51 protein-coding genes and 1 tRNA gene (1 of these 52 only partly in view) are annotated in these 56,283 nt (G+C 65.4%); 25 read left to right on the forward strand and 27 right to left on the reverse strand.

Features of this window, described 5'->3' with window-relative positions; genetic code table 11:
- Positions 1-47 precede the first annotated feature (47 nt).
- From ACOJTB_RS03960 to ACOJTB_RS03985, 6 genes are all read left to right on the forward strand, one after another.
- Positions 48-728, forward strand: a complete 681-nt coding sequence (locus ACOJTB_RS03960) for a VapE domain-containing protein (RefSeq protein ID WP_420101272.1) — start codon at positions 48-50, stop codon at positions 726-728.
- Positions 729-1,060: 332 nt separating this feature from the next.
- Complete coding sequence (locus tag ACOJTB_RS03965; RefSeq protein WP_420101219.1) at positions 1,061-2,302, forward strand: site-specific integrase; 1,242 nt, start codon at positions 1,061-1,063, stop codon at positions 2,300-2,302.
- Positions 2,303-2,403: 101 nt separating this feature from the next.
- Entirely contained in the window at positions 2,404-2,604 is a 201-nt protein-coding gene (locus ACOJTB_RS03970; RefSeq protein WP_420101220.1) for a hypothetical protein, read from the forward strand.
- Positions 2,605-2,700: 96 nt separating this feature from the next.
- Entirely contained in the window at positions 2,701-2,880 is a 180-nt protein-coding gene (locus tag ACOJTB_RS03975) for a hypothetical protein (protein ID WP_420101221.1), read from the forward strand.
- A complete protein-coding gene (locus ACOJTB_RS03980) occupies positions 2,880-3,107 on the forward strand; it encodes a helix-turn-helix domain-containing protein (RefSeq protein ID WP_420101222.1) in 228 nt (75 codons plus the stop codon). The genes ACOJTB_RS03975 and ACOJTB_RS03980 overlap by 1 nt, the downstream gene beginning before the upstream one ends.
- A 316-nt stretch (positions 3,108-3,423) precedes the next feature.
- Positions 3,424-4,278 (forward strand): hypothetical protein, encoded by an 855-nt coding sequence (locus ACOJTB_RS03985; protein ID WP_420101223.1) that lies wholly within the window; start codon positions 3,424-3,426, stop codon positions 4,276-4,278.
- A 60-nt stretch (positions 4,279-4,338) separates the two neighbouring features.
- Here the strand turns inward: ACOJTB_RS03985 and ACOJTB_RS03990 are convergent, their stop codons facing one another.
- On the reverse strand, positions 4,339-4,716 hold the full coding sequence (locus ACOJTB_RS03990; RefSeq protein WP_420101224.1) for a hypothetical protein: 378 nt from the start codon (positions 4,714-4,716) through the stop codon (positions 4,339-4,341).
- A gap of 58 nt (positions 4,717-4,774) precedes the next feature.
- On the reverse strand, positions 4,775-5,491 hold the full coding sequence (locus ACOJTB_RS03995) for a hypothetical protein (RefSeq protein ID WP_420101225.1): 717 nt from the start codon (positions 5,489-5,491) through the stop codon (positions 4,775-4,777).
- Positions 5,492-5,605: 114 nt separating this feature from the next.
- On the opposite strand from ACOJTB_RS03995, the gene ACOJTB_RS04000 reads away from it, so the two are divergent.
- Complete coding sequence (locus ACOJTB_RS04000) at positions 5,606-5,842, forward strand: helix-turn-helix domain-containing protein (protein WP_420101226.1); 237 nt, start codon at positions 5,606-5,608, stop codon at positions 5,840-5,842.
- A 74-nt stretch (positions 5,843-5,916) separates the two neighbouring features.
- Here ACOJTB_RS04000 and ACOJTB_RS04005 read toward each other — a convergent pair whose 3' ends face one another.
- The 7 genes from ACOJTB_RS04005 to ACOJTB_RS04035 form a co-directional block, all read right to left on the reverse strand.
- On the reverse strand, positions 5,917-7,200 hold the full coding sequence (locus ACOJTB_RS04005) for an N-6 DNA methylase (protein WP_420101227.1): 1,284 nt from the start codon (positions 7,198-7,200) through the stop codon (positions 5,917-5,919).
- Positions 7,201-7,252: 52 nt separating this feature from the next.
- The gene (locus tag ACOJTB_RS04010; RefSeq protein ID WP_420101228.1) at positions 7,253-7,816 is read right to left on the reverse strand and encodes a restriction endonuclease subunit S; all 564 of its coding nucleotides are present in this window, start codon (positions 7,814-7,816) and stop codon (positions 7,253-7,255) included.
- Between the two features lie 481 nt (positions 7,817-8,297).
- Positions 8,298-11,438 (reverse strand): type I restriction endonuclease subunit R, encoded by a 3,141-nt coding sequence (locus ACOJTB_RS04015; protein ID WP_420101229.1) that lies wholly within the window; start codon positions 11,436-11,438, stop codon positions 8,298-8,300.
- Positions 11,438-12,184 (reverse strand): abortive infection family protein, encoded by a 747-nt coding sequence (locus ACOJTB_RS04020; protein ID WP_420101230.1) that lies wholly within the window; start codon positions 12,182-12,184, stop codon positions 11,438-11,440. Before ACOJTB_RS04020 ends, ACOJTB_RS04015 begins: the two co-directional genes overlap by 1 nt.
- The gene (locus ACOJTB_RS04025; protein ID WP_420101231.1) at positions 12,181-13,377 is read right to left on the reverse strand and encodes a restriction endonuclease subunit S; all 1,197 of its coding nucleotides are present in this window, start codon (positions 13,375-13,377) and stop codon (positions 12,181-12,183) included. The genes ACOJTB_RS04020 and ACOJTB_RS04025 overlap by 4 nt, the downstream gene beginning before the upstream one ends.
- Positions 13,378-13,504: 127 nt before the next feature.
- Positions 13,505-15,301, reverse strand: a complete 1,797-nt coding sequence (locus tag ACOJTB_RS04030) for a class I SAM-dependent DNA methyltransferase (protein ID WP_420101232.1) — start codon at positions 15,299-15,301, stop codon at positions 13,505-13,507.
- A gap of 270 nt (positions 15,302-15,571) precedes the next feature.
- Positions 15,572-15,646 (reverse strand) — tRNA-Gly (locus ACOJTB_RS04035).
- A 432-nt stretch (positions 15,647-16,078) separates the two neighbouring features.
- Between ACOJTB_RS04035 and ACOJTB_RS04040 the strand changes: the two genes are divergently transcribed.
- The 4 genes from ACOJTB_RS04040 to ACOJTB_RS04055 all read left to right on the forward strand — a co-directional run bounded on the left by ACOJTB_RS04040 (position 16,079) and on the right by ACOJTB_RS04055 (position 19,747).
- Positions 16,079-16,606 (forward strand): prolyl-tRNA synthetase associated domain-containing protein, encoded by a 528-nt coding sequence (locus ACOJTB_RS04040; RefSeq protein ID WP_420101233.1) that lies wholly within the window; start codon positions 16,079-16,081, stop codon positions 16,604-16,606.
- Positions 16,607-16,736: 130 nt separating this feature from the next.
- Complete coding sequence (gene trxA / locus ACOJTB_RS04045; protein ID WP_420101234.1) at positions 16,737-17,636, forward strand: thioredoxin; 900 nt, start codon at positions 16,737-16,739, stop codon at positions 17,634-17,636.
- Positions 17,637-17,663: 27 nt separating this feature from the next.
- Complete coding sequence (locus ACOJTB_RS04050) at positions 17,664-18,329, forward strand: LON peptidase substrate-binding domain-containing protein (RefSeq protein WP_420101235.1); 666 nt, start codon at positions 17,664-17,666, stop codon at positions 18,327-18,329.
- Positions 18,330-18,334: 5 nt separating this feature from the next.
- Positions 18,335-19,747, forward strand: coding sequence for an MFS transporter (locus ACOJTB_RS04055; protein ID WP_420101273.1), 1,413 nt, complete (start codon positions 18,335-18,337; stop codon positions 19,745-19,747).
- 121 nt (positions 19,748-19,868) lie between these two features.
- Here the strand turns inward: ACOJTB_RS04055 and ACOJTB_RS04060 are convergent, their stop codons facing one another.
- From ACOJTB_RS04060 to ACOJTB_RS04070, 3 genes are all read right to left on the reverse strand, one after another.
- On the reverse strand, positions 19,869-21,305 hold the full coding sequence (locus ACOJTB_RS04060) for a homospermidine synthase (protein ID WP_420101236.1): 1,437 nt from the start codon (positions 21,303-21,305) through the stop codon (positions 19,869-19,871).
- A gap of 142 nt (positions 21,306-21,447) precedes the next feature.
- On the reverse strand, positions 21,448-21,987 hold the full coding sequence (locus tag ACOJTB_RS04065; protein WP_420101237.1) for a GNAT family N-acetyltransferase: 540 nt from the start codon (positions 21,985-21,987) through the stop codon (positions 21,448-21,450).
- A gap of 229 nt (positions 21,988-22,216) precedes the next feature.
- Positions 22,217-23,362, reverse strand: a complete 1,146-nt coding sequence (locus ACOJTB_RS04070; protein ID WP_420101238.1) for a type III PLP-dependent enzyme — start codon at positions 23,360-23,362, stop codon at positions 22,217-22,219.
- Between the two features lie 722 nt (positions 23,363-24,084).
- Between ACOJTB_RS04070 and ACOJTB_RS04075 the strand changes: the two genes are divergently transcribed.
- Together ACOJTB_RS04075 and ACOJTB_RS04080 are read left to right on the forward strand one after the other, a co-directional pair.
- The gene (locus ACOJTB_RS04075) at positions 24,085-25,677 is read left to right on the forward strand and encodes an OpgD/OpgG family glucan biosynthesis protein (protein WP_420101239.1); all 1,593 of its coding nucleotides are present in this window, start codon (positions 24,085-24,087) and stop codon (positions 25,675-25,677) included.
- Between the two features lie 17 nt (positions 25,678-25,694).
- Positions 25,695-26,657, forward strand: coding sequence for a glutathione S-transferase family protein (locus ACOJTB_RS04080; RefSeq protein ID WP_420101240.1), 963 nt, complete (start codon positions 25,695-25,697; stop codon positions 26,655-26,657).
- 57 nt (positions 26,658-26,714) lie between these two features.
- On the opposite strand, the gene ACOJTB_RS04085 is transcribed toward ACOJTB_RS04080, so the two are convergent.
- The gene (locus ACOJTB_RS04085) at positions 26,715-27,161 is read right to left on the reverse strand and encodes a Fur family transcriptional regulator (RefSeq protein ID WP_420101241.1); all 447 of its coding nucleotides are present in this window, start codon (positions 27,159-27,161) and stop codon (positions 26,715-26,717) included.
- A 118-nt stretch (positions 27,162-27,279) separates the two neighbouring features.
- A complete protein-coding gene (locus tag ACOJTB_RS04090; RefSeq protein WP_420101242.1) occupies positions 27,280-28,287 on the reverse strand; it encodes an LLM class flavin-dependent oxidoreductase in 1,008 nt (335 codons plus the stop codon).
- A gap of 203 nt (positions 28,288-28,490) precedes the next feature.
- On the opposite strand from ACOJTB_RS04090, the gene ACOJTB_RS04095 reads away from it, so the two are divergent.
- Positions 28,491-28,679: a hypothetical protein gene (locus ACOJTB_RS04095; protein ID WP_420101243.1), complete on the forward strand. Its 189-nt coding sequence runs from the start codon at positions 28,491-28,493 to the stop codon at positions 28,677-28,679.
- Between the two features lie 33 nt (positions 28,680-28,712).
- Here ACOJTB_RS04095 and serA read toward each other — a convergent pair whose 3' ends face one another.
- The 5 genes from serA to secA all read right to left on the reverse strand — a co-directional run bounded on the left by serA (position 28,713) and on the right by secA (position 36,541).
- Positions 28,713-29,972: a phosphoglycerate dehydrogenase gene (gene serA, locus ACOJTB_RS04100; protein WP_420101244.1), complete on the reverse strand. Its 1,260-nt coding sequence runs from the start codon at positions 29,970-29,972 to the stop codon at positions 28,713-28,715.
- A 123-nt stretch (positions 29,973-30,095) separates the two neighbouring features.
- Positions 30,096-30,542: an NfeD family protein gene (locus ACOJTB_RS04105; RefSeq protein WP_420101245.1), complete on the reverse strand. Its 447-nt coding sequence runs from the start codon at positions 30,540-30,542 to the stop codon at positions 30,096-30,098.
- 10 nt (positions 30,543-30,552) lie between these two features.
- The gene (locus tag ACOJTB_RS04110) at positions 30,553-31,533 is read right to left on the reverse strand and encodes an SPFH domain-containing protein (RefSeq protein ID WP_420101246.1); all 981 of its coding nucleotides are present in this window, start codon (positions 31,531-31,533) and stop codon (positions 30,553-30,555) included.
- A gap of 95 nt (positions 31,534-31,628) precedes the next feature.
- On the reverse strand, positions 31,629-33,626 hold the full coding sequence (locus ACOJTB_RS04115; RefSeq protein WP_420101274.1) for a hybrid sensor histidine kinase/response regulator: 1,998 nt from the start codon (positions 33,624-33,626) through the stop codon (positions 31,629-31,631).
- A 158-nt stretch (positions 33,627-33,784) separates the two neighbouring features.
- Positions 33,785-36,541 (reverse strand): preprotein translocase subunit SecA, encoded by a 2,757-nt coding sequence (secA, locus tag ACOJTB_RS04120; RefSeq protein ID WP_420101247.1) that lies wholly within the window; start codon positions 36,539-36,541, stop codon positions 33,785-33,787.
- A gap of 305 nt (positions 36,542-36,846) precedes the next feature.
- Between secA and ACOJTB_RS04125 the strand changes: the two genes are divergently transcribed.
- From ACOJTB_RS04125 to ACOJTB_RS04140, 4 genes are all read left to right on the forward strand, one after another.
- The gene (locus tag ACOJTB_RS04125; protein WP_420101248.1) at positions 36,847-37,728 is read left to right on the forward strand and encodes a peptidylprolyl isomerase; all 882 of its coding nucleotides are present in this window, start codon (positions 36,847-36,849) and stop codon (positions 37,726-37,728) included.
- A gap of 146 nt (positions 37,729-37,874) precedes the next feature.
- Positions 37,875-39,119 carry a bifunctional glutamate N-acetyltransferase/amino-acid acetyltransferase ArgJ gene (argJ, locus tag ACOJTB_RS04130; RefSeq protein WP_420101249.1) on the forward strand — a complete coding sequence of 415 codons (1,245 nt, stop codon included), beginning with the start codon at positions 37,875-37,877 and terminating at the stop codon, positions 39,117-39,119.
- A gap of 81 nt (positions 39,120-39,200) precedes the next feature.
- Complete coding sequence (locus ACOJTB_RS04135; RefSeq protein WP_420101250.1) at positions 39,201-39,713, forward strand: carboxypeptidase regulatory-like domain-containing protein; 513 nt, start codon at positions 39,201-39,203, stop codon at positions 39,711-39,713.
- Positions 39,714-39,725: 12 nt separating this feature from the next.
- Complete coding sequence (locus tag ACOJTB_RS04140) at positions 39,726-40,130, forward strand: (deoxy)nucleoside triphosphate pyrophosphohydrolase (protein WP_420101251.1); 405 nt, start codon at positions 39,726-39,728, stop codon at positions 40,128-40,130.
- On the opposite strand, the gene ACOJTB_RS04145 is transcribed toward ACOJTB_RS04140, so the two are convergent.
- The 4 genes from ACOJTB_RS04145 to ACOJTB_RS04160 all read right to left on the reverse strand — a co-directional run bounded on the left by ACOJTB_RS04145 (position 40,096) and on the right by ACOJTB_RS04160 (position 45,859).
- Positions 40,096-41,307, reverse strand: coding sequence for a winged helix-turn-helix domain-containing protein (locus ACOJTB_RS04145; protein ID WP_420101252.1), 1,212 nt, complete (start codon positions 41,305-41,307; stop codon positions 40,096-40,098). The two genes, ACOJTB_RS04140 and ACOJTB_RS04145, sit on opposite strands and share 35 nt — an antisense overlap.
- A gap of 113 nt (positions 41,308-41,420) precedes the next feature.
- Positions 41,421-41,942 (reverse strand): CAP domain-containing protein, encoded by a 522-nt coding sequence (locus tag ACOJTB_RS04150; protein WP_420101253.1) that lies wholly within the window; start codon positions 41,940-41,942, stop codon positions 41,421-41,423.
- A gap of 4 nt (positions 41,943-41,946) precedes the next feature.
- A complete protein-coding gene (locus tag ACOJTB_RS04155; protein WP_420101254.1) occupies positions 41,947-44,562 on the reverse strand; it encodes a DUF3772 domain-containing protein in 2,616 nt (871 codons plus the stop codon).
- Positions 44,563-44,761: 199 nt separating this feature from the next.
- The gene (locus ACOJTB_RS04160; RefSeq protein ID WP_420101255.1) at positions 44,762-45,859 is read right to left on the reverse strand and encodes an ROK family protein; all 1,098 of its coding nucleotides are present in this window, start codon (positions 45,857-45,859) and stop codon (positions 44,762-44,764) included.
- Positions 45,860-46,049: 190 nt separating this feature from the next.
- Here ACOJTB_RS04160 and ACOJTB_RS04165 point away from each other — a divergent pair, with 190 nt between their 5' ends.
- Positions 46,050-46,526, forward strand: a complete 477-nt coding sequence (locus tag ACOJTB_RS04165; RefSeq protein ID WP_420101256.1) for a DUF2938 domain-containing protein — start codon at positions 46,050-46,052, stop codon at positions 46,524-46,526.
- A 3-nt stretch (positions 46,527-46,529) separates the two neighbouring features.
- Here the strand turns inward: ACOJTB_RS04165 and ACOJTB_RS04170 are convergent, their stop codons facing one another.
- The 3 genes from ACOJTB_RS04170 to gloB are packed head-to-tail and all read right to left on the reverse strand — an operon-like array spanning position 46,530 to position 48,530.
- Positions 46,530-47,288 carry a GNAT family N-acetyltransferase gene (locus ACOJTB_RS04170; protein ID WP_420101257.1) on the reverse strand — a complete coding sequence of 253 codons (759 nt, stop codon included), beginning with the start codon at positions 47,286-47,288 and terminating at the stop codon, positions 46,530-46,532.
- 2 nt (positions 47,289-47,290) lie between these two features.
- Positions 47,291-47,752, reverse strand: coding sequence for a cupin domain-containing protein (locus tag ACOJTB_RS04175; protein ID WP_420101258.1), 462 nt, complete (start codon positions 47,750-47,752; stop codon positions 47,291-47,293).
- A 13-nt stretch (positions 47,753-47,765) separates the two neighbouring features.
- A complete protein-coding gene (gene gloB, locus ACOJTB_RS04180; RefSeq protein WP_420101259.1) occupies positions 47,766-48,530 on the reverse strand; it encodes a hydroxyacylglutathione hydrolase in 765 nt (254 codons plus the stop codon).
- Positions 48,531-48,637: 107 nt separating this feature from the next.
- On the opposite strand from gloB, the gene ACOJTB_RS04185 reads away from it, so the two are divergent.
- From ACOJTB_RS04185 to ACOJTB_RS04200, 4 genes are all read left to right on the forward strand, one after another.
- Positions 48,638-49,405: a class I SAM-dependent methyltransferase gene (locus ACOJTB_RS04185; RefSeq protein WP_420101260.1), complete on the forward strand. Its 768-nt coding sequence runs from the start codon at positions 48,638-48,640 to the stop codon at positions 49,403-49,405.
- A gap of 105 nt (positions 49,406-49,510) precedes the next feature.
- Positions 49,511-50,464, forward strand: a complete 954-nt coding sequence (locus ACOJTB_RS04190) for an acetyl-CoA carboxylase carboxyltransferase subunit alpha (RefSeq protein ID WP_420101261.1) — start codon at positions 49,511-49,513, stop codon at positions 50,462-50,464.
- 183 nt (positions 50,465-50,647) lie between these two features.
- On the forward strand, positions 50,648-52,069 hold the full coding sequence (locus tag ACOJTB_RS04195) for a hypothetical protein (RefSeq protein WP_420101262.1): 1,422 nt from the start codon (positions 50,648-50,650) through the stop codon (positions 52,067-52,069).
- A gap of 368 nt (positions 52,070-52,437) precedes the next feature.
- The gene (locus tag ACOJTB_RS04200; RefSeq protein WP_420101263.1) at positions 52,438-53,352 is read left to right on the forward strand and encodes a TorF family putative porin; all 915 of its coding nucleotides are present in this window, start codon (positions 52,438-52,440) and stop codon (positions 53,350-53,352) included.
- A 92-nt stretch (positions 53,353-53,444) separates the two neighbouring features.
- Here the strand turns inward: ACOJTB_RS04200 and hemH are convergent, their stop codons facing one another.
- Positions 53,445-54,503: a ferrochelatase gene (gene hemH / locus ACOJTB_RS04205; RefSeq protein ID WP_420101264.1), complete on the reverse strand. Its 1,059-nt coding sequence runs from the start codon at positions 54,501-54,503 to the stop codon at positions 53,445-53,447.
- 167 nt (positions 54,504-54,670) lie between these two features.
- Here hemH and ACOJTB_RS04210 point away from each other — a divergent pair, with 167 nt between their 5' ends.
- Both ACOJTB_RS04210 and ung read left to right on the forward strand, forming a co-directional pair.
- The gene (locus tag ACOJTB_RS04210; RefSeq protein WP_420101265.1) at positions 54,671-56,191 is read left to right on the forward strand and encodes a bifunctional metallophosphatase/5'-nucleotidase; all 1,521 of its coding nucleotides are present in this window, start codon (positions 54,671-54,673) and stop codon (positions 56,189-56,191) included.
- 59 nt (positions 56,192-56,250) lie between these two features.
- Positions 56,251-56,283, forward strand: partial view of a uracil-DNA glycosylase gene (gene ung, locus ACOJTB_RS04215; protein WP_420101266.1) — the 5' portion only. The gene runs 603 nt beyond the window's last position; 33 of the gene's 636 nt are visible here — the first part of the coding sequence; the start codon lies at positions 56,251-56,253; its stop codon lies off the right edge, out of view.

The raw sequence follows: 56,283 nt of genomic DNA on the forward strand, positions 1-56,283 counted from the left end.
GCGCCACACTCACTCCGCGGTCCTTGATCAGGCGGACCGCCTCGATCTTGAACTCACGCCCAAATTGCCTTCGTCGCATACCCCACCTCCGGTTTCATGAAACACCCAATCTCGGTGTCCACGAAACCGGCAGCAGGCCAGTTGCGAAGGTCAAGGCATTCGCTTCGCGACAAACCGATCGCGCGCGCATGGCTTACGCCTATTTTCGCGAGGATCGCGCGCGGGAGTGCATCTTCATCGGCACGACCAACGACAGCCACTATCTTACCGACCAAACCGGCAACCGGCGCTTCTGGCCCGTGAAAACGGCGCGGATCGACCTTGAAGGGCTGCGGCGTGACCGCGACCAGCTTTGGGCTGAGGCCGCGCATAGGGAGGCGGCCGGTGAGCCGATGACCCTGCCCCCGGAGCTTTGGGAAACTGCTGCGGTAGAACAAGCCGCACGGACGATGCGCGATCCGTGGCTCGATATTCTCGAAAAGGAGCAGGGTCAGGAGGCTAACGAAACCACTGTGCGGATTTCGAGCTCCTACCTTCTCACCGACACGCTGCGGATTGAGCCGGGGCGGCAGAAGCCCAGCGACCAGACGAGGCTGGGCGTCTGCATGCGGCTCCTCGGCTGGGATGGGCCGAAGCGGATGCGTGTCGATGGCCACAACGTGCGCGGCTATGAACGGCCGAAACCCGACGGGTGGCGACCCAAATACGACATCGCCAGCAAGCTCTAGGTGGCGTGGCAGTGTGGCGGTGTGTGGCGGTAGCGTCGGTGGGCTGCCGGCAGTGTGCAGGCTAGCGCGGCTACCAGCCTGGCGCGGCTAGGCTGGCGGTGGGCCTGCCACAGGGCGCCACGCCGCCACGCACTGCGATTTCAACCTCGGCGAGGCAATATTGCGATGCGTCGCAAGCCCCGCCGAGACGTCATATGAGCGTATTGCCAAGTTTCGTGGTTACGCTCGTGGTCGCAATTCAATTGCTCTGAATATATCCGGCGCCCGATGATTAATTGTGCGGGTTCCTTCGCCGTGATTTTCTGAGCGTTTTTTTATTCTCAGAGGTCGCTATGACATTCCGCGCAAACATTACCAAGCGGGTCCGCCGCCGCATACTTAAGTCCGGCGAGGTCGTGAAACAGCTGCGTTATGTGCTGAACTATCGTGAGCCGATCTCGGGCGATCGTCGCCAGGAGTTCTACGAGACGCTGAAGGCCGCCGAGGCCCGCCGCAACGATCTCACCGCCAAGGTCATGTCGGACTCCTATGCCGACGAGCGCAAGGCGCCGACGGTCGGTCAGGCGATTGACCATTGGCTCGCCGATCGCACCGGCAAGGTGAAGGCGAACACGCTGGCGGGATACAAGGTCGTCGTCGAGCACATACGCGGGCCTTATTTCGACGGCCCGGCCAAGGACAAGCTGGCCTGGAAAGCGTCTGGCAAGCTGCCGAAGGGCTGCCGGCTGGTGCCGATGCTTGGCGAGATTAAAACGAACGAGCTCACAACGGCGCGCATCCGCGCTTGGCATCGCGATCTGACCGCCTTGTCGGGCCAGTACACTGCCAACCGGGCGAAATCGCACCTGATCTCGGTCCTCGCCTTGAACGAGGAAGATTTCCGGGTGCGAGCGCCGTCGATGCCGCGAGGCCTCGGCCGCAACCGGTTCAAGACGAAGAAGGTGATCCTGACGCCGGCTGAGATCGGTAAGCTGGTCGAGGCGGCCCGCAACGATCCGGAGCACGGGCTCTACTATGCCTTCCCCTTCCTCGCTGGGACACGGCCGTCGGAGCAGCTCGGCTTGCTTTGGGAGGATGTCGACTTCGACGCCAACGTCATCCGCATCCGCCGCATCCAGGAGCGCGACGGTTCGCTGACCAATATGACGAAGACCGAAGCCGGCACGCGCGACATCCCGATGAGCTTGGTTCTGCGCACGCTTTTGTTGGAATGGCGACTCCGCTGCCCGCGGTTGGGCAAGGCGCTGCACCGGGTCTTCCCTGGTCCCGGCCGGCTTCAGCCCTGGCCAAAGGTCACCCGCATCGGTGGTGGTGGTCCGCTGCTCTACCAGAACTATCGCAGCCGTTATTGGGAGCCAGTCTTCGAGAAGCTGGGCCTGCCCTATGTCACGCCGCATTCGGCTCGGCATTCCTTCATCTCGACGTTGCAGGCCGAGGGCATCGAGGTTGGTCTCGTCGCCAAGCTCGCTGGCCACGCCAATGCGACCGTGACGCTCGGCCACTATACCCAGGCGGTTCGCGGTGGCGAGGCGGCGGTGGCAGCGCTGGATCGCGCATACGCCGGGGCTCAGTAAGATTTGCGCGCAGCGCGGATCCAGTCCGCGCCGGCCAGAATTATGAAAAGCCCAACGTCGTGCTTGGCTTCCACGGTGAACATCCGTGAAGGAGCGCCACCATGCAAACCGCCGACAGCCACGCGACCTTTCCCTGTTTCATGGTCGAGGATGGTCCGCGCTGGATTGGCTACTATCGCCACAGTGAGAACGTGGACGCCGTCGCCAAGACGCTATCGGAGCCGGTGATCACGCCGATCAACCCGCCGGAGCGCATCGCCTGCGTCGACGACGCTCCGCAGGGGAGCAGTGACCACCGATAAAGTTGCGCCGAGCGCAATCTCAGGCTGTTTCCCGGAAAATTATGTGCGGCGTTTCGGCGTGTTTCGATCGTTCCAAAACACGATGGAGATGACGCCATGGACCAGTACCGCCTGATCGATCTGCGAAGCCATGCGCTTACCATCGTCACGCTGGATCAGGCCGCCGAACTCGCCGAGGTCAACGCCGACGAGATCCTCTGGGCGATCGAGGCCGAGGGGATCTGTGAGACCGACCTGCACGTGATCGCCGCCGTGGACGAGCCAGCCGCGCTCTGATGCGCGGCGCCCTTCACGATCGCATCGTCGCCCGCCTTGTCGCGGAGCGGCGATCGCGGCGTCTGACACAGGCTCAGCTCGCCCAGCGTCTCGGCCGCTCGACCAGCTTCGTCTTTCACTACGAGGCCGGCGCCAGCTATCTCGACGTTGCCGAGTTCATTGTCATCGCCCGCGCGCTCGAAATCGACCCGTTCGAGCTGCTACGGCATGCCGAAGCGGAGGGCTGACGGGCAGTCATGCCGCGCGGCCGCTATAGCTACAGCGGCCCGTCCGCCAGCAGCCGCGCGGGTACGTACCCCGGCCCGCGGCGGGGCCAGCACGGCCAGGGCAGGGGCGGCGGCCACCGCCGAAGAATTGCGCCACCCGCCCTCTGGGGGGCATTGCCTCGCAACTCCCCCGCCTATCGGATGTTGAAGCGGGCGCGATGGGACCCGGCAGACAACCGCTGAACCTTTCGGCTTATGTATCATGGCACGCTGCAAACCCGCCGAGACATACTCCAGTAGGTTTGGGCGAACACGTGACGCAGTGCGAGACGACTCTATGACGATGTTTCTCACGAAAGTTTGGGGTTTCGGAGAGCCAGTTGGACCACTCCAATTCAGCACATTGGGCTGGCGAGAAAACGCATTGCGACAGTTGAAGCCAGGAGACCAGGTGTTGCTGGTGGGCACGACGACCGAGCCAACACAGCCGGCGCAACGAGGGCGTCTTCTTGGCGTCATGGAGCCGACAAGCGAGCCGGTGATGTCGCTCGACTATGATTTGCAGCCCTCGGAACAAGACTTCGTCGATGGCGAATACAAATGGCCTGTGGGCCTGATGAACCGCCGCGCCTGGTCGCTCCCTGACGGCCCTTCGCTGTCAGCAATCACCCCGCGCAAGTTCAGTATGGATTCCGCGCAGGGTATCGTGCCGCTTACTCCTGAAGAGGAAGCCCGCGTGCGAGCTTTGCGTTGGGACGAAGCTCTGTTGCTTAAGCCAACCGCACAGGCACAGGAGAGGATCGCTCGCAAGCACGGAGGCGCGAAGCGCTCGCCGCCACCGGCAACCACGATGCGGACAGGCGTAATGCATATGCGTCGTGCCGCCGCATACACCTATGCGATGGAGATCAAGGGCGCGCGCCGCGTCGCCTTCAAGATTGGCTGGTCCTTCGATTACAAGCAGCGCGCCGTCCAATTCAACCACGCCGCTATGCCAGATTTGGGTGGCCTCGAATATGCGCCATTCCGGGTCCATTTATGGGATACCGCGCGGCAAGCGTATCATATGGAGCAGAGGTTGCTCGGTCGCTTGGAAAAGCACCGGAGCACCAGCAATCACCAGATCATTGTCGGCGTGACCGCGAAGGAGATCGATGCCGTATGGATTCAGGGCGTTATGGGTAAGTTGTAACTGCCACCTGGCGAGCAGGCCCGCGACCTGCTCGCTTCGAAACAATGTCGTGTCAGGATGTCAAAACGACAGGCAGTTCACGACGCCGTTGTTGTTTGTGCAGCGGGTGAGGCTGGGCGACGATGCGGCCTGACGGCGATTAAACTCGCTGTTGCCCCGCTCCAGTTCGATCGCGAGTCGCGCCTTCGCCTCGGCATCGCTCATTTGGCCGGAACGCACGCTCTGCGCCAACAGGTCGCCGACGGCGAGATAACGGACCCCGAGGTCGTTGTTCATCTGACCAGCGGTTCCTGCCGCGACGCGACCACGGATGCAATCCCACATCGTTAGATAGGAAGCGGATTGCGCGGAGCATTTCGACTGTGCGTCGACGAGACCGACGCAACCCGACAATGTGATGCCGGCAATCAGCGCAGCGGCGAGGGCGGTGAGTTTCATTCGGAAGGCTCCTTTGGCAAAAAATCGGCACCGAAACACACCGAAAGTCCGCGCACAATCATGGGCTCGCAGGCGCGATCAGCTGCGCATTCAGCAAGCTCGGATCGACAGCTTCGCGGACATGATGTGCGGCGGCCGACAAAGCGGCGCGGTGTCGCGGTTGGATCGCCAGCATGAACACGACATGCGAAGTCCGGATCGCCCAGATCTCGGCATCAGCAGCGGCGCGCCGGAGGTCGTCCGCGACACCGCGAATGAAGCTCTCGCGCTCCTTGCGCTGGAAGTGCTGATAGACCAACAGCGAGTGGCCGGCGCGGTAGGTCGCAGCCAACTCGTCGCGATAGACATATTTCGAGGAGTTGCGTCGGCCCTTCGCGACCGATCCGACCTCGATGCCGTTGTCAGGATCGAAGAAGATTAGATCCGTATCCGCCAGCGCCGTGCTCGCCTGCTTGAACCAGAGCTGTCGTTCGAACAGCGTCTCGGGCACTATGGTGTTGACGAATACGGCTCTGGGCAGGATCTCGCTGCCTTCGATCAGGATCAGCCGGCGCGCATCAGGCTCGCCCCGAACCCGGCGCAGCAGCGCGAACAGCTCAGGATCATGACGATCCTGCTTAGGCTGATCGAGATAGCCGAGCTTGTTGCCGTCGCTCCGCTCGTCGTTCGGCGTCAACATCCAGCAGACGCCGAGCCTCAGGCCTGATCGGCCGATCAGCCTCAGCAGCGCATATTTGCGATAGTCGTTGACGTCGCCAACGTACTGCTCCTTCACACCCCGTCCCCCGAATCATCACCTCGGGACGCAGCATGCTCGAATACCCCATTTTGGGGTATTCGAATTTAGGGTTGAATTGGACGGCCGGTTTCATCGCTTTAGGCGCCGGCTTTGGCTTCAACGCAACCCGACCTCTACAAAGCCCTGCTCCAAGCGCTCATCCAGGCGCGCAAGGATGCCGGCATCACGCAGGTCGAACTCGCGGCCCGCATCGGCCGGCGGCAGACTTTCGTATCGAAATACGAGACCGAGGAGCGGCGGCTCGATGTGGCCGAGTACATCGCCATCGCGAGGGCGGTGGGCGCTGAGCTGTCTGCGATAATACAGCGCGCTGAAGAACCTCACTGAATATTGGTGAGCTTTTGAGACAGGATCGCGCGGTCTAGAACATTTTGATATCGTCAAGCCGTGTAAGTAGTGCCTTAGTCTAACCGAGAGAGCCGCGCCTGAAGATCTTCATACTCCAGACAAAGAGCTCTATACTGTGCATCCAATTCAATGATATGCGACCGTCGATAGTCCGGATCCATCCTCGCAGGAAGCGACGTGTACTTAACGTACCGAGTCGGCGAAAACGAGAAGCTTACAAGGTCAATCTTATCGGATGAAACGACCTGAGAGAAACTCATCTCATTGCGCCATTCATTGTACCCCGCCATGATCCGCGCGGCCGATTGGTCATCGATTACGACTCGCATGCCTTCGCGCCGTCCCAACTCCCGCGCGTCCAAGAAGAGGATGTGCTCCTTCTGATCGTCGGGCTTGCGGCGATTTAGAACCAGTATGGCGGTCTCGATATTTGTGCCGGGCGCAAACAGGCGTTCAGGCAGCCCTATAACCGCTTGTACGACATCGAGACGAACCAAGGCTTCGCGCAGTTTTTTATCGGCCCCACCTCTGGACAAGAACCCGTTGGGTACGATTACAGCCGCTAATCCAGAATTAGAGAGGTACTCAAGAACTCCTTGCACATACGCCGTCTCGCTTGATAGGCGGCCGGCCTGCGTCGGGATCAATTTGCCCGGGCGGCGAGACGGCCCAGAAATCGTATTGGCGTCGAATTGCATTCCAAAGGGAGGGTTGGTCAGGATGAAGTCAAGCCCGTCTTCGGGGATGAGCGAGGTCAATGCATGACCGTCCAAACCATTGCCGATGGCCAAGTTGATGTTTCCCAGGCCTTGGACCAAAAAGCGCATTTCGGCCCATGCCCACGCTTCGCTGCTTATTTCTTGGCCGAACAGCGCCGCCTTCGCGTTATGTTCGGCCGCAGCTGCGAGAAGACCGCCGGTCCCGCAAGCGGGATCAAAAATGGTTCTGAACGAATGATTCGAAAACAGCGACGCGACCAGTCGAGATACTGACGAGGGGGTGTCGTGATGACGTTCAAAGCCAATTTCATCGAGCTTGGCGGAGAACCATTGAGCGAACCCTCCGAGAGGCCGATGATCTAATGCAATCCGAAGCCAGTGGCCAAGAACGGCCGGTTCGATGTTTGCTAAACTAGACAGGAGATGAAGGCTAAGTGGCTGCCCTGATAGGCTGCTATGTTTCTCGATGGCCTCGGCCAGCCTCAGAGCGGCGTTTAGGGGTTCGCCGGCTGTGTCAATCGACGGAAGCTGATCCCGCCGCTGAACATAGCCAAGGCCGAGCACCGCCAGCGGGTCATTGATGGCTTGATACCTTGATGCACGACCCATCTCGGCCATGGCGTGTAGGCACCGCTCCCATTCTGACCACGGGGTACCGGCTTCAATGTCCTCAGCTCGCATAGTCGGACGCCATATGCCGCGCCACGATCGCCATGGCCTCCTCCTGACGGAGTCGCGCACATTCCATAGCAGTGCGATACTGCTCCTCCGCGACGACGATAAGCTGGACGAGGTCGGACTGAATGTTTTGAGGTGGAATGGGAATGGATAGGTCCTCCAGATCCCGGATATTAAGGGCAGCTTGAGCGGTGCTTGTATTCCGGCTCAGGACGTAGGCCTGGGTCGTCGGTTGGCGTAAGAAGGTCCAGAGCAGTTCCGGCGGCAGAGCCGCTGATTGCCCGAGACGGATAACAATGAAGTTTGCGCTTGCCACCGCCCCCCAATGGGACGGAGGGACGACCGCACATTTCATTAGCGTACCTCGAGCGCTTACCAAGACGTCGCCTGGAAGCAATCGTTGCCTGGCATTTTGGGGCGTATCTGGGAGGCTAATTCGGTCCAGTCGGTCGGCATCCAGAAGCATGCCTTCGACAACATCCTTGACGTGAATGATCGGCACCGGTCCCGGCCCGGGAGGGGGAGACTTCGGCAAGCGGGCCAAGTTGATGCCCATGAATATGGTCTCTGCGAGCGCTTCGAGTTTAACAGGCTGCGATCGGTCCATTGCGCCTACCAGCAGGAGAAATTTTTGCAGTATCACGAGTACTGCATATTGACATACCCGGAGTACTGCGCCAATCATGCACTCATTGGCAACCGTTGGAAAGCACCATGGCGCGACATCCCAAAGACCAGCTCGGCTTGAACCTCAATTGGGGGGAGCTTGAGTTCAGTTTGAAGATCAAAGGCTTGAAAGCGTTCATTCGTTCCATGTTTGGTCATGTCGTTTGACCGCGAGGTTACGCTGCCTTCAGTGGCCGGCTGAGCTCAATCATTTTATCAATCGACGCCGCCTCCATGCCAGCTGTGCGGAAGAGTACGCGCCGGGCTCTTCGAAAACGTGTTGCCCAGGAGCCACGTTTGGGCCCGAAGCTCACGGAGCGCGCCATCTATTGCGAGCCTGACGCTCTTTTTTGCAGAAATTGGCCTTCAGTTCATTGATACCAGCTCGCTGAGAGGGCTTCCGCTTGGCGAAGAACCGTCTGGACCGCTGCGTCCTGAAGATTGGGCGGATAACCGTGCTTGCGCAGAATACGTTTCACCAGAACGCGCATCCGCGCCCGCGCACTTTCGCGGTGTGACCAATCCACCGAAACATTACCCTTCAAGCTGACAAGCAGCTCGTGGGCAATCACTTTCAGCGAATCGTTGCCCATCAGCTCGACGGCGTTCTCGCTCTCGGCCAGGGCGTCATAGAAGGCGATCTCGTCCTGAGACAGGCCTTCATCTTCGCCGCGACTGCGGGCGGCGCGCACTTCCTTGGCGAGGTCGATCAGTTCCTGCAACACCTCGACGGTGCTGATCGCGTTCGTGTGGTACCGGGCGATGGCGGCTTCTAGGCGCTCAGAAAAGCGCTTGGTCTCCACCACGTTCGTTTTGCTGCGCGAGCGGATTTCGTCGTTCAACAGTTTCCGCAGGGCTTCAAGTGCGAGATTCTTCTTTTCAAGCTGCTGAACCTCAGCGAGGAATTCATCCGACAGGATTGAGATGTCTGGCGTCGTGATTCCAGCGGCCGCGAGAATGTCCACGATCTCCGTTGAGACGACCGCCCGATCCAGGATTTGCTGAATAGCGAAGTCGCGATCGGCTGCGCTCTTTCCCGCGCCGTCGGACGACTTTACGAGGGCGGCCCGCACCGTCTGAAAGAATCCGACCTCATCACGGATGTCACGCGCCTCATCACTTGCAGCGGCTAAGGCGAAAGCCTTGGAGAGCGCGAGCACGGCGTCCTGATAGCGGCGGTTTTCGCGGCGCTTGCCCTCTTCGCTGGTTTCCTTTGCCGCCGCTTCATGCTGGCGCGTCAGGATCCACTCGATCGCCTCAGCAAGGACAATCAGCCTTTCATGCGGGGTGCCAGCCAAGCCTCGTTCATAGTCGAAGCCGTGATACATGGCCTTTACGACCTCGTACTTCTCAAGGAGCACCGCAACCGCTTCGGACTCATCGATTCCGGCCTGGCGCTGATCGGGCCCAGAATATTGGCCAAGCGCGTTTCTGAGGTTCTGAGCGATTCCAATATAATCGACCACGAGTCCAGCCGGCTTGTCACGGAAGACCCGGTTGACGCGGGCAATGGCTTGCATCAACCCGTGGCCTCGCATCGGCTTGTCGATATACATCGTGTGCATCGATGGCGCGTCGAAGCCGGTCAGCCACATATCCCGCACGAGCACGAGCTTCAGCGCATCTGTAGGGTCCTTCGCGCGCTTTGCTAACAGATCACGCCGAGCTTTGCTGCCAATGTGGGGTTGCCAGCCCTGGGGATCGGCAGCCGAACCGGTCATCACAACCTTGATCGTGCCTGCGGCGTCGTCATCGCTATGCCAGTCAGGCCGAAGTGCGATGATCTGGTTGTAGAGCGCCACGCAGATGCGGCGGCTCATGCAGACCACCATCGCTTTGCCGTCCATCGCGGCAACGCGATCTTCGAAGTGTCGCACCAGATCGGCGGCAACCATCGCCAGCCGCTTCTCGGAGCCGACCAGCGCCTCGACGGTCGCCCACTTGCGCTTGATCTTCTCCTGTTCAGTGACCGCCTCGTCTTCGGTCAACTCCTCGATCTCGGCATCGATCTTAGGCTTCTCCTCGTCGGGAAGCTCGATGCGCGCGAGGCGGCTCTCGTAGTAGATCGGGACCGTGGCGCCGTCTTCCACCGCCCGGCTGATGTCGTAAACGTCGATGTATTCGCCAAACACGGCAGGCGTGTTGACGTCGTCCTTTTCGATCGGCGTTCCTGTGAACCCGATGAAGGAGGCGTTCGGAAGGGCGTCGCGCAGGTACTTCGCGAAGCCGTAGGCAATCTGGCCGGTTTTCTGTTCGATCCGTGCCCGGAAGCCATATTGGCTTCGATGGGCTTCGTCAGCGATCACGACAATGTTCCGGCGATCCGACAACATGGGATAGGTCGCTTCGCCGGTTGCCGGCGAGAACTTCTGGATCGTCGTGAAAATGACGCCGCCGGAGGCACGACTGAGCGCCGATTGCAGATCGTCCCGGCTATCGGCCTGGATCGGCGTCTGCCGGATCAGATCGCGGCACATCGAAAACGTGCCGAAGAGTTGGTCGTCCAGATCGTTGCGGTCGGTGATGACAACAATTGTCGGGTTCTCAAGCTCGGGTCGCCGGACAAGCTGCCCGGCATAGAACGCCATCAAGAGGCTCTTGCCCGAACCCTGAGTGTGCCAGATCACCCCGACCTTTCGGTCGCCCTGGGGCGCCGATGCCTCAACGGTCTTGTCCACGGCGTGCCGCACGGCATGGAACTGATGATAGCCCGCGATGATCTTCGCGAGGCCCGAACCCGTCTCGCCGAACACTGTAAAATCGTGCAGCAGATCGAGTAGGCGGCGGCGATCAAAAATGCCTTCGATCAGAATATTGAGTTCCGGCTGGCCTTTCGCTGCAATGGCTTTGCCGTCCGTGGTGCGCCAGGGCATGAAGCGCTCTTGATCGGCGGTCAGCGAGCCTACGCGCGCTGTGATGCCGTCCGAGGTGACAAGGACCGCGTTCGTCCGGAAAAGCGACGGGATTTGAGCCTTGTAGGTCTGAAGCTGATTGTGCGCGCCCGAAAGCGTGGCGTTCTCGCCGCCGGGCGCTTTAAGTTCAATCACGCCAACCGGCAGGCCATTGATGAAAACGACGATATCCGGTCGGCGGTTGATGCTGCCCTCAATCACCGTGAACTGGCCTGTCGCCAGCCAGTCGTTTGCGGTGAGATCGTCGAAAGCAATCAGGCGGACCTTGTCGCCACGGATTGTGCCGTCCTCGCCATAGAACTCGACATCGACGCCTTCGACCATCAGCTTGTGCAGGCGGCGGTTCTCTTCCACGAGCGACGGCTTTTCGGTGGCCAAAACCTTGCGAAGGGCATCACCGCGCGCCTCAGCCGGGATCGTGGGGTTCAGCCTTTCGACGGCCGCTGTCAGGCGCTTAAGGAGAACGACATCGGCATACGCTTCGCGCTCGGGCGCTTTCCCATCCGGCCCGATCTCGGCGTCGGTGGCAATCGCGTAGCCCAGGCCGGAAAGCCGATCGAGCACGACTCGTTCAATGGCGGCTTCGGAAAGATAAGCCATCAGGCGACCTCCTCATCTTGAGGCGCAGTGGCCTTGGCTTCGAAGCAGGCGTTCAGTACCACCTTGTAGGCTTCGCGATCCAATTCGAAGAGCAATTGCGAGACCGGCGCGGCAAGCTCAATTTCTTCGCGGGGCGGCTTCCCGGGAAGCAAGATGAAGAGGCGCGGCAGGCCTTCTTCGTCCATCTCGCCTCGAAGCCCCGCATACGCGTCGATAAGGTCGTTGGTCGCCTTGAACCGTTCGTAGGGCTCCTTGCTCAGAACCGCATCGAGCTCGCGTTCCAGATAGGCCTCGTGCAGAAACGTCACGATGGCGTCGGCCGCGAGAAGCGCGGCGCGTCGATGATGAACCGATAGCTTGGCGATGAAGCCGTCCTTGCCGTGGCTCATTGTCCCGGCCTTGTTTCGCAGATCTCCGAGCGTGGTGGTCAGCTTGTGGTGCTGCGAGATCAGCTTCTTGAAAGCTTCGTCGCGGATTTCGCTCAGTTCAAGAACCCGCACGGCTGCACTGACCCAAGCGCCAAAGGCGGGGTTCTCTTCCGCCGGTTTGACCGGGCTGGTGGGATTATCGAGATTGTCGATGATGACGCGGCACGCACATTCGACGACGGCCTTTGCCGCGTCGATGCATGCATCGCTGTTCTCGTTGAACTCCCGTTCGAGCGCTTCGAACGTGTGCTGAAGCATGGGCGCATGGCCCCAGTGCGCGCAAAAGGTGCGTATGCCGGGATACCAGTCGGCGCTCATGTGGTCTCCCCGACAAGCATTTCGGCGTCCTTGACGCGAACCTCGCCGGACATGAGCTTCGGAAGCAGGAAGTCGCGCGTGGTGGCGAGGGTGCGCGACTCCCTTTCATTTGCCGCGATGCGCGCGAACAATGGTCCTGCACTTTCCTCGAAAGCCGATACCAACCTGCTATTTGGAACATTGAACCTGAAACTAGGGATCGCGTCTTTGCTCAGATGAAGCACCGTTGTTCCGGACGTGTGGGCATAAGTATGAACCGTGAACTCTTCAGTCGCCATGGTTCCAAACAAAAACTCCCGAGTGACAAGAGATTCCTCTTTGGGTCGAATAATTGCCACGTCGAGTGATGCGACCAAGGTATCGAAACGAGGGTCGGCTAAGACCCGGGCAGGACGGCCAATGAGCTCTGCGGCTTGAGTGACGTCGGTTAGCGCAACAATCAGGTCTCCTTCGCTTACCACTTGATTTGGCTTGTATGAGCCCTTGTATGACTTCAGGCCTTCGGATCGATAACCGCCCCCACGAGCAAATGATTTCAGCGTTACGAGTGCGGTCCGCGAAGGTTGAAGTTCTTCGCTTTTGTATGATCGCCCCTTAACAATGTCTGCCACTTGGGCGAGTTGGACGTTTGCCCACCCCTCCGGCTTGCCTTCATCGTCGAGGCGGTCGGGGAAGAGAGACCAGATGTCTGCCGTGAAGTAGGGCGCGCGACCGTCCAACTTAGCGCGGGTCGGGCCGAAATCGACGAACCAATCCTTGAAAATCGCCCGCGCCGTAGCCTCCAGCGTCTCATTCATCCGCCGGTTCAACTCGATCTTCTCGACAAGCGCCATGTGGGCACTGCCGATAAACTCCTGGATGTGGCGGTCGGGGATGGGGATTAGAAGCTTGTTGAAGTCTCCCTTTTTGAAATGGGGGATCATGGTTCCGACGTGCATTCGATCAATTGACTCTTGAATCAGTGGGGATCGTAGTGCTGCGAAGAGGTATTTGGGATCAATCTTCTCGCGGTCTGCGCGAACCGCCACCATGTCTTGTGCGATACAAAAATCAACGGGATCAGGGACCAAAGCGCAGCGACCGGGCGCACCTTTCAGGACAAATAGTATGTCGCCTGGCTTTGGATGCGCTCTAAACCAGTTGTCATAAGTATCTTGATCGACATAACGGACGTTCTCTTTGGTCGGGTACAAATGCTCATTAGATACGCAATTGGTAGCTATCAGAGGTAGTCCGGTGCTTGCAGTTGGGCAAGTCCGACCTCGGTTGTCGACAACGAACGATAACAGTTCGTCAAACGGGAGTGCGGCAGTTGCCATGTTAAAGCCTCGCAAGAATTGCGCGAAGCGCCTTGGATGACTCGTCGCTGGCCTGAAAGTGATTATCAAGTTTCTGTTTGAGCGCACCGAAGCGCTCCTCGAACGGCTTATCGTCAGCCTCAACATCTTCAGAACCAACGTACCGACCGGGGTTCAGCATGTAGCCGTGGGCCTTGATCTCCTCCAAGGTTGCCGACTTGCAGAACCCTGGCACATCCTCGTAGGTGCCCGCCTCGCCTTCGCCACGCCAAGCATGATAGGCGCGCGTGATCTTCTCGATGTCGGCGTCGGAAAACTCCTTGCGCGTGCGGTCGACCATATGGCCGAGCTTGCGCGCATCGATAAACAGGATTTCGCCCCGCCGATCCCGCAGCTTGGCGTTGCGGGCGATGCCGTTCGATTTGTCCCGGGCAAGGAACCAGAGGCAGACCGGGATCTGGGTCGAATAGAAAAGCTGGCCCGGCAGCGCCACCATGCAATCAACCACGCCCGGCGCGCCGTTCACGCCCTCGATCAGCGCCCGGCGAATGTCCCCTTCGCTGTTCTGCGTCGAGGACATCGAACCATTGGCCAGCACCACGCCCGCCACGCCTGAGGGCGACAGATGGTGCACGATATGCTGCACCCAGGCGAAGTTGGCGTTGCCCGCTGGCGGGATGCCATATCGCCAGCGCACATCCTCGCGCAGCCGATCGCCGCCCCAGTCCGAGATGTTGAAGGGCGGATTGGCGAGGATGAAGTCGGCCTTGAGATCGCGCAGCTCGTCCTTGTGGAAGCTGCCTTCGCTGTTCCACTTGATCTCGGCGTCGATGCCGCGCACGGCGAGGTTCATCTTGCAGAGCCGCCACGTTGTGTAGTTCGACTCCTGCCCATAGACGGCGATGTCGCCGATCCTGCCCTCATGCTCCAGGGCGAATTTTTCAGACTGCACAAACATGCCGCCCGATCCGCAGCACGGATCATAGACGCGGCCCTTGTAGGGCTCGATCATCTCGACCATCACGCGCACGACCGAGCGCGGCGTATAGAACTCGCCGCCGCGCTTGCCTTCCGAACCGGCGAACTGGCCGAGGAAGTATTCATAGACGCGGCCGAGCACGTCGCGCGCTTCGCCCTTTTCCTTGCCGAGCGCGATGCCTGAGATCAGATCGATGAGTTCGCCGAGCATCACCGCGTTGAGCGCGGGCCGGGCATAGTCCTTCGGCAGCACGCCTTTTAGGTTCTCGTTATCCTTCTCGATGGCGATCATCGCCTCGTCGATCATCTTGCCGATCGCGGGCTGCTTTGCGTTCGCCTGAAGGTGCGACCATCGTGCGGTGGGCGGGACCCAAAACACGTTGTCGGCAGCGTACTCGTCGCGATCCTCCGCGCCTTCGGGATAATCGGCGAGCAACTCGGCGCGCTTCGCCTCGAAGCTGTCGGAAATGTGCTTTAGGAAGATTAGGCCGAGCGCGACGTGCTTGTAATCCGACGGCTCCATATTGCCGCGCAGCTTGTCGGCGGCCTTGAACAGTTCAGCCTCGAAGCCGAGATCGTTGCCGTTGGCGCGGGCAGGTTTTGCGCGCAGGGAGACGGGCGCCGCTTCTTTGGCCTGCGCTTTGACAACGCCACCAAGCGACACCGAGCCGCCGCGCCCCCGCCCGAGCGTCACGACGCCTTCGGCGACGAGTTCATCCTTCACAGCATTGTAGACGGCTTCATCCCATCGCAGGGCTTCGCGCAGGCGCCCATTACCAGCGGAGCCGCCAAGCTCGGTCAACGCCGCCACGAACCTGTCGTTTTGCTCCTGATCAGCCATCCAGTCCCGCCTCATTCACATGGCCGCAGCACAGCGCATTTGAGCGCCGTTCCGCTTCGATCGTTTGGATATCAGCGAAAACTAAATTTCAGAAGCCGCAACAAGTCGGTCTGTCAGCAGTGGGGTCCGATCTTCGAGCCAGAACGTGTAACCCGCAGGTAACCACGGCTTTCGGAGCCCTTCGAGAGTGATTCCAAAATGCTCAGCTCCAAAAAGCAAAAAGCGCCGGGAAACCCGACGCTTGCATGCTTCTCAAGTCTTGAGATTGTCTGGAGCGGGCGAAGGGATTCGAACCCTCGACCCCAACCTTGGCAAGGTTGTGCTCTACCCCTGAGCTACACCCGCATCCGAGACATCCGCGCCGCAGCGCGTGGCCGGGTTTCTGCCCCAAAGCGTTCCGGATGGCAAGCGGTTCGATGAAGATTTTTTGTCGGCTGTGGAGGGGGCGGTGCTTTGGGCGCCCGGCCCATGCCGTCTCGGCTCCGCTTTCGCCGGGCGGCTGAGCGGTGCCGGGAGGCCGCAGCCGCAGCCCCCTGGTTCAGGCTGGCGCGATGGCGCGACCCCTGACATCGTGCGGCAGCGCCGGATTGTCCGGAACAGGCCCCGGCGCAATGCTCGCGACCTTCGCGGGTCCGAACGGACGCGGTCGCGTTGCGCTAAGGCCTTGCCAAAGCATCGGATTGTTCGGACGGCAGCATTCCACTTTTCGGTCGGATGCTCTAGTCAGGCGCTCGAAGCCCCTCCGGATGCGGGCTGAACCGGCCGAGCTATAGTCTCATGACGACCTCTCCCCTCACGCCCGACGAACTCTGCGCCAGGCTCGATGCCAGCGGCATCGCCTATCACCGCACGGATCATCCGCCCGTCTTCACGGTGGCGGAGACCGCGCCGCATCGCGAGCTGATGGTCGGGCTGCAGACGAAGAATCTGTTCCTCAAGGACAAGAAGGGCCGGCTCTTTCTCGTCTCGGCGCGTGCCGATGCCCGGATCGACCTGAAGCGCCTGCATGAAAAGCTGGGCGCCAGCGGGCGCCTCTCCTTCGGCTCGGCCGAATTGCTGCTGGAGACGCTGGGCGTCACGCCTGGTTCGGTGACCGCCTTCGCCGTCGTCAACGACCGGGCGGGCCGGGTGACGATGGTGCTGGACGCGCAACTGACCACCGGCGAGCCGGTGAATTTCCACCCGCTGGTCAACACCGCCACGCTGCAGCTGGAGCGCGACGATCTCCTCGCCTTCCTGCGCGAGACCGGCCATGAGCCGATGATCGTCGATTTGCCGGTGCCAGACGATGGACAGAACGGCTGAGACGCCCCATCTATCCGGCGCGCCCTAGGCCATCGCGCATCCGAACGGACGCGATCGCGATGATCCAGGTCTGGGCTGGAAGCTCAAGGGCGCAGCAGAGTTTCGAAGACGGCAGGACGAAGGACGACCCATGCTGGCGAATGGCGAAGCAGGCGCGCAGCCCGGCCTGATCAAGGACACCACCACTCAAGGCTTCCGGCAGGATGTCATTGCCGAGTCGATGCAGCAGCCGGTGCTGGTGGATTTCTGGGCGCCCTGGTGCGGGCCCTGCAAGCAGCTGACCCCCGTCATCGAAAAGGCGGTCAAGGACGCCAAGGGCAAGGTCAAGCTCGTCAAGATGAACATCGACGAGCATCCGCAGATCGCGGGCCAGCTCGGCATCCAGTCCATCCCCGCCGTCATCGCCTTCAGCCAGGGCCAGCCCGTCGATGGCTTCATGGGCGCGCAGCCCGAGAGCCAGGTCAAGGCCTTCATCGAGAAGCTCGCCGGCCCGGTGGGGCCGGGGGAGGCGCAGCAGCTGGTCGAGGCCGCTCAGGAGGCTCTCGCCCAGGGAGATGCGGCGGGAGCCAGCGAACTCTTCGCCGGGGCTCTCGAGATGGAGCCCGAGCATCTGGGGGCGATCGCGGGGCTGGCGCGGCTGCATCTCGACACCGGCGACATCGAAGCCGCCAAGGGCATTCTGGCGATGGCTTCGGAGGCGAAGGCGCAGGACCCTGTGATCGCCGCGGTGCGCGCCGCCGTCGAACTGGCGGAGCAGGCGGCCGCGCTCGGCGACACAGCCGAGCTGGAGGCGCAGGTCGCCGCCGAGCCGAAGAACCACCAGGCCCGCTTCGATCTGGCGCTGGCGCTCAATGCGCGCGACCGCCGCGAGGAGGCTGTCGATCATCTGATCGCCATCATCCGGGCCGACAGAGGCTGGAACGAGGATGGTGCGCGCAAGCAATTGCTGCAATTCTTCGAAGCCTGGGGGCCGATGGACGAGGCGAGCGTCGCCGGGCGCCGCAAGCTCTCGGCGCTGCTGTTCTCCTGACCGGAACCGAAGAAGGGCGCGGATGACATGAACATTGTCTATTCTGGGCCTGAGGATTGCCCCGGCGTCGTGCCGCTGTTTCCGCTCGGAGGAGCGCTGCTGCTGCCTCGCGGGCAGATGCCGCTCAACATCTTCGAGCCGCGCTACCTCGCGATGATCGACGATGCGCTGCGAGGCGACCGCATCATCGGCGTCATCCAGCCGGAGCCAGATGAGGGGCGGCAGTCTTCCGCGCCGGCGCTGGTCAAGGTGGGGTGCATCGGCCGCATCACGCAATTCGCCGAGACCGGGGATGGGCGGCTGATCATCACCCTCACCGGGATCAGCCGCTTCCGCCTCTCCGAGGAATTGCCGGTGACGACTCCCTATCGCCAGGCCAAGGTCGATTACCTGCCCTTCGCCATCGATTTCGTCGCCCGCTCGGGTGAGGAGGAGGTGGACCGCGACGCGCTGCTCAAGGCGCTGCGCGATTTCGCCCGTGCCAACGACCTCAAGATCGACTGGAAGGGCGTCAACGACGCGCCCAACGAGGCGCTGGTCAACGCGCTCTCGATGATGTGCCCCTTCGGGCCGCGCGAGAAGCAGGCGCTGCTGGAGGCCGGCAGCCTCAGAGAGCGGGCCGAGGTGCTCGTCGCGATCACCGAGATCGAGCTCGCCCGCAGCGGCGGGGATCCGGACACGACGCTGCAGTGAGCCTCGTGCCGTCCGAGCCGGTTGTCGCCACGGCGCAGGCGAGCCAGGGGGCGGTGCGGAGCTGGCCCCCACGCCGGGCCGTCACCGCCTGGATCTTCTTCGACTGGGCGGCACAGCCCTTCTTCACGCTGATCACGACCTTCGTCTTCGCGCCGTTCTTCGCGTCCGCGCTCGCTGCCGACGCGGCGGAGGGGCAGGCGCTATGGGGCTATGCGACGGGCTTTGCGGGGCTGTGCATCGCGCTGCTGTCGCCGTTGCTGGGCGGCGTCGCCGACCGCACGGGGCCGCGCAAGCCCTGGATCGCCGCGTTCGGCGCGCTGCTGGTACTGGGCTCGGGGATGCTGTGGTTCGCGGTGCCGGGTTCGGCGCTGGCGGTGCCGATCGCGCTGGCCGGCTTCGTTATCGCCACGATCGGCGCCGAATTCGCGACCACCTTCAACAATGCGATGATGACGCGGCTGGTCCCGCCCGAACGGTTGGGCTGGCTCTCGGGCACCGGCTGGGCCGTGGGCTATCTCGGCGGGCTGGTGTCCCTCGCGCTGACGCTGGGCCTGCTGGCAGCCGATCCTCAGAGCGGCAAGACGCTGGCCGGCCTCGCCCCGCTGTTCGGGCTGGATGCCGCGGCCCGGGAGGGCGATCGCTTCTCGGGGCCGCTGACGGCGCTGTGGTTCGTCGTCTTCGTCCTGCCGATGTTCCTGCTCACGCCGGATTCGCCGCGCACCGGGCTGGGGCTGCGCCAGGCGGCGCAGGGCGGGGTCGGGCGGCTCAAGGCGACGCTCGCCGAACTGCCGAAGCTGCCGGCGCTGGGCCGCTTCCTGCTCGCCAACATGATCTATCAGGATGCGCTGGTCGCGCTTTTCGCTTTCGGCGGCATCTATGCGGCCGGTGTCTTCGGCTGGCAGACGATCGAACTCGGCGTGTTCGGCATCCTGCTGACGGTCACCGGCACTTTCGGCGCCTGGATGGGCGGCAGGCTCGACGATGCGATCGGCGGCAAGCCGGTTGTTCTGGGCTCGATCGCCTGCCTGCTCTTCGCCTGCCTCGGCATTCTTTCGCTGGGAGCCGACCATGTCTTCTTCATCGTGCCGGCGGCGCCGCCGGCGCCGGGCGACGGGCTCTTCGCTTCGCTGCCGGAGAAGATCTATCTCGGCCTCGGCCTTCTGATCGGCCTCGTCGCGGGACCGATGCAGGCCGCTTCGCGCAGCCTGATGGCGCGGCTGGCGCCGGAGGGGCGCATCGGCGAGTTCTTCGGGCTCTTCGCCCTCTCGGGGAAGGTCACGTCCTTCCTGGGGCCGACGCTGGTCGCGCTGGCGACGAGCATCTTCGCCAGCCAGCGGGCTGGGCTCGCGGTGCTGATCGTGTTCTTCCTGACGGGGGCGGCGCTGCTGGCGGGGGTGAACGTCAAACGGGCGCCGTAAGCGCCCGTTCGATCCCGCTCGTCATGCTCGGACTCGACTCGAGCCTCTCGAAAACCAGTGCCTTTTCGTCACGAGATTCTCGGTTCGCCGCGTTGCGGCCTCCGAGAATGACGTGTTCGCCTCACCGAACCAGGATGTTCCGGAACTGCCAGGGATCGCTCTCGTCGAGATCCTCGGGGAACAGGCCGGGGCGGCCGTCGAGCGGCGTCCAGTCGGTGTAGTAGCCGTTCACCGGGCCGAGATAGGGCATCTGGATTTCGAGGCAGCGGTCGAGATCCATCTCCTCGACCTCGACGATGCCGGCCTTCGGGTTCTCCAGCGCCCAGACCATGCCGGCGAGAACCGCCGAGGTGACCTGCAGGCCGGTGGCCGTCTGGTAGGGGGCGAGCTTGCGCGCTTCCTCGGTCGAGAGCTGCGAGCCAAACCAGTAGGCGCCTTTCTCGTGGCCGTAGAGCAGCACGCCGAGTTCGTCGATGCCGTCGATGACCTCGTTCTCCTCGAGGATATGGTGCTCCTCCTGCGGCGTGCCGGCATTGCCGAACATCTCGTGCAGCGAGAGCACGGCGTCGTTGCAGGGGTGATAGGCGTAATGGCAGGTCGGCCGGTAGATCGCCTTGCCGCTCTCGTCGCGCACCGTGAAGTAATCCGCGATCGAAATCGATTCGTTATGCGTCACGAGGAAGCCGTATTGGGCGCCCGGTGTCGGGCACCAGCTGCGGACCTTGGTCTCGGCGCCCGGCTGCATCAGATAGATCGCCGCCTGGGAGCCGGTCTCGTGGGTGCGCGCATTGTCCGGCATCCATTTCTCATGGGTGCCCCAGCCGAGCTCGGCCGGCTGCACGCCCTCCGAGATGAAGCCCTCGACCGACCAGGTGTTGACGAACACGCCCGGCGGCTTGGGGTTCTTGGAGCGCTGGGTGTCGCGCTCGGCGATGTGGATGCCCTTGACGCCAACCTGCTTCATCAGCCCGGCCCACTCTTCGCGGGTGGTCGGCTGCGGCACGTTGAGGCGCATGTCGGAGGCGATGTTCAGCAGCGCCTTCTTGGCGAGCCAGGAGGCCATGCCGGGATTGGCGCCGCAGCAGGAGACGGCGGTGGTCGAGCCGGGCGCGCGCGCCTGCTTGGCGGCGAGCGTCATCTCGCGCAGCGCATAATTCGAGCGCTCGCCGGGACCCTTGGTCTCGTCGAAATAGAAGCCGAGCCAGGGCTCGTTGACCGTGTCGATATAGAGCGCGCCGAGCGAGGAGCAGAGCTCCATGATATCGCGCGAGCCAGTGTCGCAGGAGAGGTTGACGCAGAAGCCCTGGCCGCCGCCGGCGGTCAGCAGGGGCGTCAGCATGTCCTTGTAATTGTCGATCGTCACCGCCTCCTGGATGAAGCGGATGCCGCGCTCGTCCAGCAGATGACGGTTGGAATCGTCCGGAGCGATGACGACGAAGCGGCTCTTGTCGAATGTGAGGTGCCGCTCGATCAGAGGCAGCGTGCCGCGGCCGATCGAGCCGAAGCCGATCATCACGATCGGGCCGGTGATCTCGCCGTAGACGGGCCAATTCGTCATTCTTCCGAACTCCTTGAGGTGAAAGGGCAAAGCTGCCGTTGCTCGTATGGACGCATCAAGGCGCCGTCAACGGTCGAAGCCCCCCCGTGCGGATCGCATGGAAAGCGTCGGCCGATGACGGCGCGATGACGGATGGCGGTTTTCAGGCCGCGCGCGCGACCAGGGCGCTGTCGAAAGCCTGATCCGCCGCCGGCTCGCCGGCGGCGGTGAGCACGCCGCGCGCACCCGCAAGCGCGCCCTGGCGCAGCTCGATCGCCAGGAAGCGATCACGCTCGACCGGGCCGGGCATGGCGAGGTCGCGGGTCAGCGCCGCCTCGAAGCCGAAGCGGGCGTAATAGGGCGCGTCCCCTACGAGAATGACGGCGCCATGGCCGCGGCAAGCGGCACGCCACAAAGCCTCGCGCATCAGCGCCTTGCCGAGCCCCGCGCCCTGCAATTCGGGTGTGACCGCAAGCGGGCCGAGCATCAGCGCCGGCACGCTGCCGGCCTGGATGGGCCAGAGGCGCACGGTGCCGACGATCTCGCCGTCGCGCTCGGCCGTCAGCGCCAGGCCTTCGGCCGGCCGGCGGCCTTCGCGCAGGCGCTCGCTCGACTTGGCGGTGCGGCGCTCGCCGAGGCAACGGTCGAGCAGCGCCTCGCGGGCGGGAACATCGGCGGCAATCTCGTCGCGGATCGTGATCATCGGACACCTCCGGCCGGAGCGCCCGCTCTGCGGACCTTCCCGGCGCGCGCGGAACACGCGGCCACATCGAACAGGATGGGTGGAAGGGGGTCCGGCGGGAGCCACATGCGCCGCCTCGATTCGCGAGGCAACGCGACGCTCCGCCCGTATCCTTCGGGCGGCCTGCTTTCACAGGGCGCTTCGCCGGACCCGATCTCGCGGGCACGCTTCGAGCGTGCCTTGTACGACGTCAGATGACGTACTGCTTCAGCGGCGGAAAGCCGTTGAAGGCGACGGCCGAATAGGTCGTCGTATAGGCGCCCGTGCCCTCGATCAGCACCTTGTCGCCGATCTCCAGCGAGAAGGGCAGCATATACGGGGTCTTCTCGTACATGACGTCGACCGAATCGCAGGTCGGGCCGGCTAGCACGCAGGGCACTGTGGCATCGCCGTCATGGGCGGTGCGGATCGGGTAGCGGATCGCCTCGTCCATGGTCTCGGCGAGACCATTGAACTTGCCGATGTCGAGATAGACCCAGCGGACCTCGTCCGTCTCGGCCTTCTTCGAGATCAGCACGACCTCGGCCTCGATCAGACCCGCCTCGCCGACCATGCCGCGCCCCGGCTCGATGATCGTCTCGGGCAGCTGGTTGCCGAAATGCTTCGACAGCGCCCGGAAGATCGCGTCGCCATAGGAGGGCACGCCCGGAATCGGCTTCAGGTAGCGCGCCGGGAAGCCGCCGCCGAGATTGACCATCGACAGGCCGATGCCGCGGGTGGCGCAGTCCTTGAAGATCGCCGAGGCCGAGGCCAGCGCCGAGTCCCAGGCGTTGACGTTGGCCTGCTGCGAGCCGACATGGAACGAGATGCCATAGGCGAGCAGGCCCAGGCGATGGCCGTGCTCCAGCACGTCCGCCGCCATCTCCGGCACGCAGCCGAATTTGCGCGACAGCGGCCAGTCGGCGCCGGCGCCGTCGCAGAGGATGCGGCAGAAGATGCGCGCGTCCTGCACGCCGGTCTGCGCGGCGGCACGGGCGATTTTCTCGACCTCGGCGGTGCAATCGACGGCGAAGAGGCGCACGCCGAGCTCCATGGCGCGCACGACGTCGCGCTCCTTCTTGATCGTGTTGCCGAAGGAGATGCGATCGGCGGTCGCGCCGGCGGCGAGGGCGAGCTCGATCTCGACGACGGAGGCGCAATCGAAGCAGGAGCCGAGCTTAGCCAGCAAAGCCAGCACTTCGGCGGCCGGATTCGCCTTCACCGCGTAGAAGACGCGGGTGTCGGGAAGAGCCCGGGCGAAGGCCTTGTAGTTCTCGCGAACCACCTCGGTGTCGATGACCACGCACGGCCCGTCCTCGCGGCGGGTGCGCAGAAAATCACGGATGCGGTCGGTCATGAGACGCGACTCCCCTGCGGCGCAAGCGGCGCCGATACGACGTATCGCCGACTGAATCGCTGCCGTCGCGTGGCGCTGTGGAGACGCCGGCGACAGCGGACGAGACGTCCGGACCCGAAACACCGTTCGATTGGGGAAACCCCGCACGGCCGGCAATGAAGGACAAGCCTCTTCGGTGTTGGCCTTTGGAGGACCAACGAGACCAAAAAAGCCCGCTCCGTCGTTGCTTTAAGCTGCGTCCCCCGTGGAGATTCGGGGTTCGCCGGTTTAGCCTCCGGCTGCCGGTCTGTGTCGGGGAACGGCCCTCTCGCGAGAACCGGGAAGCGTGATTTGAGGGATGTCCATCCCCTCCATCCGTCTTCCGACCCCTGGCGGCTGTCCGGCCACTTGTCCGGATGCCCACCGACCGGCACGCGGCCACAGGCACGTGCGAATTGGGTGAAGGCGATATACGGATGCTCGTTCGCCCCGACAAGCATTTTGTGAGGCCGCGAGCGAATTTTTTTGCTGGTCCGGCTAGGGGTTCTGCGAGGCGGCCGCTTAAGCTCTGTTAACCTTTTGCCGGCTTCCGGAGGCCTCTCGGCGACGAGCGCCCTGCGCGACTGCTCTCGTCTTCACGGATTTGCAAAGGCGATGCCCTAGACCGGCCCCATTCCATGGCCTTAAGTCGCTGCGCAATTGCGCCTTTCACCCGCGACGGGCGACGAGACGACGGATCGACGATGACGAAGCTGGACCGCCGCCATATCTTGGCCGGGCTCTCCGCGGCCCTGTGCCTGACCGCCGCGCCCGCCGCGCTGCTCGCCCAGCAGCCACAGACGCAGGCGCCGCCGCCGCCTTCGCCGCCGCAGCCGCGTTTCGGCTTCGAAGACGTCCAGCGCCGGGCGCGTGAGATTTCGGCCGTGCCTTTCGAGGCGCCGGCCCTGCTGCCGGAGGCGCTGGCGAAGCTCGACTATGATTCCTGGCGCGACATCCGCTTCCGTCCGGACCGGGCGCTGCTGGCGCAGAACGGCTCGCCCTTCCGCATGCAGATGTTCCACCCGGGTTTCCTGTTCACGCGGCCGGTCACCGTCAATGTGGTGCGCGACGGTGTGCCCATGCCGGTGCCCTATTCGGCGAATCTGTTCGATTACGGGAAGGTGAAGTTCGACAAGCCGCTGCCAGTCAATCTCGGCTTTGCCGGCTTCCGGCTGCATTATCCGCTCAACGATCCGCGCGTGTTCGACGAGCTGATTTCCTTTATCGGTGCGAGCTATTTCCGGGTGCTGGGGCGGGACCAGCGCTATGGACTCTCGGCGCGGGGGCTTTCCGTCGGGGCAGGCACGGCGAACGAGGAGTTTCCGCTGTTCCGGGAATTCTGGGTCGATGCGCCGGCGGCGGGCAGCGAGCGCATCGTGGTCTACGCCCTGCTCGATTCGCCCTCGCTCTCGGGCGCCTACCGTTTCACCATCTATCCGGACGTCGACACGGTGATGGACGTCTATGCCACCCTGTTCCCGCGCAAGCCGATCGAGAGGCTGGGGCTGGCGCCGCTGACCTCGATGTTCTTCACGGGCGAGAACGACCGGCGCTTCTTCGACGACTACCGCACCGAGCTGCATGATTCGGACGGGCTGATGATCCATGCGGCCACCGGCGAATGGATCTGGCGGCCGCTGCGCAATCCGAAGCAGCAGGCGGTCTCCTCCTTCGTCGAGCGCAATGTGCGCGGCTTCGGCCTGATGCAGCGCGACCGGACCTTCGAGCATTATCAGGATCTCGACCTTGCCTATGAGCTGCGGCCGTCCTACTGGATCGAGCCGCAGGGCGACTGGGGCGAGGGCGTGGTCGAGCTGATCGAGATGCCGACCACCGACGAGACCAACGACAACATCGTCGCGCTCTGGCAGCCCAAGACGCCGCTGGAACCGGGCAAGGAGTTCGCCTTCGCCTACAAGCTGACGGCGATGCTGGATTCCGGCGATCTGCATCCGGGCGCGCGGGTCATCAACACCTACCAGGCCCGGCCGAAGGCGCTGGGCTCGGGCGAGCCGGTAACCGACGGGGCCCGACGCTTCATCGTCGATTTCGCCGGTGGCGAGCTCGATTATTACCTGAAGCAGCCGGAAAAGGTCGAGATCGTGCCTTCCATCGCCTATGGCCGGATCGACCGCGCCTTCATCGTGCCGAATCCGAAGACGCAAGGGTTCCGCGCCTTCATGGATATCGTGGTCGAGCCCGGCCAACTGGCCGAGATGCGGGCTTTCCTGAAGAGCGGCAATAAGACGCTGACCGAAACCTGGAGCTATCCCTGGCGTTCCGAAGCGCAAGGTTAGCAACGGAAGGAACGTTCATGGGCCTGCTCGTCGAAGGCCGCTGGCAGGACCAGTGGTACGACACGAAAAAGAGCGGAGGGCGCTTCCAGCGCTCCGAAAGCGTGTACCGCAACTGGGTCACGGCCGATGGCGCGCCGGGCCCGAGCGGAGAGGGCGGGTTCAAGGCCGAACCGGGCCGTTACCATCTCTATGTCTCGTTGGCCTGCCCCTGGGCGCATCGCACGCTGATCCTGCGCAAGCTCAAGGGTCTGGAGGAGATGATCGGGCTGTCGGTGGTCCATTGGCTGATGGCGGAGAACGGCTGGACCTTCGCCGAGGGCGAGGGGGTGGTTCCCGATCCCATCGGCGGCGCGCGCTATCTCCACGAGATCTACACCCGGGCCGAGCCCCGTTATTCGGGCCGCGTCACAGTACCGGTGCTGTGGGACACGCATAAAGGCACCATCGTCAGCAATGAATCCGCTGACATCATCCGCATGTTCAACACCGCCTTCGACGCGGTGGGCGCGGTGCCGGGCGATTACTACCCCGCCGCTTTGCGCCCCGAGATCGACGCGCTGAACGAGCGCATCTACGGCACCGTCAACAACGGCGTCTACAAGGCCGGTTTCGCCACGACACAAGAGGCTTACGAGGAGGCGGTGACGCCGCTGTTCGAGACGCTCGACTGGCTGGAAGAGCAGCTGGCCTCAAGCGACTATCTGGCCGGCGAGGCGCTGACGGAGGCCGATATCCGGCTGTTTACGACGCTGATCCGCTTCGATCCGGTCTATGTCGGGCACTTCAAGTGCAATATCCGCCGCATCGCCGATTATCCGCGGCTCTCGGCTTATCTGCGGCGGATCTATCATCGCGATGGCGTGGCCGGGACGGTTAATTTCGACCATATCAAGCGGCATTATTACGAGAGCCACCGCACCATCAACCCGACCGGCATCGTGCCTGTCGGGCCGGATATGAAGGCGCTGCTGGACGGTTGAGCGGAGGGCACAACCGTTCCTGAATGGGTTCGCTGCGCTCGCAATGAGGATCGCAGATCAGCGCCGGGGCTTGCGACCGGTCGGCTTCCTGCGGCCGTAGAGCTCGAGCTTGTGGCGCACCAGCTCGTAGCCCAATTCGGCGGCGATCCGACGTTGCAGCTCCTCGATCGCGTCGGAGGAGAACTCGATCACATCGCCGGTGTCGATGTCGATCAGATGGTCGTGATGGCCCTGATTGGTGTGCTCGTAGCGCGAAATGCCGTCCTCGAAGGCGTGGCGCTCGATCGCACCGCGCGATTCCAGGACCTTCATCGTGCGGTAGACGGTGGAGAGCGACAGGGTCGGATCCTGAGCGAAGGCGCGGCTGAAGATGCCCTTGGCGTCGGGATGGTCGTCAGCCTCGGCGATCACGCGCAGGATCAGCCGGCGCTGCTGCGTCATCCGCAGCCCCGCTGCCTTCAACTGGCCTTCGAAAGCGGCCACGCGCCGATCGGTCTCGCTCATGAGCCGGACATAAACCGATCCGGCGCATTTGCAAAATCCTCTTGCTGCTCCTCAGAAGCAATAAAGGCTCCGTAAGGGCAAGTGCCCGGCCCCGGCGCCGGGCAGGGGCTCGCTGCGGTCAGGCGACGGCTTTTCTCGGGCCGATCGCGGCGGCCGCTTCAGAGAGGATGGTGAAGGAGCGCTTGCGCTTGTCGTGGTCGAAGATCGGAGCCGTGACCATGACCTCGTCGGCCCGGGTTTCGCGAATGAAGGCGGCGAGCTCGCGTTCGACCGTCTGGCGCGAGCCGATAATGGCATAGCGCAGCATCTGCGAGACATGTGCCTTCTCGGAAGGTGTCCAGTAGCTCTCGATGTCGTCGATCGGCGGCTGCAGCTTGCCGCGCGCCCCGCGGACCATACCCACGAAACGCTGCTGCAGCGACGTCGCGAGATAGGCCGCCTCCTCGTCGGTCTCGGCCGCGATGACGTTGATGCCCGGCATGGCATGTGGGGCCTCAAGCTGCTCGGAGGGTTTGAACCGGGCGCGATAGATCTCCAGCGCCTGCATCAGCGCATCGGGCGCGAAATGAGAGGCGAAGGAATAGGGCAGGCCGAGTTCGGCGGCGAGCTGCGCGCCGAAGAGGCTCGAGCCCAGGATCCACAGCGGCACGTTCGATCCGGCGCCCGGCACGGCGCGGATCGCCTGGTTCGGCCCGGCGGGAGCGAGCAAGGCCTGGAGTTCGAGCACGTCCTGCGGAAACTGGTCCGATGCCATCGGGCTGCGGCGCAGCGCCCTCAGCGTCATCTGGTCGGTTCCGGGAGCGCGGCCGAGGCCGAGATCGATCCGGCCCGGAAACAGCGCATCCAGCGTGCCGAACTGCTCGGCGATGACCAGCGGCGAATGGTTCGGCAGCATGATGCCGCCGGAGCCGACCCGGATCGTCCGGGTCGCGGCGGCGAGATGCCCGATCACCACCGCAGTGGCGGCGCTGGCGATGCCGACCATGTTGTGGTGCTCGGCCACCCAGTAGCGCGTGAAACCGAGCGCCTCTGCGTGGCGGGCGAGATCGGCCGCATTCAGCAGGGCATCGCGCGGCTCCTCGCCCTCGACGACGGGGACGAGATCCAGAACGGAAAGGGCGACCATGGCGGCTGTCCGGGCTTGGCGCCGAGCGGCGCGGGGCTTGCGAGCTTCACCAGATGGGAAGCTTTGGCCCGAGGGTCCAGTGCCGGACCCATCCAGTCATGGCGCGCCTGTGCGGAGGGCATGGCGGAACGGCCCCGGTCCTGCCGCGTTGACCAGCCAGATGCCGCGCTCCGGCGCGGCCCTGTCCGCAAGAGGATCACCAGATGGCCGACGCCACCAATCCAGCGACCGAAAGCCTCAAGCAGGAACAGCAGGAGCAGCGCGAAACCGAGCGCCGCCTCGGCAAGGACGGCATGCTGGACAAGGCGCTGAAGGATACTTTCCCCGCCAGCGACCCGGTTTCCGTGCAGACGCCGAGCAAGCCGGGCTCGCAGGACGAGCGCCAGTCGTGAGCGGCGGGCCGCGCAGGCGGCCCGTCGTCATTCTCAATCGCGCTGGTAGAGCAGGCGGGCGCGAATGGTTCCGTCGAGCGCCCTGATCTCGCGCAGCACGTCGCGGGCGTCGGCGCTGGACAGCCCGTCCGCCTCGATCACCGCGTACCCGACCTCGCCATCGGTGTGGTAGTTCTGCGCCGCGATGTTGACCTGGCGGTTGGCGAAGACGTCGTTCAGCCGGCGCAGCATGCCCGGCACATTGCGCTGGACATGGATGAAGCGCGTCCCGCTCGCGCGCGCCGGGATCTGCACCTGCGGGAAGTTGACCGCGCCGACCGTCGAGCCGACATCCGAATAATCGATGAGCTTGCGTGCCACCTCGGCGCCGATGCGCTCCTGCGCCTCTTCGGTCGAGCCGCCGACATGCGGCGTCAGGATCACATTCGCCAATCCCTGCAACGGGCTGACGAAGCGCTCGGCATTCGAGGCAGGCTCGACCGGGAACACATCCACAGCCGCTCCGGCCAGCCGGCCTTCCGTCAGCGCCACCGCCAGCGCATCGAGGTCGAGCACCGTCCCGCGCGCATTGTTGATGAGATAGGCGCCCGGCTTCATCCGGGCGATCTGCTCGGCCCCGATCATGCCGGCCGTCTGGGGCGTCTCGGGGACGTGCAGGGAAACGATGTCGGCGGTCGCCAGCAGCGTGTCGAGGCTGTCGACCGGCTCGGTGTTGCCGTGGCGCAGCCGGTCCGTGTGATCGTAGAAGATCACGCGCATGCCCATGGCCTCGGCCAAGGTGGAGAGCTGGCTGCCGATATTGCCGTAGCCGATGATCCCGAGCGTCTTGCCCCGCACCTCGAAAGAGCCGTTGGCGGACTTGTCCCAGCCGCCCTCATGGGCCGAGCGCGAGCGGTCGGGGATGCGGCGCAGCAGCATCACGATCTCGCCGATGGTCAGTTCGGCGACGCTGCGGGTGTTGGAGAAGGGCGCGTTGAAGACCGGGACACCCCGCTGCCGCGCCGCTTCCAGATCGACCTGATTGGTGCCGACGGAAAAGCAGCCAACCGCGAAGAGGCGGTCGGCGGCGTCGAAGATCTCCGGCGTCAGCTGCGTGCGCGAGCGGATGCCGAGCACATGCACGCCCTGGATCTTCTCGATCAGGGCCGCCCGGTCGAGCGCCTTGGGGAGCCGTTCCATCTGCGAATAGCCGGCCTGGGTCAGCAGGTCGGCGGCGGAATCATTGATGCCTTCCAGCAGCAGGACCTTGATGCGGTCCTTGGGCAGGGACAGGCGTTCGGCAGCTGAAGTCATGGCGGTCACGCTCGTGAAGGAGCGGCTGCTATAGTCGCCCCGACGCCAGACGCCAATGCTTCAAATGCAATTCGGCCGAGGGGACGGCGGCGAAGCCTGCAAATACGGCATGACGGGGCTGGCTCACGCCTTTTCGACGACCAGCGTGGCGCCATCGACCCGGACCACGCGGATCTCGCTGCCGGCCAGCAACTCGGGCCCGATCACCCGCCAGGACGAATCGCCGACACGGATCCGCCCTTCTCCACCGGTCATCGTGGCCTCGAGGCGAAAGGTTCTGCCAACGAGCTGGCGGCCGCGGTCGTTGAGGCCGGTGGCGGCGTCCGGCTCCTCCGCGCGGCGCCGGGTCAGCATGCGGCCGGCGAGGACGCAGGCCAGGGCGAGCACGGCGAAGGCGAGGCACGCCGCTTCCCAGCCGAAGCCGAACAGCCCGAGCAGGGATCCCGTGAGCAGCGCCGCAAGGCCGAGCCAGATCAGGAAGACGCCGGGCGCGAGAAGCTCGCCGCCGATCAGCGCCAGCCCGAGAATCGCCCAGACCCAGGCGTTGTCGAGAGAGAGCCACAGAGGCATGGCCGGCGCCTCAGCGGGGAGCGCGACCGGCGGACGGCACCGAACCGGCGTCTCGCCGGGCCGCCTGCGCCTCTTCGCCGAACACGGCCTTGGTCAGCTGCGCGATGCCGCCGACCGTTCCGGCGAGCGCCGCGGCCTCGATCGGCACGATCACCACCTTGCTGTTGGGTCCGGTCGCGATCGCCTTGAGCGCGTCGGTATAACGCTCGGCGATCAGGAAGTTCGCGGCCTGGATGTCGCCGCGGCCGATGGCCTCCGAGACCATGGCGGTGGCGTTCGCCTCGGCCTGGGCCAGACGCTCGCGGGCCTCGGCATCGCGCAGCGCCGCTTCCTTGCGGCCTTCGGCGGCGAGGATCTGCGACTGTTTCTGCCCCTCGGCCTTGAGGATTTCGGCCTGGCGCAGTCCCTCGGCCTCCAGCACCGCGGCGCGCTTCTCGCGCTCGGCCTTCATCTGGCGGTTCATCGCGCCGGCGATGTCGGCGGGCGGCAGGATGTCGCGGATCTCGATGCGGGTGACCTTCACACCCCAGGGCGATGCGGCGGCGTCCATCACCCGGAGCAGGCGCTCGTTGATCTCGTCGCGATGGGAGAGGAGCTGGTCGAGATCCATCGAGCCCACCACGGTGCGGATATTGGTCATCGTCAGGACCATCAGCGCATCGCTCAGCGAGGCGACCTCGTAGCAGGCCTTGGCCGCGTCCAGCACCTGGAAGAAGGCGGCGGCGTCGATCCGCACGCCGGCATTGTCCTTGGTGATCGCCTCCTGGGAGGGAATATCGAGCACCTGCTCCATCACGTTCACGCGGTGGCCGATGCGGTCGATGAAGGGCACGATCAGCCCGAGGCCGGCGCCAAGCGTACGCGAATAGCGGCCGAAACGCTCGACGGTGAAGTTGAAGCCCTGCGGCACGGTGCGCACGCCTGCGGCGATCGCCATCACCACGAGCGCTACGAAGACGACGACGGCGATGCTGAAGGGCGACAGGTCCATGACGATGCTCCCGCTGCCGCTTACGCCAGCGGCGCGCGCACCATGACCAGCCGGCGATCGCTGTGCAAGCGCCAAACGGAGCCCCGATCGACGAGTCACTCTTCCGCTTCGGAGCGACCGGTTTCCGCCGCGGCGACGAGATCCTTCACGCGGCGCGTGAAGACATCGATCTGGAAAGGCTTGGTCATGACATGCATGCCGCCGTCGAGATGGCCGTGGTTGAGCACGGCGTTCTCGGCAAAGCCGGTGATGAAGAGCACCTGGAGATTGGGCCGGGCGATGCGTGCGGCATCTGCGACCTGCCGGCCGTTCATGCCGCCCGGCAAACCGACGTCGGTGATCAGCAGGCTGAGCGGCTGCGGGGAGTTCAGGATCTTCAGGGCCGAGGCGCCGTCGCCGGCTTCCAGAACGGTGTAGCCGAGTTCCAGCAATTCATCGACGACCAGCATGCGCACCAGCGGCTCGTCATCGACGACGAGGATGGTCTCGCCACCGGGGGCGCCCGCTGCGGGAGGCAGAGAGGGCGACGCCGCTTCGGCGCGCGGGGCCTCGCCGGCATGGCGCGGCAGAAAGATGCAGATGGTGGTGCCGGTGCCGGGCTGCGAACGGATGCGGGCCGCGCCGCCCGACTGCCCGGCAAAACCATAGACCATCGAGAGGCCCAGACCGGTGCCCTGGCCGATCGGCTTGGTGGTGAAGAACGGGTCGAAGGCGCGTGACACGATCTCCGGCGGCATGCCGGTGCCGGTATCGGTGACGCTCAGCGTCACGTAATCGCCCGGCGGCAAGCCCCGTTCCCCTGCGGCGGCCGCGTCGAGGCTGCTGTTGGCGGTCGCGATGGTGAGGCGGCCGCCATCCGGCATCGCGTCGCGCGCGTTGATGCACAGGTTCAGCAGGGCGTTTTCCAGCTGCCCGGCATCGACATGGGTGGTCCAGAGCCCCGACGCGCAGGCGGTCTCTATCGCGATCGCCGGCCCGACGCTGCGGCTGACCAGATCGAGCATCTCATCGACGAGCACGTTGATATCCAGTGCCTTGGGGTCGAGCGTCTGGCGCCGCGAGAAGGCGAGCAGGCGCTGGGTCAAGCTCGCCGCGCGCCGCGTCGCCGCGCTCGCCCCGCTCAGAAAGCGGTCGAGATCGTCGAAGCGGCCCTGAGCGATCCGGCTCGCGATCATCTCCAGGCTGCCGCCGATGCCGGTGAGGATATTGTTGAAGTCATGGGCGATGCCGCCGGTGAGCTGGCCGACCGCCTCCATCTTCTGGGCCTGGCGCAGGGCCTCCTCGGCCGCCATCAGGGCGGCGGTGCGCCTTTCGACCTCCTGCTCCAGAGTGGCGTTGAGCTCGGCCAGGGCCTGCTCGGCGCGATGCCGGGCGGTGATGTCCTGGAACAGCACGGCTACGAGGCGCCGCTCCGGCGGTTCGATGCGCACGGCCGCCAGTTCCAGCAGGCGGCCCGTCGCCACCAGTTCCTGCACGAAGCGGATGGGCTTGCCGGTGCGCATCACCTCGCCATAGCGCGCGACCCAGGCATCGGCCTCGTCGGGCACCATCTCGCGCAGACGCTGGCCGACGACGTTCGCAATGCCGGCATGGCGCTCATAGGCGGCGTTGGCGGAGATGTGAACATAGTCGCTCGCCGGGCCGTGCGGGCCATCGAGGAACTCGATGATGCAGAAGCCTTCGTCGATCGCGTCGAACAGGCCCTTGTAGAGCGCCTCGCTCTCGGCACGGGCCCGCTCCGCCAGCGTCCGCTCGGTGACATCGGCCCCTTCGACGAAGATGCCGGTCACCGTGCCGTCGGCGCCGCGCAGGGGCTGGTAGACGAAATCCAGAAAGCGCTCGTCGACCGGCCCATCGGCTTCGGCCTGCAGGAGAATGCGCGCGCCATGGGCGGTGTAAGGCCTGCCGGAGCGATAAACCTGCTCGAGGATGGCGACGAAGCCCTGTTCCACGGCATCGGGCATCGTCTCGCGGATGGGGCGGCCGATGACGTCGCGGCCGCCCACTAGCTTGAGATAGCTGGGATTGGCCAGTTCGAAGCGCAGCTCGGGGCCGCGCAGAAGCGCCATGAAAGTCGGCGCTTGCTCGAACATCTGCTTGAGGATCGGCGCGATATCGCCGGCTACGATCTGCACCTCTTTCCCTGCCCCTGTCGTCGCCGCCGGCCGCCTCAGCCCCGGCCGGCTTCAGCGAAGCCGGTGGTCGGGCAGCGCCTGTTCAGTTCCTCTCGCCCGCGATAAGCGGTCCCGCCTCAGACGAACTGGCCGTGGCAGTGCTTGTACTTCTTGCCCGAGCCGCAGGGGCAGGGCTCGTTGCGGCTGACGCGGCCCCAGGTCGCGGGATCGTTCGGGTCGCGATCGCCCGCCGATGTCGGGGCCTCGAGCGCCGCGAACTGCACGCCGCCGGGGCCGCCGAAGCCGGCCTCGTCCTGAGGCTGAGCCTGCTCCTCCGGCTGGTCGAACCGGACCTCGATGCGCATCAGATGGCCGGTGACCTGCTGGCGCAGCTGGCCGATCAGCCCGCCGAACAGCTCGAAGGCCTCGGCCTTGTACTCCTGCAGCGGGTCGCGCTGGGCATAGCCGCGCCAGCCGATGACCTGCCGCAGATGGTCGAGCGTGACGAGATGCTCGCGCCAGAGATGGTCCAGCGTCTGCAGCAGCACCTGCTTCTCGACATAGGTCATCACCTGCTCGGTGTTGCGCTCGATGCGGGCGACGTAATCCTCGTCGGCGAGCTTGCGGATGCGTTCGCGCAGCTCGCTGTCGGCGATGCCCTCCTCCTTCGCCCATTCCTCGATCGGCAGATCGAGGTTGAGGTACTGGATCACCTCCTGCTTCAGGCCGGCGGTATCCCACTGCTCGGGATAGGCTTCCTCGGGGATGTGGCGGGCGACGAGATCCTCGACGACGCCCTGGCGCATGTCGTCGATGGTCTCGCGGACCGTGTCCTGCTTCATGAAGTCGCGACGCTGCTCGAAGACCACCTTGCGCTGGTCGTTCATGACGTCGTCGTATTTCAGGATGTTCTTGCGGATGTCGAAGTTGCGCGCCTCAACCTTGCCCTGCGCCTTCTCGACCGCCTTGTTGATCCAGGGGTGGACGATCGCCTCGTCCTCCTTGAGGCCGAGCTTGGTCAGCATGCCGTCCATGCGGTCGGAGCCGAAGATGCGCATCAGGTCGTCCTGCAGCGACAGGAAGAACTTGGAACGGCCCGGATCGCCCTGGCGGCCGGCGCGGCCGCGCAGCTGGTTGTCGATGCGGCGGCTCTCATGCCGCTCGGTGCCGACGATGTAGAGTCCGCCGGACTTCAGCACGCGCTGCTTGAAATCGGCGACCTCGGCGCGGATCTCGGCGGCTTTCGCATCCCGCTCCGGTCCCGCTTCCACGCCCGCCAGATCATGGGCGATGCGCATCTCGGCATTGCCGCCGAGCTGGATGTCGGTGCCGCGGCCGGCCATGTTGGTGGCGATGGTGATGGCGCCCGGCACGCCGGCCTGCGCGACTATATAGGCTTCCTGCTCGTGGAAACGGGCGTTCAGCACGGCGAAGGCCTTGACCGTCTCGCCCTTGCGGGCGGCGGCATAGACCGGCTCCAGCGCCTTGGGATCGGTGAAGTCGAGCAGCTCGTATCCCGCCTTCTCCAGCATCTCGGCGACGAGCTCGGAACGCTCGATCGAGGTGGTGCCGACGAGGATGGGCTGGCCATTGGCCTGCGCCGCCTGGATCTCGCGGATGATCGCGCGCACCTTCTCCTCGAAGGTGCGGTAGACCTCGTCATCCTCGTCCTTGCGCGCCACCGGCACGTTGGTGGGAATCTCGACGACCTCGAGCTTGTAGATCTGGAAGAATTCCTCGGCCTCGGTGGCGGCCGTGCCGGTCATGCCCGCGAGCTTGGAATAGAGCCGGAAATAATTCTGGAAGGTGATCGAGGCCAGCGTCGCGTTCTCGGGCTGGACGGTGACGCGCTCCTTGGCCTCCAGCGCCTGGTGCAGCCCTTCCGAATAGCGCCGGCCCGGCATCATGCGGCCGGTGAACTCGTCGATGATCACCACCTCGTCGTTGCGGACGATATAGTCCTTGTCCCTGGTGAACAGGGTATGGGCCCGCAGCGCCTGATTGACGTGGTGGACGATGGTGATGTTGTGGGCGTCGTAGAGATCGCCTTCGGCGAGGATGCCGGCCTCGCGCAGCAGTTCCTCGATATGCTCGTTGCCCGCCTCGGTCAGCGCGACCGTGCGCTGCTTCTCGTCGACCTCGTAATCTCCGGCGACGAGGCCCGGCAGCACCTTGTCGATCGAGGCATAAAGCTCCGACTTGTCGTCGAGCGGGCCCGAGATGATCAGCGGCGTGCGCGCCTCGTCGACCAGGATCGAGTCGACCTCGTCGACGATCGCGAAATGGTGGCCGCGCTGGCTCATCTGCGCGGTGTCGTATTTCATGTTGTCGCGCAGATAGTCGAAGCCGAACTCGTTGTTCGTGCCGTAGGTGATGTCGCAGGCATAGGCGCGCTGGCGCTCCTCGTCGTCCAGCCCGTGGACGATGATGCCGACCGACAGGCCGAGGAAATTGTAGAGCCGCGACATCCACTCGGCGTCGCGCCGGGCGAGATAGTCGTTGACAGTGACGACATGGACGCCCTTGCCGCCGAGCGCGTTGAGATAGGTCGGCAGCGTCGCGACGAGGGTCTTGCCCTCGCCCGTCTTCATCTCGGCGATCGCGCCTTCGTGCAGCACCATGCCACCGACCAACTGCACGTCATAGGGGCGCTGGCCGAGCACGCGCTTGGCCGCCTCGCGCACCGTGGCGAAAGCTGGCACCAGCAGGTCGTCCAGGGACTTGCCCGCCGCGATCTCGCGCTTGAACTCCTCGGTGCGCGCCTTCAGCGCCTCGTCGCTCAGTGCCGCGACATCCTTTTCCAGCGCGTTGATCGCCGCCACGCGGGGCTGATAGCCCTTGACGCGCCGGTCGTTCGACGAGCCGAAGAGTTTCTTTGCGAGCGCGCCAAGCATGCTGGGCCTTTCAGGTGGTATCTCGGCGCCGCCGGCAGGCATGGCCCGGAGCGGCCGCGCCCGGGCCGAAGCGCGGGTATTCTCGAATGCGACCGCGTGTTTAGACGCGAGCGCGAGCAGGGTCCAGCGCGCGTTTCGATGCCGAAGGGGCCGGCGCGTGCCGATGAATTTTCAGCCTCGCATGTGGTGCGCGCGGCGCGCGCTGCCAAGGGCGCCTTCCGACGCCGATCCGCCTTGCCTTTGCCGCGTTCAACTGGCAGTGCAGCCGCGATCGTTCCGGCACCTTTGCGAAAGGCCGTTTCCGCATGACATCCAAACGTTTCGTGGCCTCGCTCGGTCTCGTCGTGCTGCTCGCCGGCCCGGCCTTCGCGCAACCGGCCCCCGTTCCTGCGGATGGCGTGGTCGCCAGGGTCAACGGCCTGCCGATCACCCAGAAAGAGATCGACCTCGCCAGCGAGGATCTCGGTGAGCGTCTGGCGCAGTTGCCCGAAGAGCGGCGCCGCGACGAGGTGATCAACTATCTGGTCGATCTGAAGCTGGGCGCCAAGGCCGCGGCCGACGCCAAGATCGGCGACACGCCCGATTTCGCCGCCCGCCTCGCCTATTACCGCGAGAAGGTGCTGCTCGATCAGTACCTCACCAACGAGGGCAAGAAGGCGGTGACGGAAGACGCCGCCAGGAAGCTCTACGAGGACACCACCAAGGCGATGACCCCCGACGAGGAGGCGCATGCACGCCACATCCTCGTCGAGACCGAGGACCAGGCCAAGGCGGTGGTCGCCCGGCTGAAGAAGGGCGAGGATTTCGCCAAGGTCGCGGGCGAGCTCTCGAAGGACCCCGGCTCCGGCAAGGAGGGCGGCGATCTGGGCTGGTTCACCAAGGACCGGATGGTGCCGGAATTCGCCGAGGCGGCCTTCAAGCTCAAGAAGGGCGAAATCTCCGAGCCGGTGAAGAGCCAGTTCGGCTGGCATGTCATCAAGCTCGAGGACAAGCGCAGCAAGCCGCTGCCAGATTTCGCTGCCGTGAAGCCCCAGATCGACCAGTATCTCGAGCGCAAGGCGCAGCAGGACATCGTGCTGGCCCTGCGCGAAAAGGCGAAGATCGAGCGGCTCGACAAGCCCGCCGCCCCGGCGACCCCGGCCGCTCCCGCGGCACCGGCGGCGCCCGCCGAGCCGAAGAAGAACTGAGCGATCCGCGATTTCGACATTTGGCAGGGCGGCCGCGAGGCCGCCCTTCTTGTTTTCGTCATCGCTCTGCGGCAGAGGGCAAAGCGGCTTCCATGATGCCGGCCGGGATCTGCGATTCGGCACGGCAAAGCCCGAGGAGATGCCCGATGGCCGGCAAGGATGTTCCCGTTTCCCCGCTCGCGCCCAAGCGCCAGCCCAAGGTTCCGCCGATCGCCGGCGTGCGTTTCGCTACTGCCGAGGCCGGCATCCGCTATCAGGGGCGGCAGGACGTCTGGTTCGCGCTGCTGGATGAAGGCACGCAGGTTGCGGGCGTGTTCACCCGCTCCAAATGCCCCTCCGCGCCGGTCGACTGGTGCCGCGAGAATCTGGGCCAGGGCTCTGCCCGGGCGATCGTCGTCAACTCCGGCAATGCCAATGCCTTCACCGGCCTCAAGGGCCGCGATGCGGTGAAACTGACGGCCGAGATCGCCGCCAAGGCCGCCGGCTGCAGGCCGCAGGAGGTCTTTATCGCCTCGACGGGCGTGATCGGCGAGCCGCTCGACGCGACGAAATTCGAGGGCGTGCTGGCCGATTGCGCCAAGCGCGCCGCCGAGGGGCCCTGGATCGACGCCGCCCGGGCGATCATGACCACGGACACCTTTCCCAAGGCACTTTCCCGCAAGGCGAAGATCGACGGCAAGGAGGTTCTCATCGCAGGCATCGCCAAGGGTGCCGGCATGATTGCGCCCGACATGGCGACGATGCTCTCCTTCGTCTTCACCGATGCGCCGATCGCCGCGCCCGTGCTGCAGGCGCTGCTATCCAAGGGCGTGAAGGGCTCGTTCAACGCCGTCACGGTCGACAGCGACACCTCCACCTCGGACACGCTGATGCTCTTCGCGACGGGCCAGGCCAAGGACGTGCCGGCGATCACCGAGATCGGGGATCCGCGCCTTTCCGGCTTCAAGCGGGCGCTGAACTCGATCCTGCTCGAACTGGCGCATCTGGTCTGCAAGGACGGCGAGGGGGCGCGGAAATTCGTCGAGGTCCGCGTCACCGGCGCCGCCTCCTCGCGCTCGGCCAAGCGCGTGGCGCTCTCGATCGCCAATTCGCCGCTGGTCAAGACCGCGATCGCGGGCGAGGACGCCAATTGGGGCCGCGTCGTCATGGCGGTCGGCAAGGCCGGCGAGCCGGCCGACCGGGACAGGCTCGATATCGGCTTCGGCGACATCGTCGTCGCCAGGCAGGGCGCCCGCGCTCCGTCCTATGACGAGCAGGCGGTGTCCGATTACATGAAGGGCGACAGCATCGTCATCACCGCCGATCTCGGCCTCGGCCGCGGCAAGTCCACCGTCTGGACCTGCGATCTCACCAAGGCCTATGTCGAGATCAACGGCGATTATCGCTCCTGAGCGCAGGCGTGCTGGACCGCCGTTGCGGGGCCGCGCCGCGCTCGGCATGATGCAGGCCGGGGCGTTTCGGGGGCTATGGAGATGAAGGCGGGGTTCGTGGCGGCCGGGCTGTTGGCCGCCTTGCTCGGGGCCTGCGTGGAACGCAAGCCGGCGACGGTCGCGTTCTCGGTCGAGGAAGCGGCCTTCATCAAGAAGACCGGCACCACCACCATCACCGGCCATGCCTTCCGCACCAAGCCGAGCGGCGTCGTCGTCAACGCGGCCGGCCAACTGGTCCGGCTCGTGCCCGCGACGGCCTTCGCCCGCGAGCGCTTCCGCAATTTCTATGGCAGCCGCAAATATGTGGCGCATCGCGACTACCCGCGCGAGGACGCGACCGATCCGGCCTATGGCGACTACACCCGGACCACGAAGGCGGAGGCCAATGGCCGCTTCGTCTTCGACAAGGTGGCGCCGGGTGATTATTTCATCACCACCCAGGTGATCTGGGGCGACGAGGATGCGTTCTCGCGCGAGGGCGGCTCCGTCTATGACAGCGTCACCGTGACAGGCAAGGAAACCGAGCCCGTCCATGTCATCCTCTCCGGTTATTGAGCCAGCGCCTCCGTGAAGCTTCTCCTCGTCGTCGCCTGCGCGCTGATCGATGCCGATCACCGTGTCCTCGTCGCCCAGCGGCCGGAGGGCAAGGCGCTGGCGGGGCTGTGGGAATTTCCCGGCGGCAAGCTGGAGGCGGGCGAGAGGCCCGAGCCGGCGCTGATCCGCGAGTTGCACGAGGAACTCGGTATCACCGTGAAGGAGGCTTGCCTGGCGCCGCTGACCTTCGCCAGCTACGCCTATCCCGATTTCCACCTGCTGATGCCGCTCTATATCTGCCGGCGCTGGGAGGGTACGCCCATCTCGCGCGAGGCGCAGGCGCTGAAATGGGTGCGGCCCGGCAAGCTGCGAGACCTCGCCATGCCGCCGGCCGACGAGCCGCTCATTCCGCCGCTGATCGATCTGCTGGGGGCGTGAGGGCGGAGCTCTCCGCCGGATCGGCTTCGTCCCGCCCGAGCTGGAAACGCTCGAAGCGCTGCAACTCTTCTTCGATCTGGGCCTTCCGCCCGGCGCTTTCGCGGCCTTCCAGCCAGGTCCAGCGCTGGATGAGGAGCCGGCCGGCGGCGCGGTCGGTCTTGAGGTCGAGGATGGCGACGATCTCCTCGCCGATCAGGACCGGCAGGCCGAAGTAGCCGAAGACGCGGTTCTCGGGCTTCAGATAGGCCTCGAAGACGTGGCCGTAGCCGAAGATCAGGCTCGTGCGCTTGCGCTGGATCATCAGCGGGTCGAAGGGCGAGAGGATGTGGACGAGTTCGGCCTCGGGCGCGGGGGATCCGTCGAGGGTTTCGGGGCGCGCCCAATGCGCCGCCCGGCCGGCGCCCTCCAGAGCAACCGGAACGAGCGTCCGGTTGCGCAGCCGCGTCGCGATCTGGGCCGCCACCGCCTTCTTGCCGGGCGCATCGAGATGGCAGATCGAATCGAGGCTGACGATGCCCTGCGCCGTCAGGGCACGGTCGAGCTTATAGGCCGCGATCTGGCGCTCGCTGGCGGGGCCGGGACGCTTTTCCCAGCCGAAATGCCGGTCGAACAGCTCATAGGTCTTCAGCATGCCGGTGCGTGCCGAGATCGCCAGCTCGCCATCGTAGAAGGCGCGCTCGAGCAGGCCCTTGGAGGGCTTCTTGCTCGCCCATAGATGCGCCTTCTCGACCTGCTCCTCTTCGATGTCGCGGATCGAGATCGGCCCGTCCTGTCTGATCCGGCGCAGCAGCTTGCGCGTGTCCTCCCGCGAGCCGACCGCCGACCAGCGCTTCGGCTCCTCGCGATGGGCCTTCATCAGCGGCAGGAAAAAGCGGATGTCGCGCGTCGGCACATAGGAGAGTGCATGCGTCCAGTATTCGAAGACCGCCTTGTCGGCCGCCTGCAATTGCGCGAGGTCCGAGCGGCGATAGGAGGGGATGCGGCTGTAGAGAATGTGGTGATGGCAGCGTTCGATCACGTTGATCGTGTCGATCTGCACATAGCCGAGCTGCTCGACCGCCGCCCGGGCGGCCTGCGGGCCGGTACCGAAGGGTTCGCGCCGGTCGAGGCATTGCGCCCGCAGCCAGATGCGGCGGGCCTGGGTCGCGGTGAGGGTCGGGAGCTTGCGCGGAGCCATGACCGGCAGGCTAGCCGGGCCTTGCAGGCCGCGTAAGGGGCGGTGGGCCCGCCAGGCTGACAGGGCTTGGCGGGAGCGGGACGTTCTCTGCGTGGCACCCGGTTCCGGTACGCTCAGGGCGCCAGGATCAGCGCCCAATAGACCTGGTATTTCGAGCCGGGCGCATAGGCGGTGGCGAGGCCCATGCGCTTGGCGCGGGCATCCTTCATCACCCGGTCGTGCTGCGGCGAGTCGCGCCAGCCGGAAAAGGCTTCGGCGAGGCGGCGGTAGCCGGCCGAGAGATTGGCCTCGGCCCCGGGGACGCCCTCCTTCGCCAGCCGGGCCTTGACGGCATCGGCCTGGGCCGGCTTGTCCGAGCGCGCCATGGCGTCCGCCTCGCGCTGGGCGGCCTCGACCAGGGCAGGTTCGAGCGCCAGCGGGCCGAGGCCGGCATTGAGGCGGTAGGCCGAGATCATGGCGCGCGCCTGTTCCACATCCACCTGCGCCGAGGCCGAGCCGAGATCGCGGTAGAAGGCGGGCTGCTGCGCCTGGCGCTGCGGCTCCGTGCAGCCGGCGACGCCCAGCAGAGCGAGCGCACCGGCGATGGCGGCCGGGCAGCTCATGCGCGAGCGGGCCGGGAGCGTGCGAAACTGCATGGCGTCATTCCTTGTCGTCCTTGGCCGGCTCGGCCGGCGGCGTCTCGGCGGGTTTGCCTGCGGGCTCTTGCGCTTCGTCGTCGCCATGCTCGGCATCGGGCAGCGGCAATGGGCGGCGCGGCGCCTGCCGTTCCGCGGGTTTGCGGGGGCGGCCCGGTTCGCGCGCCACGGCTGTGGCGATCTCGCCGAGCGAGTGTTCGACGCCCTCGAGTCCCTTCACGACCAGTTCGGCGGGCGCCGCCGCCGGCTCCATCTCGGTCAGCCGCTTCTGGATCGCGAAATTCAGGTCGCTGGTGACGCGCCCGACGATCTCGACATCCGCGACGACGCAGATGAGGTCGAAATCCATGGTGGTGGTGCCGAGCTTCTTGAACAGGACGACGGGCGCCGGCTTCTGCATCACGTCGCCATGATTGCCGGAGACCTCCGACAGCATCGTGCGGACCTCGCCCGCATCGAGCGTGCGCGGCACCGACAGCGAGATCAGCACGCGGCCGGTGCGATCGTTGCGGACGCGGTTGCGGACCACTCCGGAGATTAGGTTGGAATTCGGGACGATCACGCTGGCGCGGTCGAAGGTCGCGATTTCCGTCGAGCGGACGTTGATCCGCTTCACGATGCCCTCGACATCGCCGACCACGACCTGATCGCCCACCCGGATCGGGCGCTCCCACAGCAGGATCAGGCCGGAGACGAAATTCGACACCACCGATTGCAGGCCGAAACCGATACCGACCGACAGCGCCGAGGCGACCAGCGTCAGCCGCTCGAGGCTGAGGCCCACGGCCGAGACGGCCAGCGCCACGGCGGCGATGAAGCCGACATATCCCGCTGCGGTGGTGATCGAGTTGCGAAGCCCCGGATCCATCGCCGTGGTCGGCAGGAACTGGTTCTCCAGCCAGCCCTGCACGGCCTTGGTCGCGGCGATGCCCAGCATGAAGACGAAAACGCCGATCGCGATGGTCGAGAGCGAGATCGTCACGCCGCCGACCTGCACGCCGAAGAAGGCCGCGCGTAGCGAAACCAGGAAATCGGTCGATTCCAGCCCCCAGGGCGCGAGCACCAGCGCGACAGCGATCACGATCAGCAGCAGCTTCAGCACGCCGACGGAGATGACCGAGATCTTGTCAAGCGTCGTGCTGCGCAGCCCGACGCCGGCCTTCAGCGTCATTGCCAGCCGGCCCTTGCCGGTCAGCAGCCGCGGAATGCCGAGATCGATGAACTGGTGGACCAGCAGATAGAGGCAGGCGACGACACCGATCCACAGCGTCTGTTCGGCCAGGAAGGAGGCGAAGACGACATAGCCACTGATCGCGGCCGCGATGATCGCGATGCCGATGATCCAGCCGATGATCCGCAACGGACCGAGCTTGGCTCCGTCCACCGGCACATAGGGGCCGAGGCAGGCTTCCTGCTCGATCTCCTCGTCGTCGCGGATCTGGTAGAGTCCCGCGATGAGCGTCAGGGCGAACAGAACGGCAAAGCCGGCCTTGACGATGATCGAGATGGCGAGGCCCGCCGCGATCGCCTGAAGCCAGGCCTCGAAGAGCTTGCCCACCGCCATGACGAGCGCCAGCGAGCTCGCCAGCCAGACGACGCTGCGGGCGGTGGTGTCCATCACGCTGATCAGGCGGCGCTGCCGATTGCCGGAAGCGAAGATCGCATCGGCCAGCGCCTGCACAAAGGCGAAGAAGGCCAGCCCCATCACCAGAGCCCAGATGACGGGCTGGATGCGCGGCGGCAACAGGCCCGTCGTCGTGAAGGCCTTGTAGATCAGCCAGCTCGCCAGCGCCGGCGGCGCCGCGCCCGCGATGATATGGGCCAGCGCGATGTAGAGGCAGTGCAGGCCGTTGGCCCCGGCCATGTCGGCATAGCGGGCCTTGAACCGCGGCAGATAGCGGGCACGTGCCAGGTAGAGCAGCAACGCGACGATCAGCGCCATCAAGATCACGAGGCCGCGCTTGCCCGAGAGGGAGGCGTTCACCCCTTCCAGCCAGCCGCCGAAAATATAGCCGGAGGCCCGCAGATCCTCCGGCGCGGTCGAGAGCGCACTGCCCCAGACATCCGGGTTCACGATCGAGGGACCGGGCGCGAAGAGCGTCTTGGCGAAGATGTCCCGCCGCTTGTCGCCGATGCTGGTCTGCAACTGCTCGGCCTGGAGCAGCGCCGCCTTGGCCAGCCGCAGCGTTTCGTCGGCATCGGCATAGGCCTTGGTGCGCGCATCGCGCTCCTTGGCGATATCGGGACTTTCCGGCGGGGCGCTCGCCTCGGGCTTGGGTCCGAGCTGGTCGAGCTTGGCCTTGGCCTGGTCGACGCGGGGCGTCTGGTCGTCGATCAGCTTGCGCAGCTGGTCGAGAGAGGGTTGGAGGCGCAGCCTCTGGCGCTGGAGATCGGCGTCGGTGGCGCTGGGCATGTCGACCACGCCCTCGATCTGAGTCAGCTCGGTGCGGATCGCGTCCAGCCGGGCGCGCGGGCTGTTGGGATCGATGGGGGCCGGCTGCGCCAGCGCGGCGCCGAGGCCCAACGACAGCCAAAGCAGGGCCAGGCACAGCAGCCTGGCAAAGGTGCCCGGCCAGGCGGTCGCCCGGTCAGGCTGCGTCCATCTTGTGGCCCCGGCCATCGTCCCGCGCTTCCCTTGCCAGTGCTGATTCGCGTCGCGTGCGAGCCTCGTCACGATGGTGGCAGGCTGGCAAGTCGCAGACGGCTGATCGGGGACCGGCAAGGAGGCACTCCGCGCAAAAAAGATGACCGGCCCGCCTCTTCGACGCCAAAGGCGACGCGAAGATGGCGGGACGGCTCGGTGAGGAGCAAAGCCGGGATCAGCCCTTGCCAGACCGCTTCGCCGACTTCTTCGGCTTGGCGCGATTCTGGAAGCTCGCATTGCCGAGGCCGGTGCCGATCGTCAGCACGCCCCAATGCGCCACATCCTGCATGGCCGGCAGCTCGCTGAGCCCCTGAATGACGGCATCATTGTGCAGGATGATCTCAGTTTCATGATCGCCGATCCTCGGAACGCGCTCGCGCACGGCCTCGACGAGGTTGAAGCGGCTGCTTTCCCAATTGCCGGGCAGGTTCTGTGCGCCGCGCTCGATGCTGCCATCGGGCTCGATCAGGCCCGGGCAGCCGATGCCGATGAAGGGCGCGACGCGGAAACCCTCCTCCTGCGCCGTCGCGATGGCGTTCTTGAGCATCCGGCCGAGCCGCCGGATCATGTCGTCGCGGCTCGGCTCTTCGTCGGCATGGCGCCAGAGTTCGGAGCGCCAGACCCGCGCCTTGGCCAAGTCCTTCGCCTTTTTCTGCCGCAGTTCGACGATGCCGGCGCGGATGTTCGACCCGCCGATATCGACCGCGACGATGCTGTCATAGCCCTCGAAGATCCATTTGGGAGCGAGATGCGCGCTGCCGACCAGCCCGGCCTCGTCCGGATGATGGCTCACCGGAATGAGGTCGATCGCGCGGCCCTCGGTGCTGAGAATGATCGCCGCGCGCGCGATGGCGAGTTCGCCGATGCGGCTGTCCCTGAATCCGCCCCCGACCACGATGCGCTCGATCGGCGCCCAGGTCTTGAGCCGCGCAAAGCGCCGGATGACGAAAGCGAGCGACTGGGCGAAATTCTCGACCGCGCTGAGCACGAGCGCCGCTTCGGCCGCGTTGCCCTCCTTCAGCAGCGCGTCGAGCTCCTTCTTCCCCAAAACGGCTGTGTCGCCGGCCAGAGGATCGTCCCCCTTGCGCTTCAGATGCGCGCGCAGGGCGTCGAGATGCTCCAGAAAGGCCTTGCGGCTGGCCTTGTCGCCGACAAAACCATCCTCGTCCCGCGTCTCGAGATTGTAGCTGGTGACCGTCGCCGAGGGGAGCTCGGCGGCGCCGTGCGGCCCGCTTGCCCCGGATTGCCTGGCTGCTTCCGTCGGTCCGCTCATCGTCTCCGTCCCCCACATCCGTCGAGGGAGAGCAACACCCCAGCATCGCGCGGTGTTCCTCGCCGTCCGCCGGGGACGCCCTGCGCGTCCCGCGCATGCGGCTTGCGTGCCGCGGCGCTTGACCGCAGGGCAGCCAGGGCGTTCCAACAAGGCAGGCGCCGCAAGAGCGCCGATGGGGGGCGGGAGCATCGTGACGGAATTCATCGGCAAGGCGATCGTGATCGGAGTCGGCGCCACGCTGCTCTTCGATCTGTGGGGGCAGTTCCTGCGGCTGTTCGGGATGCCGAAACCCAATTGGGGGCCGCCCGGCCGCTGGTTCGCGCATCTGCTGCGCGGCCGCGTGATGCATGAGGATATCGCCCGCAGCGAGCCGGTCGCGGGCGAGAGCGCCATCGGCTGGGCCTTTCACTATCTCGTCGGCATCCTGTTCGCGGCGACGCTCCTGGCGATCTGGGGCCTGGGCTGGGCGCGCCAGCCGAGCTTTCCGCCGGCTTTGATCGTCGGTCTGGCCACGGTCGGCTGCGGCTGGTTCATCCTGCAGCCGGGCATGGGGATGGGCATCGCCGCATCCAAGCGGGCGAATGCCAACCAGATCCGCCTCCTCAACATCCTCGCCCATATCGTCTTCGCGATCGGCCTTTACGGCACCGCGCTGCTGACGCGCTGAAGCTCAGTCGAGAATGCGGGTCTCGTAGGCGTAGAGCCTGCGAAAGCCGAGGCTCTCGTAAAGGGACCGCGCGATCGCGTTGGTCTGGTCGACCTGCAGATAGGCGCTGTGGCAGGACATGGCACCGGCCCAGCCCATCAGGCCGGAGACGATCGCGCGGCCGAGCCCCTTGCCGCGCTGACCCGGATCGACGCAGATCAGACCGATCTCCGCCATGCCGCGTTCGGCGACCGCCATGCCGAAGGCGACCGGCTCGCCCTCGATCAGCCAGCTGGCGAAGGCGGCCGGCAGGCGCACTCGCTCGACGATGGCGGCGAGCTTGGCGGCATCGGTCTTGATGCCGCTCTGCAGGGCGGCGACGCCCGCGATCCAGTCGGCCTCGGGCCGTGCCTCCAGCTGCAATTCGGCCGCCGTCGCGACGGGCCAGCCGGCCAGGGGCGCGATCATGCCGAAGGAGGCGTCCTTGATGCGGTAGCCGCGGGCCAGCACCGCCTCGCGCGTCTGCGCCGCCACCAGCGGCGTCAGGCGGATGCAGGGTTGCAGCCCGTCGGCGCGGTAAAGCTCCTCGATCTGGTCCAGCATCGTGTCGTCGAGACCGGCCTCGAAGGCCATCGGGCTCGCCGCATTGGCGCGGCCGGAATAGCCGTCGGCGAAGCGCAGCACCCAATCGCCGACGATCAGCGTCGAGAGCGCCGGCCAGGCATTGACGATGCGCCGCTCGCATTCGAGCGCGAGCCGGTGATCTTCCGTCGCGGTGGGCATGGTCAGCTCTCCGAGGGCCGGCGCGGGGTGGGCCGCCAATCCGGCGGGGCCAGCTCGAAGCCGGAAAAGGCGAAGCCCGGCGCAACCGTGCAGCCGACGAGTGTCCAGGCGCCCAGCGAAGTGGCGCTCTGCCACCAGCCGGCCTCGACCACGAATTGCGGGCGCTGTCCGGCTGCCAGATCCGCGCCGAGATGATGGGCGGAGGCGTCATGCCCATTGGGCGAGACGGTGATGACGAGCGGTGCGCCGGCGTAATGATGCCAGATCTCGGCCGCATCGACCCGGTGCCATTCCGAGGTCTCGCCGGTATCCAGAAGATAGTAGATCGCGGTCGAATGCCCGCGCCCGTCCGGTCCCGCGCTGTCGCGGAAGGTCTCGCGGTAATGCCCGCCTTCCGGATGGGGCCGCAGGTCGAGCAGGCGGATCACCTGTGCGGCGGTGAGGCCGTCGAGCGGGTAGGACATCGGGCGCCGCCGCTCAGAAGGTGTTCTTGGCTTCGCGCAGGGCGGCGAAGACCTCTGAAGCGGGGGCGCCGGCGCGGCCGACCGCTTCGGCGAGCGCGGCCTCCCCAGCCCGGAAGAAGGGATTGGTCGCCTGCTCCTGCGCCACCGTGGTCAGCGCCCAGAACCGGCCCTCCCGCTTGGCCGCCTCGGCCTCGCCGAAGCGGGCCGAAAGCGCCGCATTGGCCGGATCGACCGAGCGGGCGAAGCGGGCATTGGCGAGGGTATAATCATGGCCGCAGACGAGGCGGATATCGCCCGGCAGCGCCATGAGGCGCGAGAGCGAGCCCCACATTTGCGCCATCTGGCCGGGCTGAACCCGCCCACAGCCCATCACGAAGACGACGTCGCCGACCAGTGCGATCCGCGATGAAAGCCCGACATAGCTGAGATGGCCGGCCGAATGGCCGGGCGTGTGCCAGATCTCGAAGCGGTCCTGGCCGAGCGTGACGCTGTCCCCCTCGCCGACGATGCGGTCGAGCGGGGCCAGGTTCACGGCATCCTCCGGCCCGACGACGGCCGCGCCGGTCGCCTGCTTCACCGCCGCCACGCCCTGGGTGTGGTCGGCATGGGCGTGGGTGACGAAGATGTCGGTGATCGTCCAGCCCTTTGCCTGGGCTGCCGCCATCACCTCCCCGGCATCGGGCACGTCCACCGCGGCGCAGGCGCCGCTCGCCGGATCGTGCAGCAGCGCGCCGGCATTGTCGCTGAGGGTGCGGAAAACGTGCAGATCGAGCGGCATCGCGGACTCCTGCTTCGCGGATCGTCGCCCTGAATGGGCCATGGCCGCGCGTCGATCAACCCGGCATGCTCTTGTCTTGCGGCGCGCCACCTTGCATCTGTGGCGCCATGTCCCTCGACGTCGTCGATCTGCGCAGCTTCTACGCCAGTCCGCTGGGCCATGTCGCGCGCCGCTTCATCGGGCGGGCGATGCTGCGTTTCTGGCCTGATTGCGCCCGCCAGCGCGTGCTGGGCCTCGGCTTCTCCACGCCCTATCTGTCGGTTCTGGGCATGGAGGCCGAGCGCAGCATCGCCTTCATGCCGGCTGCGCAGGGCGTGGTGAACTGGCCTTCGCCGGGGCTTTCCGCCTCGGCGCTGGTGGAGCCGACGCTGCTGCCGCTGCCGACGGCCTCGATCGACCGGGCTGTGCTGGTGCATGCGCTGGAGGAGACCGAAAGCCCGGATGATCTGCTGGAAGAGGTCTCCAGGGTGCTCAACCCCGGGGGGCGGATGATCCTGGTGGTGCCGAACCGGCGCGGCCTGTGGGCGCGCATGGACGGCACGCCCTTCGGCCAGGGCCGCCCCTTCAGCCGCCGGCAGCTGACATCCCTGCTGCGCGGGGCGGAATTTTCGCCCGAGCATTGGGCCGAGGTGCTCTATGTGCCGCCGCTGCAGCGGCAGCTCCTGATGCAGTCGGCCGGGCTGTGGGAACAGATCGGCACGCATCTGTCGATGCCTTTCGCCGGGGTGCATGTCATCGACGCGACCAAGCAGTTCTACCGGCGCGCGCCGCTGCGCGCGACACGGCGCAGCTTCGCCTTCCGGCCGGTGCTGCTGCCGCAGCCGGCCCCGACGCCGCGCCTCGCCGAGCCGCCGCCCTCGCCGCCGACGGGTTGACAATGTCAGCGCGGCGCGGCCAAGGTCCGCCGCTTGTCATGCCCGGTTTCCCGCGAAACCGCCGATCCGCCCGCGCGAGAGGGGCGGGAGCTGAACTGGATCACGATGCGCAGCTATCTGGATTTCGAGAAACCGGTCGCCGAAATCGAGGCGAAGGCCGACGAATTGCGGGCGCTGGAAGCCCGGGGCGACGGCATTTCGCTCTCGGAGGAAATCGGCAAGCTCGACGTCAGGGCCAGCCAGGCGCTCAAGGACATCTACGCAGCGCTGACGCCGTGGCAGAAGACGCTGGTGGCGCGCCATCCGCAGCGGCCGCATTTCAAGGATTACTGCGCCGCGCTGATCGAGGAGTTCACGCCGCTCGCCGGGGACCGTGCCTTCGGCGAGGACGAGGCGATCGTCGGCGGCCTCGGGCGCTTTCGCGGCCAGCCGGTCTGCGTGATCGGCCAGGAGAAGGGTGATTCGACCGAGACGCGCATCCGGCACAATTTCGGCATGCCCAAGCCCGAGGGCTATCGCAAGGCGGTGCGCCTGGCGGAGCTGGCCGGGCGATTCGGCCTGCCGGTGCTGAGCTTCGTCGATACCGCCGGCGCCTATCCGGGCATTGACGCCGAGGAGCGCGGCCAGGCCGAGGCCATTGCGCGCTCGACCGAGGCCTGGCTCGGCCTGCCGACCCCGAGCGTCGCGCTGATCATCGGCGAGGGCGGCTCGGGCGGCGCGATCGCGATCGCCGCCGCCAGCCGCGTGATGATGATGGAGCATGCGATCTATTCGGTGATTTCTCCGGAGGGGGCCGCGTCGATCCTCTGGCGCGACACCGCCCGCGCGCAGGATGCCGCGACGGGCATGAAGATCACCGCGCAGGACCTGCTGAAATTCGCGGTGATCGACACGATCGTGCCCGAGCCTGTCGGCGGCGCCCATCGCGACCGGCCGCTGGCGCTGGAGCGTGCGGGGGACGCGATCGAGGCCGCGCTGACGGATCTGGCCGGGCTCGATCCCGCCGCGCTGACCGACAAGCGGGCCGAGAAGTTCCTCGCCATCGGTCGGCATCTCTAGAGCAAGCGCGGATCGCGAAGCGTTCGATCTTTACGATTCCTTGACCATGTGGCCAGACTCGTTAGGGCTGTGGTAAGGAACTCTCAAGGCTAACGCTTCTAGAACCGAACGAACGGCACAATTCGGCCGTCTTGCGAATTCACAGGTCGCGCAGCCGGCCTGATGTTCGATGGGAATGACGACGTGGCATTCAAGCGCTTCGCGATCCTTGCTCTGGTGGCCATGACGTTGGGGGCTTGCGAGGAGGAGCGTTATCGCGGCTCCGCGCGCCACAACATCCCGATCCCGAGCGCGACCTATGCGCTGATGTCCGAAAAGGGCATGACCAAGGACCAGCCGATCCTGATCCGCTCCTACAAGAAGGAGTCGGAGCTCGAGATCTGGAAGCGCAAGGGCGATGGCCGCTATGCGCTGCTGAAGACCTTCCCGATGTGCCGGTGGTCCGGCCAGCTCGGCCCCAAGGTGCGCGAGGGCGACCGCATGGCGCCGGAGGGCTTCTACGCCATCACCCCGGCGCAGATGAACCCGAACTCCTCCTATTACGTCTCGTTCAATATGGGCTATCCCAACGCCTATGACCGTTCGCTCGGCCGCACCGGCGCGCATCTGATGGTGCATGGCGCCTGCTCCTCGGCGGGCTGCTATTCGATGACGGATGACCAGATCGGCGAGATCTACGCGCTCGTGCGCGAAGCCCAGAACGGCGGGCAGCGCGCCGTGCAGATGCAGGCCTTCCCGTTTAGGATGACGGCGGAGAACCTCGCCCAGCACCGGCTCGACCCCAACATCGCCTTCTGGAAGAACCTCAAGCAGGGTTCCGATTATTTCGAGGTCACGCGCGACGAGCCCGCCGTCTCCGTGGCCGGTGGCCGCTATGTCTTCAACGGCGGCAGCCAGCCGGCGGATGTGGCCCAGAAGGAGCATCAGGACGCCAGCCGCGTCGCGGCGCTCGTCGCCAAGGGCACGCCGGCGATCCGCCTCGTCTATGACGATGGCGACCAGCACCCCAGCTTCAAGCGCGCTCTGGCGGCCGGCGGCGCCGACTCGCTGAACCGGACGGCCTCCTGGGCCTCGCGCGACGTCGGCATCAGCCGGCAGGACGCACTGGCTTCCGGCCCGCAGGTCGTCGTTCTGGACGACAAGGGCCGCACAAAGGCCATGGTGCGCGCCGCTGCCTCGGATGAGAGCGCGATCCTCGCGGCCGTCTCCTCAGCTCCGGCCGAGGACAAGGTGGAACCGGCGAAGGTCGAGGCCGGCAAGCCTGCTGCCAAGCCGCTCGCGGCGCCGGTGGCGCCCGCCACCACCCAGCTCGCGCGGGTGCGGCAGGGCGATGCCGAGCCCGGCCCGGCGCTCGCCAGCGCCGCTCCCGAGCCGGCGCAGGACAAGACGCTGTTGCAGCGCACGCTGGGCTTCGTGCCCTTTATCGGCGGACCGGCCTCGCCGTCCGGCCAAGGCGCCCCCGTCGCGGATGTCGCGGTCGAAACGCCGGCCTCTCCGAGCAATGTGCTCGCCCCGCTGCCGCCGCGCCGCGCTGGAAACCTCAGGACCAGCAGCCTCGATTCCTCGCCGGTGGCCTATGCCAGCCAGGTGGGGCAGCTCCGCTAGACCATCGCGCGTCCGAACGGACGCGCTCACGATGCTCTGAACTGTTGCTGGGGCTTCGCATTTTTCCGAAAAGCGGGTTCCGGTCATCGGGACCATCCGATGCTTCGGCGAAGTCTTCGGAGGTTATGACCGCATCCGTTTTGATGCGCGATGCTCCCGGACGCAACTTCCTGCCAGGTGGCGTGCTAATTTAGCAACATTCCCGCGCGATTTCTTCGACGGCTATCTCGCAGGCGCAAAAACTCCCGGTTTCGGGGGTTTTTGCTTATTCTGTAAGCAATCTGCCGAAAACCTCGTCTTGCCGTAAGGGCCGCTCTGCCCGCTTGATCATGGCGAAAGCGTGACAAGCGCAAAAGGGGCTCGATTACATGGTTCGCGGTATCATTCGCTCGACGATCACCACGCTCTCTCTGGCCGGGGCGCTGTTCGCTGCCGGTGCGCAGGCGGCCGACCTGCCCAGCAAGAAGGGCGAGCCGGTGGCTCCCGTCGCTCCCGCCTTCACGATGTTCGACGTCGCGGTCAGCATCAAAGGCATGACCGACTATAATTTCCGCGGCATCTCGCAGACCAACCGCAAGCCCGCGATCCAGGGCAGCGCCGAGCTGCAGATCTACAACAACCTGTTCTATGTCGGCGTTGCCGGCTCGAATGTGAAGCTCGTCACCGACCCGAGCGCGGAAGTCGACTTCTACGCCGGTATCCGCCCCAAGCTCGGCGATGTCTCCTTCGACCTCGGCGTGTGGCAGTATTACTATCCGCGCGAGCGGCAGTTCATCTTCCCCGCCGGCACGTTCTGGACGCCGAAGAACACCGACTTCACGGAAGTCTACGGCAAGGTCTCCTACACCTATGCCGATGCCCTGACGGTCGGCGCCAACCTGTTCTACGCTTGGGATTGGCTCGGCACCGGCGCCTCCGGTACCTATGCCTCGATCACCGCCAAGTATTCGCTGCCCTTCCTCGAAGGTCTCGCGGTCTCGGGCGAGTTCGGCCATTACTGGCTCGGCCGCACCAACCAGGCGATCTGGTCGACGACGCCGCCGACGAACCTGCCCGACTATTATTACTGGAACGCCGGCGTGTCCTACACCTACAAGAATCTGACGGCCGATCTGCGCTATCACGATACCAACCTGTCGAAGCGCGAGTGCTTCCTGAACACCTCCGACCCGCGCGGCATCCTGACCGGCTCGAACGCCTCCAAGTGGTGCGGCCCGGCCGTGATCGGCACGCTCTCCTTCGACATCACGGCGAGCAGCGTCGGCATCTTCGCGCCGAAGTGAGCGCGCGGTCCGCCGCAGCGATCATCGACAAGAAAGACCGCCCTTCGGGGCGGCCTTTTCGATTCCGGCGACTGCGGCCATGAGAGGGCGGCTCAGATCCAGCCCATCAGTTCACGGCGAACGACCGCCTCGATCACGTCGATGCCTTCGGCGGAGTCGTTGAGGCAGGGCAGATAGGCGAATTTTTCGCCGCCATTGTGCATGAAGATCTCGCGGTTCTCGCCGTCGAGTTCCTCCAGCGTCTCCAGGCAGTCGGCGGAGAAGCCGGGCGCCACGATCGCCATGGACTTCTTGCCGGCCTTGGCCAGCGCCTCGACGGTTTCGTCGGTGTAGGGCTGCAGCCATTCGTCCGGGCCGAAGCGGGACTGGAAGGTCAGCGGGAAGCGTTCGGGCGAGAAGCCCAGCTCCTCGCGCAGAAGCCGCCAGGTCTTGGCGCATTGGCAGTGATAGGGGTCGCCCTTCAGCAGATATTCCTTCGGCATGCCGTGGAAGGAGCAGAGGATCACCTCGGGGTCGAAGTCGAGCTTGGCCAGCGAGGCGCGCATCGAGCGGGCGAGCGCGCCGATATAGGCCGGATCCTCGTAATAGGGCGCGGCGATCCGCACCGCCGGCTGCCAGCGCAGGCTCATCAGTGCACGAAAGGCCTGGTCGCAGGCCGTCGCCGAGGTCGCGGCGGCATATTGCGGATAGAGCGGCACGAACAGGATGCGGTCGCAGCCCTGCTCCTGCAGCGCCTCGATGCGGCTTTTGGTGTCCGGAAAGCCGTAGCGCATCGCCCAGTCGAAGACGACACGGTCGCCGGCCATCTCTTGCAGCCGCGCGGCGAGGCCCTCGGTCTGGGAGCGGGTAATGGTCTTGAGCGGCCCCTCATTGCGCTCGTTGTTCCAGATCGAGGCGTAGTCCTTGCCCTTCCGGCTCGGGCGCACCGAGAGGATGATGAGGTTGAGGATCGGCCACCATTTCCAGCGCGGCTCCTCGATGACGCGCTTGTCGGAGAGGAATTCCTTGAGATAGGCGCGCATCGGCCAGTAGGTCGTGCCTTCCGGCGTGCCGAGATTCATCAGCAGCACGCCGATGCGCCGGGGGCGGATGCGCGGATGGTCGGGCGGGAGCTGGACGGGCTTCGTGAGCGTGGCGATATCGGCGGTCATCGGCGGGCTCTCCTCGAGAGGCTGATTTAGACGAGTTAACGGTTTCGTCCAGCCTCGTCGCGGGCCGTTCGCTGCGGTGCGATAGCGCAGCTAGTCTTGCGCGAAGCTCTGGCGTGGCCCGGTGCTTTTGCTACTCTGGCGCGGTTCTCATCATCGAGGCTCATGCCATGACCAAGCTGACCCGCCGCAAGGCCTTCGGAGTGCTGGCCGCACCGGCCACGCTCGCCGCCACGGCGCCTGTCGCCCAGGCCCAGCAGCCGGCGCCCAGCTTCACGCTGCTGCTGGTGAACGACATCTACAAGATGAGCGACGACAAGGGCCGTGGCGGGTTCGCGCGTGCGGCGGGCATCGCCAAGGCCGAGCGGGCGCGGGGCGTGCCGGTGCTGTTCTGCCATGCTGGAGATTGCTACTCGCCCTCGCTGATGTCCGGCTTCGATCAGGGCGCGCATATCGTCGCCATGCAGAACAAGATGGGGCTCGACGTCTTCGTCCCGGGCAATCACGAATTCGATTTCGGCAAGGAGAATTATCTCAAGCTCGTCGCCGCGCAGACCTACCCGACCTTCGCCGCCAATCTGCGCGACGCCAACGGGGCCAAGCTGCCCGGCCACGAGGACAGCCGCATCTTCGAGCTCGGCGGCATCAAGGTCGGCGTGGTCGGCACGGCCTATGACCCGACGCCGCAGATCTCCCATCCCGGCGACCTGAAGTTCTCCTCGACCATGGAGGCGCTGAAGCGCGAGGCCAAGGCGCTGAAGGCGCAGGGCGCCGACATCCTCGTCGCTGTCGTCCACGCCGACCGGGCGATGGATTACGAGATTGTGCGCTCGCGCGTCGTCGATATCGTGCTGACCGGCCACGATCATGATCTCGCCATCGCCTATGACGGCAAGGTGGTGATGGTCGAGTCGAACGAGGAAGGCAATTACGTCACCGCGATCGACATCGCCGTGACGGTCAAGGGCGAGGGCGCGGCCCGGCAGGTCTCCTGGACGCCGACCTTCCGTGTGAACGATTCCCGCTCCGCCACACCGGACCCCGAGGTCGCGGCGATCGTGAAGGGCTACGAGTCGGAGCTGTCGAAGGAGCTGGACGTCGATGTCGCCAAGCTCGCCGCCCCGCTCGATTCCCGCACAGGCGTGATCCGCACTCAGGAGAGCGCGATCGGCAATCTGATCGCGGACGCGATCCGCGACGCGACGGGCGCCCAGCTCGCCATCAGCAATGCCGGCGGCATTCGCGCCAACAAGCAATATCCGGCCGGCGCGATGCTGACCCGCCGCGACGTGCTGAGCGAACTGCCTTTCGGCAATGCGACGGCGATGGTGGAGATCACCGGCAAGGACGTGAAGGACGCGCTGGAGAACGGGCTCTCGCCCGCCCCGCAGGGCTCGGGCAAGTTCCCGGTCGTGTCGGGTCTCCGCTTCGAAGCCGACATCAAGCAGCCGCCGGGCTCGCGCGTCGTCGCGCTCACGGTCGACGGCAAGCCGATCGACCCGGCGGCAAAATACACGGTCGCGACCAACAACTTCATGCTGGAGGGCGGCGACGGCTATACCGCGCTCGGCCGCGGCAAGACGCTGATCGGCGTCACCGACGGCAAGCTGATGGCGAATGAGGTGATGGTCTATCTGCGCCGGCTCGGCACGGTCGAGGCCAAGGTCGAGGGGCGGGCGGTCCTGAAGTGAGCTGCATCGCGGCGCTCGCCGCCTTTCTGGCGAACGGGTCCGCTGCAGGTTGGCGCGCGTTGCCGGCCTTTGCCCCCGGTGGTGCCGCTGCA

The organism is Allobosea sp. (assembly GCF_048595345.1).
Lineage (GTDB): Bacteria > Pseudomonadota > Alphaproteobacteria > Rhizobiales > Beijerinckiaceae > Allobosea.

Bases quoted from the DNA above. Each gene is read 5' to 3' on its own strand.
- ACOJTB_RS03965 (WP_420101219.1), top strand. From the start codon at position 1,061: ATGACATTCCGCGCAAACATTACCAAGCGGGTCCGCCGCCGCATACTT.
- ACOJTB_RS03970 (WP_420101220.1), top strand. From the start codon at position 2,404: ATGCAAACCGCCGACAGCCACGCGACCTTTCCCTGTTTCATGGTCGAG.
- ACOJTB_RS03975 (WP_420101221.1), top strand. From the start codon at position 2,701: ATGGACCAGTACCGCCTGATCGATCTGCGAAGCCATGCGCTTACCATC.
- ACOJTB_RS03980 (WP_420101222.1), top strand. From the start codon at position 2,880: ATGCGCGGCGCCCTTCACGATCGCATCGTCGCCCGCCTTGTCGCGGAG.
- ACOJTB_RS03985 (WP_420101223.1), top strand. From the start codon at position 3,424: ATGACGATGTTTCTCACGAAAGTTTGGGGTTTCGGAGAGCCAGTTGGA.
- ACOJTB_RS03990 (WP_420101224.1), bottom strand. From the start codon at position 4,716: ATGAAACTCACCGCCCTCGCCGCTGCGCTGATTGCCGGCATCACATTG.
- ACOJTB_RS04005 (WP_420101227.1), bottom strand. From the start codon at position 7,200: ATGGCCGAGATGGGTCGTGCATCAAGGTATCAAGCCATCAATGACCCG.
- ACOJTB_RS04010 (WP_420101228.1), bottom strand. From the start codon at position 7,816: ATGGGCATCAACTTGGCCCGCTTGCCGAAGTCTCCCCCTCCCGGGCCG.
- ACOJTB_RS04015 (WP_420101229.1), bottom strand. From the start codon at position 11,438: ATGGCTTATCTTTCCGAAGCCGCCATTGAACGAGTCGTGCTCGATCGG.
- ACOJTB_RS04020 (WP_420101230.1), bottom strand. From the start codon at position 12,184: ATGAGCGCCGACTGGTATCCCGGCATACGCACCTTTTGCGCGCACTGG.
- ACOJTB_RS04030 (WP_420101232.1), bottom strand. From the start codon at position 15,301: ATGGCTGATCAGGAGCAAAACGACAGGTTCGTGGCGGCGTTGACCGAG.
- ACOJTB_RS04040 (WP_420101233.1), top strand. From the start codon at position 16,079: ATGACGACCTCTCCCCTCACGCCCGACGAACTCTGCGCCAGGCTCGAT.
- trxA (WP_420101234.1), top strand. From the start codon at position 16,737: ATGCTGGCGAATGGCGAAGCAGGCGCGCAGCCCGGCCTGATCAAGGAC.
- ACOJTB_RS04050 (WP_420101235.1), top strand. From the start codon at position 17,664: ATGAACATTGTCTATTCTGGGCCTGAGGATTGCCCCGGCGTCGTGCCG.
- ACOJTB_RS04060 (WP_420101236.1), bottom strand. From the start codon at position 21,305: ATGACGAATTGGCCCGTCTACGGCGAGATCACCGGCCCGATCGTGATG.
- ACOJTB_RS04065 (WP_420101237.1), bottom strand. From the start codon at position 21,987: ATGATCACGATCCGCGACGAGATTGCCGCCGATGTTCCCGCCCGCGAG.
- ACOJTB_RS04070 (WP_420101238.1), bottom strand. From the start codon at position 23,362: ATGACCGACCGCATCCGTGATTTTCTGCGCACCCGCCGCGAGGACGGG.
- ACOJTB_RS04075 (WP_420101239.1), top strand. From the start codon at position 24,085: ATGACGAAGCTGGACCGCCGCCATATCTTGGCCGGGCTCTCCGCGGCC.
- ACOJTB_RS04080 (WP_420101240.1), top strand. From the start codon at position 25,695: ATGGGCCTGCTCGTCGAAGGCCGCTGGCAGGACCAGTGGTACGACACG.
- ACOJTB_RS04085 (WP_420101241.1), bottom strand. From the start codon at position 27,161: ATGAGCGAGACCGATCGGCGCGTGGCCGCTTTCGAAGGCCAGTTGAAG.
- ACOJTB_RS04090 (WP_420101242.1), bottom strand. From the start codon at position 28,287: ATGGTCGCCCTTTCCGTTCTGGATCTCGTCCCCGTCGTCGAGGGCGAG.
- ACOJTB_RS04095 (WP_420101243.1), top strand. From the start codon at position 28,491: ATGGCCGACGCCACCAATCCAGCGACCGAAAGCCTCAAGCAGGAACAG.
- serA (WP_420101244.1), bottom strand. From the start codon at position 29,972: ATGACTTCAGCTGCCGAACGCCTGTCCCTGCCCAAGGACCGCATCAAG.
- ACOJTB_RS04105 (WP_420101245.1), bottom strand. From the start codon at position 30,542: ATGCCTCTGTGGCTCTCTCTCGACAACGCCTGGGTCTGGGCGATTCTC.
- ACOJTB_RS04110 (WP_420101246.1), bottom strand. From the start codon at position 31,533: ATGGACCTGTCGCCCTTCAGCATCGCCGTCGTCGTCTTCGTAGCGCTC.
- ACOJTB_RS04115 (WP_420101274.1), bottom strand. From the start codon at position 33,626: ATGTTCGAGCAAGCGCCGACTTTCATGGCGCTTCTGCGCGGCCCCGAG.
- secA (WP_420101247.1), bottom strand. From the start codon at position 36,541: ATGCTTGGCGCGCTCGCAAAGAAACTCTTCGGCTCGTCGAACGACCGG.
- ACOJTB_RS04125 (WP_420101248.1), top strand. From the start codon at position 36,847: ATGACATCCAAACGTTTCGTGGCCTCGCTCGGTCTCGTCGTGCTGCTC.
- argJ (WP_420101249.1), top strand. From the start codon at position 37,875: ATGGCCGGCAAGGATGTTCCCGTTTCCCCGCTCGCGCCCAAGCGCCAG.
- ACOJTB_RS04135 (WP_420101250.1), top strand. From the start codon at position 39,201: ATGAAGGCGGGGTTCGTGGCGGCCGGGCTGTTGGCCGCCTTGCTCGGG.
- ACOJTB_RS04145 (WP_420101252.1), bottom strand. From the start codon at position 41,307: ATGGCTCCGCGCAAGCTCCCGACCCTCACCGCGACCCAGGCCCGCCGC.
- ACOJTB_RS04150 (WP_420101253.1), bottom strand. From the start codon at position 41,942: ATGCAGTTTCGCACGCTCCCGGCCCGCTCGCGCATGAGCTGCCCGGCC.
- ACOJTB_RS04155 (WP_420101254.1), bottom strand. From the start codon at position 44,562: ATGGCCGGGGCCACAAGATGGACGCAGCCTGACCGGGCGACCGCCTGG.
- ACOJTB_RS04160 (WP_420101255.1), bottom strand. From the start codon at position 45,859: ATGAGCGGACCGACGGAAGCAGCCAGGCAATCCGGGGCAAGCGGGCCG.
- ACOJTB_RS04170 (WP_420101257.1), bottom strand. From the start codon at position 47,288: ATGCCCACCGCGACGGAAGATCACCGGCTCGCGCTCGAATGCGAGCGG.
- ACOJTB_RS04175 (WP_420101258.1), bottom strand. From the start codon at position 47,752: ATGTCCTACCCGCTCGACGGCCTCACCGCCGCACAGGTGATCCGCCTG.
- gloB (WP_420101259.1), bottom strand. From the start codon at position 48,530: ATGCCGCTCGATCTGCACGTTTTCCGCACCCTCAGCGACAATGCCGGC.
- ACOJTB_RS04185 (WP_420101260.1), top strand. From the start codon at position 48,638: ATGTCCCTCGACGTCGTCGATCTGCGCAGCTTCTACGCCAGTCCGCTG.
- ACOJTB_RS04190 (WP_420101261.1), top strand. From the start codon at position 49,511: ATGCGCAGCTATCTGGATTTCGAGAAACCGGTCGCCGAAATCGAGGCG.
- ACOJTB_RS04200 (WP_420101263.1), top strand. From the start codon at position 52,438: ATGGTTCGCGGTATCATTCGCTCGACGATCACCACGCTCTCTCTGGCC.
- hemH (WP_420101264.1), bottom strand. From the start codon at position 54,503: ATGACCGCCGATATCGCCACGCTCACGAAGCCCGTCCAGCTCCCGCCC.
- ACOJTB_RS04210 (WP_420101265.1), top strand. From the start codon at position 54,671: ATGACCAAGCTGACCCGCCGCAAGGCCTTCGGAGTGCTGGCCGCACCG.